This window comes from Salinicoccus hispanicus (assembly GCF_009831115.1).
Taxonomy (GTDB): Bacteria; Bacillota; Bacilli; order Staphylococcales; family Salinicoccaceae; genus Salinicoccus; species Salinicoccus hispanicus.
Genome location: NZ_WUUK01000003.1, coordinates 345,591 through 402,753 on the forward strand (window position 1 = coordinate 345,591; position 57,163 = coordinate 402,753).

Below are 57,163 nucleotides of genomic sequence, written 5' to 3' on the forward strand. Positions count from 1 at the left end.
TCGGCTGAACCGATGAGAAGGCTGAAAGTTCCAGCCAGAATGATGAGCAGGGAAAGTATTGCCGTGTGCCTATTCATAGATGCAGCGCCCGACCGCCTTCAGCCCTTCGGCAATCCTTGGACCTGGACGTGATAGCAGTTCCGGCGATATATTGCATTGGTTTTCAGGTTCGCTGATGGCAAGTTCCGAGAAGCCCGGGGTATTTTCAATTGATTCCTCAAGTGCCGCGTCCTCCATCCCCATGATTGAAATCACCTTGTCCGGATTGTGTCGGACGACATCTTCTGCACTGACTGCCGGATACCCTTCCAGATCTTCAAATGTGTTATTGATGTATATTTCGGACAGAGCATCTGCAATGAAGGTATTCCCCCCTGCAGTATAGAGCTCCGGTTGCGGTGAAATATGGATGAACGCATCAATGGACTCGCCACGGTCTTCGAAAATACTGCTCTGTATGTTGATGTCACGTTCGATGCTTTCATTCAGTCTCTCGGCAGATGTTTTTTCATTCAGAAATTCACCGATATCGGTAATCGATCGATAGATGCCTTCGATGGACTGTGCATCATCGACCACCAGCACTTCAGCCTCGGTCGCCTCTGACACGCGGTCCAGTATATCCCCATAGACGGATCCGGCAGATTCATGCGCAAGAATATGCGTCGGCTCAAGACTGACGAGGGTCTCTTCATCCAGCTCGAACGCATTCAGCCGGACCAGATCGGTATTATCCACGATCGATTCCGGATAGTCATCTTCTGTAGTCACAGCAACCAGATTGTGTTCCAGCCCCATCTCCACAGCAATTTCAGTATTGCTCGGTATCAGCGAGACAATCCGCTGATTTTCAAGGGGCGTATTCTCGACGCCTTCCTCGACCGAATTGCACCCCGCCAGTATGAACAGGAGTGAGAGCAGAAAAGCTCCAAATCTATTATTCATATCCGTCACTTCCTTAGTTGGTTTAATCAAAATATGTAAAACCCCCGCCATCAGGCAGGGGCAGTGAATTACATCTGTTCCGGAGCAGAGACACCGATCAGACCCAGTGCATTTTCCAAAGTCTGCCTTACCGCCTCGATCATAAGAAGGTAGGCGGCTGTCTTGGCTGCATCGTCCGTCAGTACTTTATCTGCATTGTAGAATTTATGGAACGCCCCGGCAAGTTCCTGAATGTAGTTCGGAATGCGATGTGTTGCACGGTTTTCTGCTGCACCTTTGACCACATTTGAGAAATCAGCCAGTTTCTTAAGCAGTTCAAGTGCTTGATCATGCACAATTACATCAAGGTCGGCATCTCTATCCAGCGTGTGGCCGGAATTCTCGGCCTGACGCAGGATGGAGCAGATGCGTGCATGGGCATACTGCGCATAATAGACCGGGTTGTCGCTGGATTCCGATTTCGCAAGTTCGAGGTCGAAATCGAAATGCGTGTCTGCACTGCGCATCGTCAGGAAATAGCGGCTGGCATCCACACCGATCATATCGATGATATCACGCAATGTGATGGCCTTTCCTGTACGCTTGCTCATTTTGACCTCTTCGCCATTTTCAATGAGGCGCACCATCTGCATGATCTGGATTTCCAGACGGTCCGGTGATTCACCGAGTGCACCAAGTGCACCTTTCAGACGTCTGATATAACCATGGTGATCTGCACCGAACAGGTTGATGAGCTTGTCATAGCCACGCTCGACCTTATCGAAGTGGTAGGCAACGTCCGGCATTAGATAGGTGTATGTCCCGTCCTGCTTTCTGAGTACACGGTCCTTGTCATCGCCGAAATCGGTCGTTCTCAGCCACAATGCACCATCCGCTTCGTACGTATAGCCATTTTCGGTCATCTTCGAAAGAGCCGCAGTCACTTCATTCTTCTCATAGAGGCTCGTTTCACTGAACCAGCTGTCGAAATGCACGTTGAAATCATGCAGATCCTGCTTCAGCTTCTCCATTTCAAAATCGACGCCCATCTGACGGAACATCCTGATACGGTCCTCTTTCGAAGTATCGAGCAGCTCAGGCGATTCCTTTGCGAGTCGCTCGCCGATCACCTGGATATCCTTGCCCATGTAGCCGTCTTCAGGCATATAGAGTTCCTGGCCGAGTGCCTCAAGATAGCGCGCTTCGATGGACAGTGCCAGATTTTCGATCTGGTTGCCTGCATCATTGATGTAGTATTCACGTGTAACATCGTATCCTGCAAATGCCATGACGTTCGCCAGCGTATCACCGACACTCGCATTTCTCGCGTGCCCGATATGGAGATCGCCCGTGGGGTTGGCACTGACATACTCGATCAGTACTTTCTCAGGGTCTTCGACCGCTGTGCTGCCGTAGCGGTCCTTTTCATCAAGCACTCTACGGATGATTTTCGTCAATGACGCCTCATCCATCTTGAAGTTGAGGAATCCAGGTCCTGCGATATCGGCAGATTTCACACTCGCCGCATCGTAGTCGAGATGATCGATGACTGCCTGTGCAATCTCCCTCGGATTACGCTTCGCCTCTTTCGTGAGCACCATGGCGATATTGGTCGAAAAATCCCCGTTCGCCTTCTCCTTTGGTACTTCCACCTTGACCGCCGGTACGGTTTCTACCAGTCCGGTGCTCTTAACTGCTGCTTCGATTGCTGTTTTCAGCTGCTGCCTCAAATCCATCGCTTACCCTACTTTCCTGATTTTATAGTGATAGTTGCCCAGTTTGCCATCCAGGTCATACAGCTCGTAGTGGATATCGATGACAGATGCTTCAATATCCAATGCTGTCGTCATTATGCGGAAGTGGTGCTTTCCTGCCGGGGACTCATAGAAAGTATCCGTCGTTTCCCCCTGCCGGAAATGAAAGTTCATATTGATGATGCCCCGCCGCTGGATTTTGATATAGTCCGTACCAATGCGGACAACGACATCAATTTCATACTCATCCAGCTGTTCAGTGTAGCGGAGGTAGCGGTCATTCCGCTCTATCACTTCAGCCTTGACTGTCTGCTCATAATGCTTTCTATCTCCTGCCATATCGACAACCTGATCGATTTTGTATACTGCTTCCTGTCTTTCCATTTTATCACCTGCAAGTAAGATAAATTATAACATACCGCCTCTATGTAGACTATGTCCATATAAGGACCGTTCCTCTTATATTCCTGTCTTTGGACCATACCCTCATGGGAGAAAAATAAATAAAAAAAGTGGCCAGGATTTATCCTGGCCACCGTGTCCTAGCTATAGCATGTATAACTAGTTTTTATTTTATATTCCGCGCATGTAATCTGCAATCGTTTTCGGCCTTTGACACAATACCGTCACATTTAGTCGTTCTTCATCTCTTCCTGCAGTGCCGTCGAGTTGTCCCATATCTCTTTGTTGTGGGACTGGAGGAATGATTTCAGCGAGGAGCGGCTTTCCGGATCCATTTCATTCAGGTCGATCTTGCCCTTCATTGAACGGTCCATCATGTTGACGTGTTCAGGCATGAGCTTGTAGCCGCGGCGTCTGGTCCGATTGACCATTTCAAAACAGGCGGCCACACCACTATAGACGGGACCTGTCTTCAGGCGTTCCACGGTCACCCATACCAGCCAGTAGGATTTCGCATCTTCGCCTTCGACTTCAGACTTGTCGTTTACCCATTTGACCCGTCGTTCGACTTCAGCACGCGCATGCAGCCCGCCCATATCTATGAAGACTTCCTGGGTATCGACCGCCACATAGACAGGCGCCACATTCTCAAGGCTGATCGAACCGATATTCTGGCCCTTGTGTCCATCGAGCGGGTCGTTATTGATGATATTGAATTTGAATCCCGGCTTCTTATCACTAGAGTCGTTCGTCATATTATCAAACTCCTATGCCAATTCATTAAGTAGATTTATAATTTCGCCTTTGACTTCAAGGTCTTCTATTTGAAGGATCTTCTCTTTCGGGTAATAGAGTTTCGAGTCCATGCGATGGACACCCGTAATGCTGTGGATGATCGCCGACTGTGTACTGATTTCACGCAGTTCCCCGTTGTTACGCTTCAGATGGATGGGCCTGCGGTTGCTCTTCGATCCCGGCCGGTCGTAGTCATACGGCAGATCCGAATAGGAATCGCTGAAGAAGTAGTATTCAGGCGGGATGCCCGCCTTTTCAAACAGCGCCTCGATCTCCGATATCGTAATGACCGAGCCATCGAATGGCAGGTACTTGAACAGATCGCGGTTGACGAAACGGTGGGCAAGGTCACTCAGAATCTCGTCATCTTCGTGGATCCACTCCTGCAGATAGAAATTGACAACCATCTCATCGAGACGCAGGTAGTCTTCGACCGATACTTTGCCTGCGAAGAATGGAATGAAGTACTTCGGTGCCTGCTTGAATTCATAGCCATCCTCGTGCAGATACTTGGCACGTTTCAGCGCAAGGTCGAGCAGCACTTCCCCACCTCTTGAAACGGGGTGGAAGTAGATCTGCCAGTACATCTGGTAGCGGCTCATCAGATAGTCTTCGACTGCGTGCATGCCGCTCTCCTTGATGATGACCTCTTCCTTGCCCGGACGCATGACACGGAGTATGCGTTCCATATCGAAGTTGCCGTAGCTGACACCGGTATAGTACGAGTCCCGCTGCAGGTAGTCCATACGGTCGGCATCGATCTGGCTTGAAATCATGCTGACGACCAGCTTGTTTTCATGCGTCTTATCAATCACCTTAGCCACTTCAAGCGGGAAGTCGACGCTCACCTTCTTCAGCACCGCATTCACTTCCGTATTGCCGAGAATGATCTTTCGTGTAAATTCTTCATGATCCGTATCGAATATTGTTTCAAAGCAGTGGGAAAACGGTCCATGACCGAGATCATGAAGCAGCGCTGCAGCCAGAGCCAGCAGCCGGTCTTCATTATTCCACTCTTTGAACTCCTGGAAATTGACGACCATGCGGCGCACGATTTCATATACACCGAGCGAATGATTGAACCTTGAATGCTCTGCAGAATGGAAGGCCAGATACAATGTGCCCAGCTGTTTGATTCTCCGCAGCCGCTGAAACTCCTTTGTCTTGATCAGATCCCATATCACCTGATCGCGTACATGAATATATCGATGTACCGGGTCTTTGAAGACTTTTTCTTCTACAAGTTGCTTTTTGCCATATTCACCCATTGTCATCCAAGCGGCCTCCCTTATCACTATAATATCACAAAAAGAAGGGTTACCAAAGATAGGCAACCCCGCATAGGTACTGGATTCCGGACGTATCAGTCGTCCTCTTCGTTATCGAGCGGCTCCTTCTCATCCTTCTGCTTCTGAACATCATCTTTTCTTTCAGCTTCTTCTTTATTGGCCTGCTCAGGCGGGCTGTCCGGCGGCACATCTTCCTTCACTTCATTTTCCGGTCTCTGGCCCTCTTTATTTTTAAGCTGTTCTTCTTCCTCTTCAGTCGTCAATCTGTTCTTTTTTTCCTCAGTCATTACGATCCACTCCTTTTCAGAGTATATTCCACTTCTGCGAAAGGATTAAACGCTCGTTTGCACATATTAAGGACCATCCTTACCGGATGGCCCCAATATTCATTCCAGATTCAATTATCGGGGTGGATATCCCTGTTGCGCGCCTTCATCCGTTCCAGATGATGCATATAGCGCTGTTCGATTCTGCTGTCCATCTCAGGCAGGGGAGCGAGGGAACCGGACTCCCGAATGATACCGAGCATCCGTTCCAGCACCGACTCGACTGTATAGTCCGCTTCAAGCAGTTCATTCATGGATGCCATATCATCAGGATGAATTTCAGGATAGGAAAACTTTGTTTCTTCACGCTTTTTACTCAAGTGATAGAATCTACGCATGATTTCTGCACGTTCCGCACCACTGCCTGTGATGCAGAGATAGATCTGCACTGCCACACCCTGCCGGATCCTGCGCTGGGAGATTCCTGCGAACTTGCGGCCACCGATACTTAGATCGTAGCTGCCTGGACAGTAGCTGTGCTCGATTTCACCATCATCAATATCCACTTCGGGAAATGTCATGCGGACAAGTTCAAGCATCCGTTCGTATCCGTCATCAATCTGCGTGACTTCCGACTTCGGCAGGATGAGTGAGACATTCAGCACGCCTTCATCCAGTACAACACCAAGCCCTCCGCTATTTCTTACAATATAGTCGAATCCCGCACTTTTAAGATGGGCAAGGCCATCCTTCAGAAAAGGCAGTCTCGCATCATGGAGACCAAGGATGATGAACGGGTGATGCACCCAGGCTCGAAACTTTGGGATGCCATCATCAGTCACCATCTCCTGAAGCGTATCGTCCATGGCGAACGACATATACGGATGGGGAGTGGCATCAATCGGTACATAATGCCAGTGCTCGGAAAAAAGCCTATGCATCGTCCAGTGTCAGTGCCTGGGTAGCAGTGAACAGTGCGAGTGTGAAGACTTCATCCTTTGAACATCCGCGGGAGAGGTCGTTGACCGGCTTGTTCAGTCCTTGGAGAATCGGGCCGTAGGCTTCAAACCCACCAAGACGCTGAGCAATCTTGTAGCCGATATTGCCTGCTTCCAGGGAAGGGAATACGAATACATTGGCCTGCCCTTTCAGTTCGGAATCCGGTGCTTTCTTTTCTGCTACACTCGGTACGAATGCCGCATCAAACTGAAGTTCTCCGTCAATCGGCACCTCAGGCAGTTTTTCTTTCGCATACTGTGTCGCAAGTTTCACCTTTTCGGTCTCCTCGGTTTTCGCGGAGCCTCTTGTAGAGAAGCTGAGCAGGGCAACACGGGGATCAATTTCGAAACTGCGCGCCGTCTTGGCAGTTTCCACCGCCACTTCAGCCAACTCTTCAGCATTCAGTTCCGGATTGATGGCGCAGTCTCCCATGACATACAACTCATCTTCACGCAGCATGAAGAATACGCCACTTGTACGTGTGACGCCAGGTTTCGTCTTGATGATCTGCAGTGCTGGACGGACTGTATCTGGAGTCGAGTGAACAGCACCGGACACAAGGCCTTTCGCACGACCTGTGTATACGAGCATCGTACCGAAATAATTGGCGTCTTTCAGAATTTCGTATGCTTGTTCTGCAGTCACTTTACCTTTGCGGCGTTTGACGAATTCTTCTACCAGTATTTCCATATCTTCATAATCGGCCGGATCGATGGTTGTGAGCGCACTGATATCCAGCTGCTCTTTATTCGCAAGAGCTTCAAGATCAGATGCACTGCCAAGAATGACCGGTTTGACGTAGGATGTTTCAGCAAGTTCCACAGCGGCCCTGAGGACCCTCGGGTCGTTGCCTTCCGGGAAGACGATTTCTATATTCTTACCTTCCAGGTTCGATTTGAGATTCTCGATAAATTGACTCATAATATCCTCCTTGGTTAGCCTTTACATACGCTATATTATACTCTTTCTGTCACATTATTTCACCCCCATGTGCTTTTAAAACGTTTTCTTATCAAGTAGAATGAAGAGAGATATCAAAAAAGGAGAGATACACTAATGAATGAAGCTGCGCAAACACTTGATGGCTGGTATAGCCTTCACCTTCTCTACAACGTGGACTGGGCATCCCTTCGCCTGCTCGAGGAAGAAGAGATGAACACACTTGTTTCGGAACTGAAAGGCTTCATCGAACGCCAGGAAGAAGTCCATCAGAAAAATGAAGGGAGCTATGCCTTCTATAATGTCACTGGACAGAAAGCTGACCTGATCCTCTGGATGCTGCGTCCGACAGTTGAGGAACTCAACACACTGGAACTGGAATTCAACAAGCTCGCAATCAGCGATTTCCTCATCCCTTCCTATTCATATGTATCCATCATAGAACTCAGCAACTACCTGGCGAAAGAGTCCGGTGAGGATCCCTACCAGAATGAATATGTCAGGAAGCGTCTCTACCCGACAGTTCCAAAATCCCGCTACATCTGTTTCTATCCAATGGATAAGCGTCGTCAGGGCGATGACAACTGGTATATGCTCGATATGGAGAAACGTCGTGAACTCATGCGTTCCCATGGCATGATCGGCCGCGGCTATGCGGGTAAAGTAAGACAGTTCATTACAGGTTCCGTCGGCCTCGACGAATACGAGTGGGGTGTCACATTGTTCTCGGATGACATGCTGCAGTTCAAAAAACTGATCTATGAGATGAGATTTGATGAAGTATCCGCACGCTACGGCGATTTCGGAGACTTCTATGTAGGTGTCCACCTGCCGGTTGAAAATATTTCCGCCTTCTTCAGATAAGTATTTAGGTTTTAATGTGTACCTGAATGGTTATATATAAATGAATGTACTTATCGAAACAGTTGGGAGGAATCACGATGGGCCGTCTATTACGAAGACTTATCCCCTTGGCACTGCCATTCATCATCAAAAAATTCAAAAACCGTAAAAAAGGTGGAGGCAACAAGTAGAACCCTTGCGCCTTGAAATAGAAGACCCCCTCATCCCGAGGGGGTCTCTTTTCTTTTTCTATTTGACCTTTACAGGCACAGAACGGATGAGTGATTGCAAAATCGCAACGGTGAAGAAAATCAGGAACAGGCTGAACACGATCGTCATGAACAGGTTGCCCGATGCATATGGTGTCACATCAATATCAAAGACCGTCCCTCTTGTCTGCCACATCCAGAGTGAATCGATTGCCACCAGAATGCATAGGCTGAGTACGATGGAAATCATGCCACCGAGGAAACCGCGATAGAAGCCGATACTGATGATGAACCCACCGAGGAAGAATGTAAATGTGGTAAGCAGATGCCCCAGTATATGGACAAGCGGACCACTTTCAAGATCACCGACGACAATACTGCCGCCGAACCACGGCATGAAGTTCATGATGACGGATATGATACCGGTCATGGCTGCCAGCGCGATGGTGATGATGCCACCCGTCAGAAGCATTGCGCGAAGGAAGGTCCTTCTTGTCAATCCAAGGCTGACCGAAAGTTCAAGGAACATGAATACACTCAAGATACCCGCTACCAGCATGAATATCTCGTTGGCTGACAGTGCCATTGCGTAGAATGACATTTCATTTATGTCTTGTTCATTGATGAATATCGAGACGAGTATATAGATAATCAGCATTATCGGCAAATACCATAGTGTCCATTTGAAGATCTGTCCTGAAAAGTCCATCGCCGCCAGTTTCAATTTATTATTCATTGCACACTCTCCTTCTCTTCAGTCATTCTTATAAACAATTCCTGCAGTTTCAAAGATGAAATATTGAGATGACTCGATCTTGCTTCCGCCTGCTGCACTTCATCCATGCGGCCGAGCACCATGTCCGAACGCGTCGGTCCGAGATTCTGACTGGCCAGTACATCCATGTCATGTGTAAACCGGGCCACTTTTTCTTCCGGACCTGTGACCTTGAACCCCCGTTCGAGGAATACATCGAGCGGTTCCTGAGCCAGCACCCTGCCATGATGGATGATGATGACTTCGTCAAAAAGATATTCCATCTCAGAAACAATGTGTGTCGAGAGAATCATGGTTCTCGGATTACGCGCGTTCGCCTCCAGAACTTTCTGGTAGAAGTACTCTCTGGAAGGCGCATCCATGCCATTGGTCACTTCATCGAAAATTGTAATTGGGGAATTCGAAGCCAGACCGATGATTGCGTTCACTGCTGCCTGCTGTCCTTTCGACATGCGGTTGATCGGCTTATCATGAGTGATGCCGAATCCCTCAAAGAGAGTTTTTGCATAATCAAGATCGAAGTTGTTCTTGTATCTTTTTGTCAATTTGCATAGATCCATCGGTGTACGGTACTCCTCCGAGTAGTCCACTTCGTATAGGAAATCCACTTGCGGCATAAGCGTTTCATTTTCAAATGGATCCTGTCCATCGATGGTGATTGATCCGCGCGTCGGCTTTCTGAACGAAGCAATCAGGGAAAGCAGTGTCGTCTTACCTGCGCCATTACGGCCAAGCAGCCCATAGACCTTACCTTGTTCCATTTTCAGCGTAATATCTTCGAGCACATTATCCTTCTTTATATCCAAAGATGCATTTTTGATTTCCAATAGACTATTTTTCATTCATATTCCCCTCCATCTCCTGAATCAATCCTTCAATCTCCTGTTTCGTGAAACCCAATTTCGCCGCTTCCTGCATCATCGGTTCCAAATATTCACTGACAAAGCTGTCTTTCCTGTCATCTAGCAATACATTTTTCGCTTCTGGTTCAACAAACATGCCCACACCACGCTTCTTGTAGATTATTCCTTCTTCCACCAGCTGATTCACACCTTTCGCAACCGTCAGATGATTCACTTTGTAGAACTGGACGATTTCATTCGTCGAAGGAATCCGGTCGTGCGGTTTGAGCGTGCCGTCGATAATCTGGTCACTGACCCAATCTTTGATCTGCTCAAAAATCGGTTTCTTATCGTTAAGCATTCCCGACATACGCATCCTCCTCAACTACTTATATAGTTATGTATATAAGTATATACCACCATATGAAATATGTAAACACATTCTGTCTGAAGTATCGTTTTTATTTGGAAAAAGAGGAGAGAAGTGTTGGTTGAAGTGCTAATCATCACTCGTGGGGCCAGCCATGGTGAATTGGAGCGTTAACTTGCCATCGCAAAGGCCACGATGGTGAATTGGCCCCCTAACTTGCCATCGCAAAGGCTGCGATGGTGAATTGGCCCCCTAACTTGCCATCGCAAAGGCTGCGATGGTGAATTGGACCCCTAACTTGCCGTCGCAAAGGCCACGATGGTGAATTGGACCCCTAACCTCCAACCTCCGCTGACTGTCCGACTCAGCGCAAATTACAGATACACCACCACTCATTTTCCTCAAAACAAAAACCCCGCCGAAGCGGGGTTCATCAAAAATTATAGTCTGACCATGCCGATGATGAGGCATACCCATCCAGCGAGGAAAAGCACCCCACCGATCGGGGTGATTGCGCCGAGGATGGAGATGCCACTGACGGCTAGAATATAAAGCGAGCCACTGAAAAAGACGATGCCGAGCAGCATCAGCCAGCCGGCAGCACCAAGCAGCGGTGCCCCTGTCACCTGTACGAGAATACCGACAGCGATCAGGCCTAAAGCGTGGTACATTTGATAGGAGACGGCTTTTTCCCATACGCTCATATAATGTTCACTGATCTTGCCTTCAAGACCATGGGCACCGAAGGCGCCGAGTGCCACTGAAATGAGCGCGTTGACCGCTCCGAGTATGATGAATGTTTTCATTTATTTTCTCCTTTGGATCAATCTAGAAATCGAACAGCGACTCGCCATTGCCAAAACCGTCGTCTGTCCTGAGTGTCTCTTTCGTCAGCGGTTCCGGTGCTGGATTGTTCTGGGTGGTCCTGCCGCCCATCTTTTCGAGCATCATCCGATCCTGTTCCGACAACGACTGTCCGTCAGATACGCCAGCCGGCGGCACAGATGCCATCGTTATATCGCTTGCATCGGACTTCAGCAGTCCAAGCAGACGTTCCATCGCATAAAGGTGCTTCTCGAATTCATGCGGTTGACTGGCCACTTCCATTCTATGAAGCTCCTGCTTCAGCTCGGAAATGATTTCACGTTTCATTCCTGTTCACTCCAGTCGACAGGTCTTCTGCCCTGCGCCTCCAGATATTCATTTGTACGGCTGAAGGGTTTGGTCCCAAAGAAGCCTCTGTAGGCGGAAAGCGGGCTTGGATGGGTGGACTTGATGACACAGTGTTTCGACGTATCGATCAGCTTCTCCTTCTTCTGGGCAGGTTTACCCCATAAAATGAAGACCACATGCTCAAGATTTTCGGAAACATGTCTGATGATGCCGTCCGTAAATGGTTCCCAGCCGAGTCCTCGGTGGGAATTCGCATCGTGAGCATCCACGGTAAGCACCGTATTAAGGAGTAGGACACCTTCTTTTGCCCAGTCTCTGAGACTCCCTTTCGTCCTGACGATCCCGAGGTCATCCTCCAGTTCCTTATACATGTTTCTCAAGGATGGCGGTACTTTCACACCTTCATTGACTGAAAATGCAAGACCGTGGGACTGCCCTTCTCCGTGATACGGGTCCTGTCCGAGTATGACCACTCTGACATTTTCAAATGATGTCAGCTCGAAAGCCGTATATATCTGTTCACGCGGAGGGAATACTTCTCCTGTGCTATATTTTTCCTCAAGTGTCGATTCCAGTTCTGTAAAGTCATTCTCTTCTTTTATTGATTGAAAAACATCTTGCCATTCCATAGAATTTTCACCTCTGTCTAAAGTTTGATTATATCATTTACACAAGCATGTCTCTAGAAATATACCCTTTATTATAGTAAAATATAATATTATTAACGATATTGGAGGAATGAACTCATGGCACTTAAAAAGACACTCACAATAGCGGGTTCCGATACAAGCGGCGGCGCAGGTATTGCTGCAGACCTGAAGACGTTCCAGGAGCATGAAACCTATGGCATGACTGCACTGACTACGATTGTGACAATGGACCCTGAAACCTGGTCTCACGGTGTCAATCCAATTCCCTTGGAGGTGGTTGACGCCCAGATCGAGACGGCGCTATCCATTTCACCGGACGCGATCAAGACAGGCATGCTGCCTTCAGAAGAAGTCATCGAACGCAGCAAACACGCATTCCTTAATAGTGAAGCGAAACACTTTGTAGTCGATCCTGTCATGGTATGCAAAGGCGATGATGAGGTATTGAACCCCGGCCTCGTCGACGCCATGATCGAGCACTTGCTCCCGCATGCGACAGTTGTTACACCGAACTTGTTCGAAGCAGGTCAGCTTGCCGGCTACAAGACGCCGACAACACTGGATGCAGCGAAGAAATGTGCTGAAGTCATCCATGCGAAAGGTGTCCAGCACGTCATCATCAAAGGCGGCTCCGATATTGAGGGCGATAAGGCAGTGGATGTATACTATGATGGCAAAGCCTTCCACCTGCTTACAAGCGATAAGATAGATGCATCCTACAACCATGGTGCCGGCTGCACATTCGCAGCAGCAATCACAGCAAATCTTGCCAATGGACAGGAACCGCTTGAAGCAATCCAGAACGCCAAGGCATTCGTCACTTCAGCAATCAAGAACGGATGGAAAATGAACGACCACGTCGGTGTTGTCCGCCACGGCGCATTCAACGCTGTAGAACAGATCGAAGTTACAGACGAACAAATATAGTCGGTTTTGTAAAAGAGATAGCACACCTATCTCTTTTATCTATGCTATTTTAAGGAGCGCTCATATAAATGGAGAAAATCAATCTCGAACAGGTTCAGGAGCTATTGAACAGCTACCAGAGCAAACAGGTCTACGTCCATGTTGAAGTGACCAGCGGCATGTATGCCAGCCACATGGATGAGCAGGTATTCAACACGGGCATGTTCCTGAGAAACGTACCGGTCACATTTACACAAGGTGCCGTCAAAGGTGGCACCAATGGCGAATTCCGAGTCGGTCTGAAGCTTGATAACGGCGGTTGGATCTACGTTCTTGGACTGACGCATTTCGAAGTCAATGAGAACGGCGAATTCATCATGCACGGCTTCAACTACGATGGAAAATTGGCCACTGCACTAGAAATTTCTACAAAAGAATTCTTTAAATAGGAGGATCAGCTATGGAAAAAGAAAGACAAGTACTCGTCATCTTCCCCCACCCGGACGATGAAGCTTTTGGAGTAAGTGGGACAATGAGCCGCTATGTCGACATGGGTGTACCTGTAACATATGCCTGCCTGACTTTCGGCGACATGGGAAGAAACCTCGGCTATCCTCCATTCGCAACCCGGGAATCACTGCATACGATACGTAAAAAGGAAGTCGAGGAAAGTGCGCGGCTGATCGGCCTTGATGACCTCAGACTTCTCGGCTATCGCGATAAGACGTTGGAATTCGAAGCACCTGGTCACCTTCAAGGCGTCGTCAGAGAGATGATCGATGAGCTCAACCCGAGCAGAATAATCACTTTCTATCCTGGCTATTCCGTCCATCCGGACCATGAAGCCACTGCAGAAGCAGTCGTTGCGGCTGTCTCCGAAATGCCTAAATCCGAGCGTCCGACACTGCAGCTCGTCGCCTTCAGCAACAATACACAGGAAGACCTGGGTGAGCCGGATATCATCGTCGATATCGAAGGCTACGAAAAGCGCAAGGAGAAGATCATGGCAGCTCACGAATCACAGACCGGACCATTGCTCAAAACGCTTGCTGCAAAAACCCAGGAGAGCGAAGCTGCACGCCAGATGTGGATGAAAAACGAAACATTCTACAGTTATGATATAGATTAAGGAGTAGAAACATGGAAGAATTGGATCTTACTACTAGAGAAGGCCGCTTCAGGCACTTCGGCTCCGTCGACCCGATCGAGGGCATGAAGCCGGTCGAAAAGGAAATGATGGTGGATCTGCAGAGTTCGAAGAAAGACTTCCTGTTCGAAGTCGACTCTGTAGGGATCAACAACCTGAGCTACCCGGTTGTCATCGGGGATTACCAGTCCGTCGGTACTTTCGAGCTTGCAACAAGTCTTAGAAAAAATGAAAAAGGCATCAATATGAGCCGCATTCTGGAGTCTCTGGAAACAGAGAATAACGGTGGCGTGCCACTTGAGTTCAATACACTGCAAACTGTACTTGAAATACTGCGTGCCCGCATGCATCAGGAAGAAGCGGAAATGACAGCCGACGGCAAATGGTATTTCTCAAAACCGAGTCCGCATACCCAGCTTGCCGGCATGGCCCATGCCGATGTGAAATACTCGATGAGGATTTCCGACTCAGGTGTCGAGCACAAGCAGCTCGGCATGACCGCAATGGTTACAACACTGTGCCCATGCTCCAAGGAAATCAGCGAATACAGCGCGCATAACCAGCGCGGCTACGTAAAAGTGCTGCTCGATATCGATCCTGAAGCAGAACTGCCTGAAGACCATAAAGAGCAGCTTTATGAAATATTGGAAATCAATGCCTCATCCCAGCTCTATCCAATCTTAAAGCGTACAGATGAAAAGATGGTCACAGAACGTGCGTATGAGAACCCACGTTTTGTAGAAGACCTTATTCGTCTCATCGCCTATGATCTCGTAGAACTCGACTGGGTCAAAGGCTTCGAACTCGAATGTCGAAATGAGGAAAGCATCCACCAGCATGATGCCTTCAGCAGAATGTCATATCAGAAATAACCAATAAAGACTGTAGACATGTCACCATAAATGACATGTCTACAGTCTTTTTATTTTAATTAAAAAATAAGATGTCCTTATCCATAATGTTATTCTTCAAATTTATACTTAAGATTGACATACGATCAGCACAAAAATTCCCACTACAGATCAGCTCTGATGGACTTTTACATTCATCCGTGTTGCTCTCCTGGTTGAAATAGCAGAATACAGACTATGAAGTATCATGCCGAAAATAATAAGTACCATACCGAAAATCGTCAAGGAAGACGGTAAAGCTGTATGTAGTATGATCATTTCTCCAAGGAGCGCAAACAATACTTCGCCTGACTGAGTCGCTTCAACGCCAGCCAATTTCGAAGGGTTATCTTTTACGAGTTCTGTAGCATAGAAGAATAATACTGTTGCGATTACACCTGAACTTATAGCAACTATGAATGATTGCGAAACCTGCCCGCTGCTTGGCAGGCCGTGAACGATTGTTCCATAAACTGCTAGGATTATCCAAAGCGGCATGCTCGCTATGGTCATACCAAGTACACGTTGAATCGTTGTTAGACTTCCGCCAACCAGCTGCATCATTTTCCTGTTGCCAAGTGGATAGGCAAAAGCAGACACTATCAGTGGCAGAACACATAGGAGAACATCCCGTAAAGGCACGTTCGATGCATGTTCAAATTGCATGATGAAAACACCTAGAAGAATGATTAAAGAAATCAATACGCTTGCCAGTGGTATCCGTCTGCTGATATCACTATTTTGATTCAAGAAAGGTACAAGCAGGGAACCCGCTACGATAGTAATCTGAAAAGTTGCTGCTACCAGCCAGCCTGGACCATAAACTGTAGCGAATGCAATGGGGGTATAGAAGAATCCAAAACCGATTATACTCCAAAGCAACCAATCGAAAGGGTGTTCACGAAGATGCTTGAGCACTGGTAGAAGCTTTCCTTGAAAGAACACGATGAGCACAAGTATTGGCAGCATGAAGAAATACCGCAGTGAAGCACTCCATGCCCAGTGACCCCCCGACACTTCCATGGACCTGTTCAAAATAAAAGTTACGGAAAAAAATAAAGCGCCGAGAAGACCTAATAAAATAGCTTTCACATTAACCTCCTGCTGTTCAACTCTTATAATAAATCGAATACAATTATTGTATTCTAAATTTTCTATAAAGTATACAGGATACATTAATTTGTAATTTGTCTACGTTATGACACAGGCAATCTCCGACGGAGACATTTTATTTTTCAAAGATGATATCACGGATCATATAGAATTCCTGGGTGAAAATGGAGTCCTTGATATCATCAATGGTCGCTTCGATTGTATTGAAAGCCTTACATGCTTTTTCTTTTTCATCCAGATAATAGAGACTCAAGGGATAGACACAGGAACGGATAGCCATCAGAATCCGGTCGACCGGGTATTGGGCAGTCGTCCGGATGTACATATCGTCGTGGTACATCTCAACCACTTTCTCGTAATTGCCTTTGAAATAGGCGTGTTCCAATGCGAAAACCGGTCCGTAGAAAGGCATTCCCACCATATTGCCTTCATCCTTTTCATACACCTTCTGAATCCTGTTTATATAATCTTCATATAGCCTTGCCTGTCTTTCTCTATCATCCACCAGTACATAGAATTTCGGTATCGGATTGTCCTCATCAATGATTTCAATTTCGTGTTTATCCTGTCTATTGAATTTTAGATAGCTCTTTATATTCTCGTAGCACATTTCATATTTTTCCTGTTCCCCGATCAATGCATAGTAATAGCCGAGTATGACATTTTCAGAGAAGAAGTATTTGAAGTTCTCATGTTCATAGGACAGTTGGATCGACTGGGTAAGAATGTCTTCCAGCGCATCCAGATCTTTCGATAAAGCGAATATGCCTTTGACATAGTAGTAGTCGAGCTCTATCCGCGAATCGTACTCCTTGAAAGAGAGGATTTCTTCTTCTGAATCAACAAGACGGTCAAATGCTTCAGTGTAATCCTGACTGTACATGAGTGAGATGGCATCGTTCAATTTATCCCTGACTACCAGGTGCTGCATACCCATACTTCGATAGAAACTGCTGATTTTCTCGGAATAACTATCTGCCTGCTCGTGATTTTCTTTATAACGGTAGTAAATACGCAGTACATAATAAAGTTCCATTCCTTTTACATTTTGCGCCACTTTATCAAGATTAGGGAGGATTTCTTGTTCAATATGCTCAAAAGGGAAAGAGAAAGAACTGTTAAAATCTCTATTTTCAAGAACCGATTTCGTCCACGCCTCATCCCCCTCCTGGGTCAGATAGCCGATCGAGACATCCAGCTTCTTTGCGATATGATGCAATGTCTCCATGGAAGGCTTTGATTTATCGTTCTCTATCAGACTCAGCATGCCTTTAGTAATCTGCTCTCCAGCAAGATCGACCAGCGTCATCTTCTGTTCCTTACGCAGTTGTCTGATGCGTGCTCCAAGGCTCATATTTTCATCTCCATAATATTATATGTTTAATTATATTAAACTTTTGTTTGACAAGCAATACTTATACGTTCTATAATAAGTTTAATTAAATTAAACAAATGGGGTGGGGTAATGATTTTCAATCAGCAATTACCTTTACGGGAACGGATCAATTTTGTCGTGTATGCACTGAGCCGCTTCATTCTGAGCGTCGGCAATTACGTCTATCTTTTCGCAGTCAGCTACTACATCATGTACGAAACTGGATCTGCACTCTACTTTTCCATCAATATGGCCATCAGTGTTGTCGTTACTTTGATTCTGCTTCCCTTCTCGGGTGTATTGAGCGACCTTGGCAATAAAAGAAAAATCATCATCTCGGGAGAAGTTTTGAATTCTCTGGTGATTCTTGGACTATTCCTCTACACTGTCATCTACGATATCAACCTGATTGCAATCTATATTGTAACGTTTCTGACCTCAATGATTGAACCATTCGTTTCCAATGCCTTCCAGACCGCTATAACGGAACTTTTCCATAAGGATAGGATCCAGCAGGTGATGGGCTATACTTCCGCTATCCTGTCCTCCACCGTCATTCTGGGGCCGATACTCGGTGGGGTACTGTTCGGCCTCCTGTCCTTCCCGCAGATCATCCTGATTTTCCTGATTGCATTCGTACTCTCCGCTCTGCTCGATTTTTTCCTGAAATTCGACTTGTATTATGACAAAGCGGTGTATAAGGAAAATGATTCTGACACGGTCGGTTTTAGCAAATTCAAACGCGACATCAGCGAGGGATTCATTTTCATTGCCAGAAATAGAGTATTCAAATCCCTGCTGATCATCGCTGCTCTGGTCAACTTCATGTCGGGCGTCATTTCAATATTTCCTGAAAAGATGATGATCTACGAGCTATCCTTCCAGCCGGAAACTGTCGGTATCGTCAATGCTATAGCTGGCATCGGTGTGCTGATTGGTGGGTTGACTGTTGCGAGAATGAAAAAGCTCGAAAATCCATTCAGAATGATAAAGAAAGGGTTTCTCGTCTTCGCCGGTCTGGTCGTACTTTATCTGCTGCCATTGTATGTAGATGCCGGACCGGTACTGATTGTTCTTATGATCGGGGGAATTGGCATTGCGATCACCCTTACATTACAGATCGTCAATATACCCACCAATCTTTTCATTCAACTCGTTACGCCCCAGCATATCAAAGGCAGAGTGTTTTCCACCATTTCTTTATGTGCAATGAGCATCATGCCTGTTGGTACCATATTTTACGGTTACATGTATGATCTCGAACTCTATTGGATCATCAATACAGTCAGTACGCTTCTCATAATCGTTATCGTACTTGTCCTTTTCAATGAAAAACTCATTGAGAGATCAAAGGAGATGTATGATGCTGCCAAAGTGGAAAATGAAGAACTGGAGGAACCAGCACCTGAAACTTCTGAAGGATTGATGGATCCGAAAGCCGACCCGCAAAGCATATAGATATGCAGAAAGCCCATTTCCTGTTATATAGGAAATGGGCTTTCATATTCTTCTAAACCTCTTTATCTTTTACTCCCGCTTTCTCCCTGTCCATTTCTTCAAGTGCCTCTTCAATGGCGATTGCGACACCGTCTTCGGTATTCGTTGCTGTCACCTTATCGGCAATGCCTTTGACTTCGGAAGCAGCATTTCCCATTGCGACAGATGTACCGACGCGTTTGAGCATTGAGATGTCGTTCAGGTTGTCACCGACTGCCATGACATCCTTCATATCAATACCCATGATTTCGGCCACGTTGGCAAGCGCGATTCCTTTTTGTGCATTGACGTGGGTCAATTCTATATTATGGGGTGCGGATGCGGATACGGCGAGGTTGCCGATTTCATACAAGCTGTTCTTCGCACGGACAAGCTTCGGCTTGCTGGATGAAGAAGCAAGCAGCTTCAGAACATTTTCATCTTCCCGGTCGAAAATCGCTTTGTAATCGTCGGTTTCAATCAGCGTGCCGCGCTCGATCCTTTCTTCCATAAAGCTCCGGATTCTGCTTTCATCCGGCTGATGACCCATCTGGCTTGCAAGGTCCTTGAATATTTCTATATCCCTTTCGATGCTTGCAGTATATATGGCCCGGTCAGTATAGATCTGATAGAAGATATCTTCAGCTCTGAATACATCGGCCGCCTGTTCAATCAGCTCTGAATTCAATGCGTTGGTGGTAAGAATCTCGTGGGATTCATTACGGACTTCTGCACCATTCAGGCAGATGTATGGCAGTTTCATATCTATTTTACTGATGACACCATGTGCTTCATAGAAAGCACGTCCTGTAGCAACAACAACCTGAACGCCGCGCTCCATCGCCCGCTTGATCGCTGCCTGGTTGCGGGGACTGATTTCGTGGCTCGGAGTGAGCAGGGTGCCATCCATATCCAATGCGATTAGTTTGACCATAAGCTCTCCAAAACTCCCTTATTGTTTTAGTTTCATTTTATCAGAAAATTTAATCAATCGGTTGATTTTTTCGTCTTTGCCTCAAGGCTTTGAAAAATGACTTCAGCATTTCGCTGCACTCTTCTTCCATCACACCGCTGGTGACGATCGGCCGATGATTGAAGCGCGGCTCATCCAGCAGATGCATCAGGCTATCCACTGTGCCGCCTTTCGGATCTCTTGCACCATAGACGACATGCGGAATGCGACTCATCACAATGGCACCGGAACACATGACACAGGGCTCAAGTGTGACATATAGTGTGCATTCTTCAAGACGCCATGAGCCCAGAACTTCGCTTGCCTGATTGATGGCAATGACTTCCGCATGAGTCAGTGGATTCTGTGATGTCTCCCTGAGGTTATGACTGCTGGCGATGACTTGACCTTCATGCACCACTACCGATCCGATCGGTACTTCTCCGATAGCTTCGGCTTTCCGGGCTTCAGCCAGAGCCAGCTTCATATATTCCTCATGCATGATCCGTATTGTCCTCTGACAGAATAAAACGGCCATCATTGATGATGTCTGTTACACTCTGGAGAACCATATCTGCACCCTGCAGGTCCTCCTTGCGGCATGTACCACTCAGGACACCGATCGTCCGCAGTCCTTCTTCATAACCGAGCATCGTATCCGCCCTATTGTCACCGATCATCACCATCTCCTCGAGTGAATGGCCGAGCTTTCTGCATACCGGATCCAAAATGCGGACATCCGGTTTATGGAAAGGTGAATCATCGCCCGCCACAACTTCATGGACCACGCTCTCCAAGGAGAATTTGCGGATGAAATATTCGGTACTCAGACGGCTGTCACTCGTAACGATGATATTCTTATAGCCGGCTGCTGTGAGCTGGTGCAGCACATCTGCCGCGCCGTCTATCAGTTCCATGCTGTCGCGCAGCGCGTCGAGGTTCTCCTCGTAGAAATCTTTCATCCATTTGCCCCCGCCTGTCTGATAGCGCTCGAAATGATCCTGGATGATATCTCCTGTACCGCTCGCAAGAACGGAATTCGGGGCAATCTCCCCATTGATCAGCCCGAGCCTGTGAGCGAGCTCATCTTTTATATCATGACAATCGAACGCTTCTGCAAAGGCTTCGATGGACCGCCTGGCATAGGGTGTCCACACTTTATGGTAGTCCATCAGTGTGCCATCTTTATCAAATAGTATTACACGCGTCATTTTGCCGCCTCCGATTAGAAAAAATAAGAAGGCAACCCTGCCTTCCTACTTCTTATTTCGTATCGCTTCCAGCATGGTTTCCGTCATTTTTTCAAGATCATACTCCGGTTGGAATCCCCACTGTCGCTTTGCTTCATTTGAATCTATTGCGTTCGGCCAGCTCGCTGCGATACCCTGGCGCACAGGGTCAACGTCATAGTCGAGCGTAAAACCCGGTATATGCTTCCTTATTTCATTGGCAACCATTTCCGGATTGATGCTCATGGCAGTGACGTTGAACGCATTGCGGTCGACAAGCTGAGCAGGATCCGCTTCCATCAGCTTGATGATGGCGTCTATCGCGTCATCCATGTACATCATGTCCATATTGGTACTCTTGTCGATGAACGATGTATAAGTGCCATTTCTGACAGCTTCAAAATATATTTCGACAGCATAGTCTGTCGTCCCGCCTCCAGGTTCCTTGACGTGGGAGATGAGACCGGGGAAGCGGAGTCCTCTAGTGTCGACACCAAATTTTTCAAAATAGTAGTCGCACAGCAGCTCCCCAGCAACTTTATTTACGCCATACATGGTTGTCGGACGCTGGATTGTGACCTGTGGTGTATTTTCTTTTGGCGTGGAAGGACCAAAAGCCCCGATTGAACTTGGCGTGAAAAATTTGAGATCATATTCGTGCGCCGTCTCCAGTGCATTCATCAGACCCCCCATATTGATGTCCCATGCAAACTGCGGATTTTTTTCCGCTGTCGCACTGAGCAGTGCCGCCATATGCATGATTGTATCCGGCTTGAACTCGGATACGATCGTCTTCATCCGTTCCATATCCCGGACATCCAGAATTTCAAACGGCAGACCTTTCAGACTCTCATCTTCAGGCGCCTTTATATCTGTAGGAAGTACATTGTCCTCCCCATATTTTTCCCTCAGTTTCAAAGTGAGCTCTGTACCGATCTGGCCGAGCGCACCTGTAATTAGAATTCGTTCCATTACTGTACTCCTTAGATTATGAGATTACATCGAGTTCCTTACCGACTTTTTCATACGCTTCCAATGCCCGGTCGAGCATTTCCTTCGTATGTGCAGCTGTCGGCATATTCCTCACTCGGCCGGTACCTTTTGGAACCGTCGGGAAGACGATGGATTTGGCATATACGCCCTCCTGCATCAGACGTTTTGAAAATTCCTGTGTCGTCTTTTCATCACCGATGATGCATGGTGTAATCGGCGTTTCTGAATTGCCGATCTCAAATCCGAGTTTTCTCAATCCGTCTTTCAGGTAGTTGCCATTCTCCCAAAGCTGGTCATGCAGTTCGGCGGATGCCATCAGCATGCGCACCGCTTCGGTGATCGCCCGCGTGTCCCCAGGTGTCAGGGAAGTGGAGAATAGGAATGGGCGTGCTGCCACTTTCAGATAGTCGATGAGATCCTGGGATCCCGCAATGTAGCCGCCGACAACACCAATGGCCTTCGACAGCGTACCCATCTGGATATCGACATCCTTCTCAAGGCCAAAGTGCTTCACTGTACCTGCACCTTTACCCATGACGCCGGAACCATGTGCATCATCCACATAGGTGATGAGATCGAATTCCTTGGCTATATCGACGATTTCAGGCAGCAGTGCCACATCGCCGTCCATTGAGAATACACCATCGGTGATATACATGACCTTTCTATACTGGCCGGATTCGACCGCTTCCTTGGCCTTCTGTCTCAGATCGGCCATATCCGAATGATTGACCCGGATGATTTTTGCGCGTGATAGCTTGCAGCCATCAATGATTGAAGCGTGGTTCAATTCATCAGACAGAATGGCATCTTCCTTGCCCATGACCGCCTGTATGGCCGCCATGTTGCAGTTGAAGCCGGACTGGAATGCGACTGCTGCTTCCGTCCCCTTGAATTCAGCGAGCGTCTCCTCCAGTTCCACATGCAGATCGAGTGTGCCGTTGATTGTACGCACAGCACCTGCGCCGACACCATGGGAATCGATTGCTTCCTTGGCCACCTTCTTAAGTGTCTCGTTCGTCGCAAGACCAAGGTAGTTGTTGGAAGACAGATTGACCAGTCTTTCCCCTTCAATTGTGATTTCAGGGCCGTTGGCACCTTCCACCACATTGATTTCATTATAAAGACCATTTTCTTTCAATTCCTGCAGATTCGATGCAAGATATTCATCCAAAATTTTAGACATTCTCAATCTCCTCCTCTTTCTTTTATCATATCATAAGTGCAACGCGACATAGAATTGAAAACGTGAGTTTTAATATGTTTCAAAAAGTACGAAAATTTGATAAAATTATGTAATATAATTTATGGAGGCGAAATACATGACAATAGATGACATCGTGAAGACCGTCATGCCGGACATGGTACAGGACAGACGGTATCTGCATATGCACCCTGAAGTTTCATTTCATGAAAAAGAAACCTATAACTACATATTGGAGCGCCTGAAGCAATACTCGGACGTGACTGTCAGAGAAGGCGTCGGCGGCGGTGGACTGCTTGCGACAATCGGCAGTGACCCCCATCCGCATATTGCCATACGTTCAGATTTCGATGCTCTGCCTATACAGGATGAGAAGGATGTACCCTACAGATCGACAGTGGATGGTGTCATGCATGCGTGTGGACATGATGCGCATACAAGTACGCTGCTCGCACTGCTTGATCTTGTTCATAAAAACCGAAACCATCTTAATGGGAGCATTTCATTCATTTTCCAGTTTGCAGAGGAAGTCCAGCCGGGAGGTGCCATCTCCATGGTTGAAGACGGTGTACTTGAAGGCATCGATAAAGTATATGGACAGCACTACTGGAGCCAGTATCCGACTCACCAGATCAAAACGAAGACAGGCCCTGTCATTTCAAGCCCTGATATGTTCAAGATCAGGATCCAGGGCACAGGGGGGCATGCCGCGCATCCGCATAATGCGGTAGATCCCATTGTCATTGCAGCTGAACTCATCACCAATCTGCAGACTGTCGTCGCAAGACAGGTCTCCCCTCTCGACAATGCCGTCGTCACTGTCGGCAAGGTCAGCTCCGGCGATGCCTTCAACGTCATCCCGGATACAGCTGAACTCGTCGGAACAGTACGGACATTCGATTTCAAGGTCAAGGAAAAGATCAGGGACATCTTCCAGAAGGAAGCAGCACTCACTGCAGAAAAACGCGGTGCGACAGCCGAAGTGCAATACGATTTCGGATACCCTGCGGTCATCAATCATGAAACCGAGGCAGATGTCATCCGTCAGGCTGCCGGGGAGATCGGCCTTGATTTTGAAGAAGCGAAGCCACTGATGATCGGCGAAGACTTTTCCTACTACATCAACGAACGTCCGGGCGCCTTCTTCTTTACCGGCTCCGGCAATGCCGACAAGCTGAGCGACTATGTCCACCATCATCCAAGATTCGATATGGATGAAGATGCCATGGCAAGCGGCCTCGCAATGTTCATGAAAATTCTGGAGATCGAGAAGGTGATTGAATGGAAACATCAGTCGTAGAACAGCTGTCGCGCACCCACTACAACGAAATGGTACGGCTGCGCCGGCATTTCCATATGTATCCTGAACTCTCCTTCCAGGAAGTCCAGACGCCTGCATATATTGCCGAATATTTAAGAGAGCTTGGACTGGAAGTCCAGGAAGGTGTCGGCGGCCGCGGTGTTGTCGGTCGTCTTACGATTGATCCCGAGCTGCCTACAGTCGCCCTGCGTGCCGACTTTGATGCACTGCCGATCCAGGATCAGAAGGACGTCCCGTACAGATCCACCGTCCCCGGCGTCATGCACGCCTGCGGCCATGATGCACATACTGCTGTACTGCTGACGGTGGCGCGAATTCTGTCGGAAAATAAAGACCAGCTCCAGGGAAATGTCGTCTTTATCCACCAGCATGCAGAAGAAGTTGATCCGGGTGGTGCCATACAGATGATTGCAGATGGCTGTCTTGAGAATGTCGATGCCATTTTCGGCCAGCATATTTCAAGCAACCTTGATGTAGGTACCATCGGCTACAAATACGGTACTGCAACGGGTATGCCGGATGACTTCACCATCAAGATACGCGGACGGGGGGGTCATGCATCGAAGCCGCATGCGACCATTGACCCGGTTGCCGCGGCCATCACTTTCTGCAATCAGCTTCAGTACATCGTCACACGCAAATCGAAACCGATGGAACCTGTGGTTCTGTCCATCACGATGTTCAATGGCGGACACCAGCATAATATCATCCCGGATGAAGTCGAAGTCGGTGGAACAATACGCACGTTCAATGCCGAAACACAGAATGTCATGATCAGCGAGCTGCAGAAATGTCTCGAGGGACTTGTGACAACCACAGGCATCTCGTATGACCTTGATTATATGAAAGGTTATCCGCCGGTAGTGAACGATACCGACAAGACGGATCTTGTACTGGCAGCAGCAAAGGAAATCAGCACTGTAAGTGAAGTGCAGGAACTGGCACCAGATCTTGGAGGAGAAGATTTTTCCTATTACCTGCAGCGTGTTCCCGGCACCTTCTACTATACCGGTACAAGAAACGCCAGCTTCAAGGCGGATTATCCGCATCACCACGCCAAGTTCGATATTGACGAAAAAGGACTCACCAACGCAGTATCCGTCATGGTAAAGTCCGTATTCAATTATTTCGAGAAGGAGAATGGACAATGATGGATCTGACCAATGAAATAGAACAGCATTATGAGGATATGGTGAATATCCGCAGACATATGCATATGCATCCCGAAGTATCATTCCAGGAAGAAAATACGAAGCAGTACATATACGACCAGATCAAAGATCTCGGCTTCGAGATCAGGCGTGATGTCGGCGGCAATGGTATTGTTGCCCGCCTGCAGGTTGATGACAGCTTCAAGACGATTGGTCTGCGTGCCGATTTCGATGCGCTGCCGATACAGGATGAAAAGGATGTACCATACAAATCGACTGTGGCAGGCGCGATGCATGCTTGTGGGCATGACGCCCACACGGCCATGCTGATTACTGCAGCACGAATACTGGCAGCTCATAAGGAAGAATTGCCCGTCAATGTTGTTTTCATTCACCAGCATGCAGAAGAACTGCTCCCAGGGGGCGCAAGATCCATGGTCGAGGACGGGGCACTGGATGATGTCGATCATGTCTTCGGTACACACGTATCGAGCCAGTTCCCCGTAGGTACACTGGCATATACGTATGATCATGCCTGGGCGAGCCCTGATGCATTTTCAATCGAAGTGGAAGGGCGCGGTGGCCATGGTGCCGAGCCGCATGAAGCCATCGATCCTATCGTTGCTGCCGCCTCGCTGATCCAGCAGCTGCAGAGCATCGTATCGAGAACAATCGATCCTCTGAAGTCCGCAGTTGTAACAGTAGCCACTTTCAATGGCGGCTCTTCATTCAACATCATACCGAGTAAGACTGTCGTCAGCGGTACAGTCAGAACATTTGATAAAGATATCAAAGAGTCCGTCCGGAAACGTATGGAAGAAATCGCACATGGCATCGAATCCAGTTTTGGCGTCAACTGCAATCTGAACTACACGGACGGCTACCCTGCATTGATCAATGATAATGATCAGCTGAATCATGTACTCAATGTTCTGGAAGGTGCTGATTATGTAGAGAAGCGCGAAGAGAACTCACCTTCCATGGGTGGTGAAGATTTTTCATACTTTTTGCAAAACACGCCAGGAGCCTACTTCTACACTGGAGTCAAAAACAGTGGTATAGGTGCCGATTACCCGCACCATCATCCGATGTTCGACATTGACGAGCAAGGAATGAAAGCAGGCGTCGAATCACTCGTCAAAATCATTCTCGGATTCAATAATTAAAATAAGGCTGTTCTCCTTAAGGAGAACAGCCTTATTCATATACAAAAAAAAGGAGCCTTGCGGCTCCTCTCTCAATAATCAATGAATTATTTGATGATGTTAGTTACAACACCTGATCCAACAGTACGTCCACCTTCACGGATGGAGAAACGTGTACCATCTTCGATAGCGATTGGAGAAATGAGTTCAACTGTCATTTCAACGTTGTCGCCAGGCATAACCATTTCAGTACCTTCTGGAAGGTTTACTACGCCAGTTACATCCGTAGTACGGAAGTAGAACTGTGGACGGTAGTTACCGAAGAATGGAGTGTGACGTCCACCCTCTTCTTTTGAAAGTACATAAACTTCTGCTTTGAATTGTGTGTGTGGAGTGATGGATCCAGGCGCAGCAAGTACTTGACCACGTTGGATATCTTCACGCGCTACACCACGGAGAAGTGCACCGATGTTGTCGCCAGCTTCAGCATAGTCAAGAAGCTTACGGAACATTTCAACACCTGTAACAGTTGTTTTAGTGGATTCTTCAGCAAGACCGATGATTTCAACTTCAGCACCGACTTTGATTTGTCCACGGTCAACACGACCTGTAGCAACTGTACCACGACCAGTGATAGAGAACACGTCCTCAACTGGCATCATGAATGGCTTGTCTGAATCGCGCTCTGGAGTTGGGATATAAGTGTCCACAGCTTCCATGAGTTCAACGATTTTATCTTCGTATGCTTCGTCGCCTTCAAGTGCTTTGAGGGCAGAACCAGCGATTACAGGGATGTCGTCGCCAGGGAAGTCATACTCGGAAAGAAGTTCACGAACTTCCATTTCAACGAGTTCAAGAAGTTCTTCGTCGTCTACCATGTCAACTTTGTTGAGGAATACAACAAGTGCAGGTACGCCAACGTTTTTAGAGAGCAGGATGTGCTCACGAGTTTGTGGCATTGGGCCATCTGCTGCAGAAACAACGAGGATACCGCCGTCCATTTGAGCAGCACCAGTGATCATGTTTTTAACATAGTCAGCGTGTCCTGGGCAGTCAACGTGCGCATAGTGACGCTTTTCAGTTTCATACTCGATGTGGGAAGTATTGATCGTGATTCCACGTTCTTTTTCCTCTGGAGCGTTGTCGATCATGTCGTAGCTTTGAGCTTCGCCAGATCCTCTTTTAGAAAGAACAGTTGCGATAGCAGCTGTCAGAGTTGTTTTACCGTGGTCGACGTGACCGATTGTACCAATATTGGCATGCGTTTTGGAACGGTCGAATTTTGCTTTTGCCATTTCGTATACCTCTCCTTAAAAAAGAAATTTTATTTTTATTCAAACTCGAAGCGGGCTTACCCCGCTCGAGGTGTTTCTAAATCACTTATAAATGATTCGGGCTTAAAAATCAAGTAGTGCTGATTATGAGCCTTTATTTTTCTTGATGATTTCTTCAGAGATTGATTTAGGAACTTCTTCATAGTGACTGAAAGTCATTGTGTAAGTTCCACGACCTTGCGTGTTTGAACGCAGGTTGGTCGCATAACCGAACATCTCTGAAAGTGGTACGAATGCATTGACAATCTGAGCGTTACCACGTGCAGCCATGCCTTCAACGCGGCCACGACGGCTTGTAACGTCACCCATGATATCACCCATGTACTCTTCAGGCATAACGATTTCAACCTTCATGAGCGGCTCAAGGATGATTGGTTCACAGACTTTCGCAGCTTCTTTAAGTGCCAGTGATGCAGCGACTTTAAAGGCCATCTCCGAGGAGTCGACATCGTGGTATGAGCCATCAAAGAGTTTCGCTTTGACGTCTACCATTGGATAGCCGGCAAGTACACCATTTTCCATAGCGTCTCTGATACCCGCTTCAACGGATGGGATATATTCACGTGGTACAACACCACCAACGACAGCATTTTCAAACTCGAAACCGCCACCGACATCATTAGGGATGAATTCAACGTGAACGTCACCGTATTGACCACGACCACCGGATTGACGCGTGAATTTACCTTGAACAGAAGCCTGTTTCTTGAATGTCTCACGGTAGGATACCATTGGTGCACCTACGTTACATTCAACTTTGAATTCACGTTTCATACGGTCGACGAGGATATCGAGGTGAAGCTCACCCATACCACCGATGATGACCTGTCCAGTTTCGTTATCAGTGTGCGCTGTGAATGTAGGATCCTCTTCCTGAAGCTTGACAAGTGCGTTGGACATTTTGTCCTGGTCAGCCTTGGATTTAGGTTCTACAGACAGGTGGATAACAGGTTCAGGGAATTCCATGGACTCAAGAATAACCTGATTCTTTTCGTCACATAGTGTATCTCCGGTTCCAGTATCCTTAAGTCCTACCGCTGCGGCAATATCTCCTGCGTATACAGTTGAAATCTCCTCACGGGAGTTCGCGTGCATCTGCAGAATACGTCCGACACGCTCACGCTTGTCTTTCGTAGTGTTTCTGATATATGAACCTGCATTCAGTGTACCGGAATACACACGGAAGAAAGTAAGTTTACCTACGAATGGGTCACTCATTACTTTGAACGCAAGTGCTGCAAACGGCTCGGAATCATCTGGTTTAGCAATGATTTCCTCATCTTCATCGTCCTTCTTGTGTCCAACGATAGGTTTAACATCAAGTGGGGATGGAAGATAGTCGATTGCTGCATTCAGAAGCAGCTGGACACCTTTATTTTTGAAGGCTGTACCACAGAGTACCGGGTAGAATTCAACATCACATGTTGCCTGACGGATAGCCGCTTTCAGTTCTGCAACTGAAATCTCTTCTCCACCAAGGTATTTTTCCATGATGTCTTCATTTACATCTGCGAGTCCTTCGATCAGACCTTCTCTTAGGGAATCAACTTTATCCTGATATTCGGCAGGAATTTCAATCTCATTGATTTCAGTACCGAGGTCATTGTTATAATGGAACGCTTTGTTCTCTACCAGATCAATGATGCCTGTGAAGTTATCTTCCGCACCGATTGGATACTGGATAGGGTGTGCATTCGCTTGTAGACGTTCTTTGATTGTGCTTACAGAGTAATCAAAATCAGCACCGATCTTATCCATCTTATTGACGAATACGATACGGGGAACACCGTAAGTTGTTGCCTGTCTCCAGACAGTTTCTGTCTGAGGCTCAACACCGGACTGTGCATCAAGCACAGCTACTGCACCATCAAGTACACGAAGGGAACGTTCAACTTCAACAGTGAAGTCTACGTGTCCAGGTGTATCGATGATGTTTACGCGGTGACCTTCCCACTGCGCTGTTGTCGCAGCAGATGTAATCGTAATCCCACGTTCTTGTTCCTGCTCCATCCAGTCCATCTGAGATGCACCTTCGTGAGTTTCACCAATCTTGTGAATACGGCCTGTGTAATAAAGAATACGTTCAGTCGTCGTCGTCTTACCGGCATCGATGTGAGCCATGATACCGATATTACGAGTTTTTTCTAAAGAGAATTCTCTTGCCATTAGTATCCTTTTCTCCTTCCAGGAATGGGATGAAATTATGCTGAGCGGCTTGAGCCCCGCCTACTACCAGCGGTAGTGAGCGAATGCTCTGTTTGCTTCAGCCATCTTGTGTGTGTCTTCACGTTTCTTGACAGCTCCGCCTGTATTGTTGGCAGCGTCAAGAATTTCATTCGCTAGGCGCTCTTCCATTGTCTTTTCCCCACGCAGACGTGCGTAGTTCACGAGCCAACGAAGTCCAAGAGTTGTACGACGATCTGGGCGTACTTCTACTGGTACCTGGTAGTTTGAACCACCAACACGACGCGCTTTAACTTCAAGTACTGGCATGATGTTCTCGATTGCTTCATCAAAAACTTCGATTGCATCTCTGCCGGAACGTTCCTGTACAAGGTTGAATGCTGAATAGAGAATTCTTTGGGATGTACCGCGTTTTCCATCCACCATCATTTTGTTGATAAGCTTAGTCACAAGTTTGGAATTGTGAATCGGATCTGGCAATACGTCTCTTTTAGCAACTGGTCCTTTACGTGGCATATAGTCATCCTCCTTTCAAAAGTTTGTTATCCAATCCTCATGGATGGATTATTTTTTCTTAGGGCGTTTTGTACCATAGAGTGAACGGCCTTGCTTACGGTCGTTGACACCAGAAGTATCAAGCGCACCACGTACGATGTGATAACGTACACCAGGAAGGTCTTTTACACGTCCACCACGGATAAGTACAACACTGTGCTCCTGAAGATTGTGTCCAATTCCAGGGATATATGCGTTTACTTCGATAGTATTGGAAAGTCTCACACGTGCATATTTACGTAGGGCGGAGTTCGGTTTCTTAGGTGTCATTGTTCCGACACGTGTACATACACCGCGTTTTTGAGGCGCGCTCTCATCCGTCATACGCTTTTTAAGGCTGTTGAAGCCTCTGTTCAATGCTGGTGAGCCTGATTTTTTTGCTTTAGTTTGACGAGGTTTTCTAACTAGCTGATTAATCGTTGGCATGGTATTCCTCCTCTCTTCATTAATCCCACACATCCAGGTGGTTCATTTTTAGGGTATAAAAAATGTGTAAGAACTAAATCTTACATTTCAACATTTTGTCTCCATACTGATCTCATCGACCCCATATAGAGTAACCTTAATAATAATAGCATCTGCCCATGGTGATGTCAACAATATACACTAAAAAAACAGGTCCTCCCGCATGAGAGGACCTTGGTATTAATCTTCAATCAGAACTTCTTCTTTTTCTACTGCCTGATTGCTTTTGTCTACATCGATTTCAACATCGCGGTATTTCGGCATGCCTGTTCCGGCTGGAATCAGCTTGCCGATGATGACGTTCTCCTTAAGTCCGAGGAGCTCGTCACGCTTACCTTTGATTGCAGCATCCGTAAGTACTCTTGTTGTTTCCTGGAAGCTGGCTGCAGAAAGGAAGCTTTCTGTTTCGAGTGATGCTTTCGTGATACCGAGCAGAACAGGCTTGGCTGTTGCCGGTCTCTTGCGCTTCTTGAAGATTTCCTTGTTTGCATCTGTAAATGCATGGATATCCACAAGTGAACCTGGAAGCAGGGATGTGTCCCCAGCGTCGATGATCCTTACTTTTCTGAGCATCTGTCTTACCATGACCTCGACGTGCTTATCGTCGATTTCAACACCCTGCATACGGTATACCTTCTGTACTTCTTTCAGAAGGTATTCCTGAGTATGGTTCAGACCAGCAATTCCGAGAAGTTCTTTCGGTTCAATGGAACCTTCTGTGAGGATCTCACCAGGACCAACCTGATCTCCGATTTCCACAAGCACACGCGCTGTTGCCGGCGCTGTGTATGTCTTCGTCTCCTGCTCACCCTTGATCTTGATCTCCTGCTGACGATCTTTGACGACTTCGATATCCGTAACTGCTCCGCGGATTTCAGAGATCATCGCCTGACCTTTCGGGTTACGCGCTTCAAAGAGCTCCTGGATACGTGGCAGACCTTGTGTGATATCACTTCCGGCAACCCCACCTGTGTGGAAGGTACGCATTGTAAGCTGTGTACCTGGTTCACCGATGGACTGGGCAGCGATTGTACCGACTGCTTCGCCCACTTCGACTTTTTCACCTGTTGCAAGGTTTTTACCGTAGCACCGTTCACATACGCCATGACGCGCATTACAAGTAAATGCAGAACGGATGTACATTTCCTCAAGACCACTGCTTACAATCTCTTTCGCCAGTTCCGGCGTGATGAGCTCGTTTGATTTCACAAGGATCTCTTTTGTTTCCGGGTGTCTTACCGTCTCTTTGGAATAACGTCCTTCCAGACGATCGATGAACGGTTCGATGAGTTCCGATCCTTCTGTCAATGCACGGACAAGAAGTCCTTTGTCTGTTCCACAATCCTCTTCGCGGACGATGACATCCTGTGCCACGTCAACCAGCCTTCTCGTAAGATAACCGGAGTCGGCCGTCTTGAGTGCCGTATCGGCAAGACCTTTACGGGCACCGTGCGTGGAGATGAAGTACTCGAGTACTGTCAGTCCTTCACGGAAACTGGATTTGATCGGCAGTTCGATGATCTGTCCGGATGGGTTGGCCATGAGTCCACGCATACCTGCCAGCTGTGTAAAGTTGGAGGCATTACCACGGGCTCCGGAGTCACTCATCATGAAGATCGGATTGAGACGGTGAAGGGAAGCCATCAGGCGATCCTGGATGACATCCTTAGCTCTTGTCCAAAGTTCGATGACTGCACCATAGCGTTCCGCTTCAGTAATCAGACCACGTGAAAACTGCTTCTGGACCTTCTCGACTTTTCCTTCCGTTTCGTCGATGATCTGCTGCTTATCCGGCAGGACGACGATATCGGATACACCTACTGTAATTCCGGCTTTGGAAGAATACTTGAAGCCGAGATCCTTCATGCGGTCAAGCATGACTGATGTCTCAGTGATGTGGAACTTGTTGAAGACTTCAGCGATGATCTGACCCAGGAACTTCTTATTGAAAGGCTGGACGATCGGCTCATCTTTCAGCTTCTCAGCAAGACCGCCTTCACCGAGCTCTTCGACTGATACGAAGTAGCGATCCGGTATCTGGAATTCAAGGTTTTCCCTTGTCGGTTCGTTGAGATAAGGGAAGGATGGCGGCATGATTTCATTGAAGATGACCTTGCCTGTCGTCGTCATCAGAATCTTACCTTTATGCGCTTCAGGGAACTTCGCTGATTCGAGTGAATTCGTGTGCAGACCAATCCGTGTATGCAGCTGTACATAACCGTTCTGATAGGCCATTACGACTTCATTCGCGTCTTTGAAGATATGTCCTTCACGTTTTGTGAACTCTCTTTCGAGTGTCAGGTAGTAGTTACCGAGTACCATATCCTGTGATGGTGTAACGACCGGCTTGCCATCCTTAGGGTTAAGGATATTCTGAGCAGCAAGCATCAGCATGCGTGCTTCCGCCTGTGCTTCTTTGGAAAGCGGTACGTGGACCGCCATCTGGTCACCATCAAAGTCGGCATTATATGCTGTTGTTACCAGCGGGTGCAGACGGATGGCACGCCCTTCGACAAGTGTCGCCTCGAACGCCTGGATACCCAGACGGTGGAGCGTTGGTGCACGGTTCAGAAGTACCGGATGCTCTTTGATTACATCTTCAAGCACATCCCATACGTCATCTTCCATGCGTTCAATCTTACCTTTGGCATTCTTGATGTTTGTCGCCATTTCACGCGCGACAAGTTCTTTCATGACGAAAGGCTTGAAGAGTTCAAGTGCCATTTCCTTAGGAAGGCCACATTGATACATCTTCAGACTTGGTCCAACAACGATTACGGAACGTCCGGAATAGTCGACACGCTTACCGAGAAGGTTCTGACGGAAACGACCCTGTTTCCCTTTGAGCATATGGGAGAGGGATTTGAGCGGACGGTTGCCGGGTCCCGTTACCGGGCGGCCTCGGCGACCATTGTCGATCAATGCATCCACTGCTTCCTGCAGCATGCGTTTCTCATTCTGTACGATGATGCCGGGAGCCCCAAGGTCAAGCAGACGCTTCAGACGGTTGTTACGGTTGATTACACGACGATACAGATCGTTCAGGTCACTCGTGGCGAAACGTCCACCATCAAGCTGAACCATCGGACGGATTTCCGGCGGGATGATCGGCAGTACATCAAGGACCATCCATGACGGGTCATTGCCGGAACTACGGAACGACTCGACAACTTCCAGTCGTTTGATCGCTCGGGTCAGACGCTGGCCAGTCGCTGTTTCAAGTTCTTTCCTGAGCAGTTCGAGCTCGGATTCAAGATTGACATCCATAAGAAGTTCCTTGATCGCTTCAGCACCCATCTTGGCTGTAAAAGTATTGCCATGCTTGTCGTAGTACTCTCTGTACTCACGTTCGGTCATGAGCTGCTTCTGCTCAAGTCCTGTGGAACCTGGCTTGATTACAACGTAGGACGCAAAGTAGATGACTTCTTCAAGTGAACGTGGTGACATGTCAAGAAGCAGTCCCATTCTGGATGGGATGCCCTTGAAGTACCAGATGTGGGAGACAGGAGCAGCAAGTTCGATGTGCCCCATTCTCTCACGTCTTACTTTTGCACGCGTCACTTCAACGCCACAACGGTCACAGACCATGCCTTTGTATCTGACACGCTTGTATTTTCCACAACTGCATTCCCAGTCCTTGGTCGGACCGAAAATCTTCTCACAGAACAGTCCATCCCTTTCAGGTTTCAGTGTTCTGTAGTTGATTGTTTCGGGCTTTTTGACTTCCCCGAAAGACCATGAACGGATTTTTTCCGATGAAGCCAGACCTATTTTCATATATTCAAATCTATTTACATCTATCAATGAGCTTTCCTCCCTAAAGTTTTATCAAGCTCAATCATCATTCAGTAACATCTTCAGTTGCAGCGCTTGTTTTCCCGCTTAGATTCATCTGATTGGATACATCATCCTCTTCAGTATCACGCATCTCTATTTCTTCGTCGTTCTCATCGAGGATGTTGACATCGAGGCCAAGACTCTGAAGTTCCTTCATCAGTACGCGGAATGATTCAGGTACTCCAGGTTTAGGGACATTCTCACCTTTTACGATTGCTTCGTATGTCTTCACACGACCGACAGTATCATCCGACTTGACTGTCAGGATTTCCTGCAAGGTATAGGCAGCACCGTATGCTTCCAGCGCCCATACTTCCATCTCCCCGAAACGCTGACCACCGAACTGTGCTTTACCACCGAGCGGCTGTTGTGTAACAAGGGAATATGGTCCAGTACTTCTTGCGTGAAGTTTGTCATCAACCATGTGTGCAAGTTTCAGCATATACATGACACCGACGGAAATACGGTTCTCGAACGGTTCGCCTGTACGGCCATCATAGAGCACTGTCTTACCATCACGGGCAAGACCGGCTTCTGACATTGTATCCCATACATCTTCCTCGTTGGCGCCATCAAATACCGGTGAAGCCATTTTCAGACCCATCGCACGGGCTGCCATACCAAGGTGAAGCTCGAGCACCTGACCGATGTTCATACGGGAAGGTACGCCAAGCGGGTTGAGCATGATGTCGATTGGTGTGCCATCCGGCATGTAAGGCATATCTTCTTCCGGAAGGATTCTGGAAATAACACCTTTGTTACCGTGACGTCCACACATCTTGTCCCCTACACTGATCTTACGTTTCTGAACGATGTAGACACGCACAAGCTGGTTGACACCTGGAGACAGTTCGTCGCCATCTTCACGATTGAAGACTTTGACATCAAGGACGATACCGCCGGCACCATGTGGTACACGAAGTGATGTATCGCGCACTTCACGGGCTTTTTCCCCGAAGATGGCATGCAGCAGGCGTTCTTCAGCGGTCAGTTCAGTTACACCCTTAGGCGTCACTTTACCGACAAGAATGTCACCATCCTTGACTTCAGCACCAATGTGGACAATACCGCGCTCATCAAGTTTCTTGAGTGCATTATCGGATACGTTCGGGATATCTCTTGTGATTTCTTCTGGCCCGAGTTTCGTGTCTCTGGATTCGGACTCGTATTCTTCGATGTGGATGGACGTGTAGACGTCATCTTTCACGAGACGTTCACTCATGATGACGGCATCCTCATAGTTGTAGCCGTCCCATGTCATGAATCCGACGACAACGTTCTGTCCGAGAGCCATTTCACCATTATCCATGGAAGGACCATCACCGAGGATTTCACCTTTTGATACGATGTCGCCTTTGGCGATGATCGGTTTCTGGTTGTAGCATGTACCTGAGTTTGAACGGATGAATTTGGACAGTTTGTAGACATCCTTCTCCGTTTCAATCTCTTTTCCATTCTCCTCCACGATACGGCGGATATGGATTTCTTTAGCTTCCACGTGTTCAACGCGGCCTTTGTAGCGCGCAACAACTGCTGCACCGGAGTCGCGTGCAGCGACGTGCTCCATACCTGTACCGATATGTGGAGATTGCGGAATCAGAAGCGGCACTGCCTGACGCTGCATGTTCGCACCCATAAGCGCACGGTTGGAGTCATCATTTTCAAGGAACGGGATACATGCTGTCGCAGCAGATACAACCTGCTTCGGCGAAACATCCATGTAGTCCATGCGTTCTCTGGCCATTTTCGTGTTGTTACCACGGAAGCGGCAGACGATTTCTTCTCTGGTGAATGAACCGTCCTCTTCAAGAAGCGCATTGGCCTGTGCCACAACGTAGCTGTCTTCTTCATCAGCCGTCAGGTAGTCGATCTGTCCCGTTACACGGTTTGTTTCCGGGTCGACTCTTCTATATGGTGTCTCGATGAATCCGAATTCGTTCACTCTCGCATAGCTGGACAGTGAGTTGATCAGACCGATGTTCGGCCCCTCAGGCGTTTCAATCGGACACATGCGTCCGTAGTGGGAATAGTGCACATCCCGCACTTCCATGCCTGCACGTTCACGTGTCAGACCACCGGGCCCAAGTGCAGACAGACGTCTTTTGTGCGTCAGTTCCGCAAGTGGGTTCGTCTGGTCCATGAACTGTGACAGCTGGGAACTGCCGAAGAACTCTTTGATCGAAGCAATTACCGGGCGGATATTGATCAATTGCTGTGGTGTGATGGATTCCGTGTCCTGGATGGACATACGTTCCCTGACCACACGCTCCATACGGGAAAGTCCGATTCTGAACTGGTTCTGCAGCAGTTCGCCGACAGAACGCAGACGACGGTTACCCAGGTGGTCGATATCATCAGTATCACCCACACCATGGAGCAGGTTGAAGAAATAGCTCATGGATGCAATGATATCTGATGGCGTGATCGACTTCACTTCAACATCCGGAAATGCATTGCCGATGATCGTAGTAACGCCTTCTTCCTGGTTCGGCGCTTCTACTTTGATGGACTGGACTTCGATTGGTTCGTCGAGCAGGCCATTTTCAAGGTGGAATGTTTCAAGATTCGCTTCTGCTTCAAGTACGTCAATTATGCCATCCAGTGTGCGGCGGTCGATTGTCGTACCTGCTTCAGCTACGATTTCACCTGTTTCCTTGTCTACAATAGGTTCAGCAAGGACTTGGTTGAACAGGCGATTTTTAAGATGTAATTTTTTATTCATTTTATAGCGTCCAACACTCGCAAGGTCATAACGCTTCGGATCAAAGAACCTTGAGTAGAGAAGGTTTCTGGCATTCTCAACTGTCGGTGGTTCACCTGGGCGAAGTCGTTCGTATATTTCTAGGAGTGCCTGATCCACTGTTTCTGTCGTATCTTTTTCAAGTGTATTTCTGATATATTCATTATCACCAAGAAGATTGAGAATCTCCTGGTCTGTAGAAAATCCGAGCGCTCTAAGCAGTATTGTCATTGGAAGCTTACGCGTACGATCAATTCTTACATATACAATATCTTTAGCATCGATTTCGTATTCAAGCCATGCACCACGGTTTGGTATTACCGTTGCACCAAAGCTCGCCTTACCATTCTTGTCCGTTTTTTCTGAGTAGTATACAGATGGACTTCTGACAAGCTGTGAGACGATTACGCGCTCTGCGCCATTGATGATGAAAGTACCTGTATCAGTCATAAGTGGGAAATCGCCCATGAACACTTCCTGTTCCTTGACTTCACCCGTCTCTTTGATGACAAGACGTACTTTTACACGCAATGGTGCAGAATATGTGGCATCATGGTTCTTTGCTTCATCCTCATCGTACTTGGGTTCACCAAGCTTGTAGTCTACAAATTCCAGTGACATGTTCCCTGTAAAGTCCTCTACAGGTGAAATGTCCTTGAACATTTCAATAAGACCTGTTTCAAGGAACCAGTCATAGGATTTTGTCTGGATTTCGATCAGATTCGGCAGATCCAATTTCTCTTCGATACGTGCATAGCTTCTGCGTTTAGCGTGTCTTCCATATTGAATCAGTTGACTCATCGACAGATTCACCCCTAATAAAAATTACGTAAAACATTCACCGAAGCAGTTAAACAGTTAATAAGACAAAAAGAAAACGGAATCGAAACCAACTCCATTTTCTATTTATTAACAATATTTAATAAGCTCCTGTCAATTGCGGCTCAAAAAGCGCATACTGATTGACATTATATTTTTACATTCTATAACTATACCATAATACATTTGTCAAGTCAAACTTTATCACTGTGCCTTAATGCCCTTCAGGACGTAGTAGCCTTTATCCTTCACAACGGTCTCGACATTGCCGAACCTTGATTCGATTTCTTTTCTATATGATGCCATGCCCTGCTTCTTCTGGACCACCATATAGAACGCACCACCTCCTGCAAGCTGGCCGTACCCATCTTCAATCATTTCAATGACTACAGGCTTGCCTGCGCGGAACGGTGGATTCGTCACGTAGAAGGATACTGCCCCCGCAGGGCGTGCATCATATTGCACACGATCCATAGCCTTGGCTGCAACACCGTTGCGCCTGGCATTTTCTTCGCACAATACGAGCGCATCAGAATTGACCTCAACCATCAGAGGGCTTGCCTCCAGTACATCTGCAAGAACAGTACCGACCGGTCCATAGCCTGCACCCATATCTATGAAGGTATCATCTTCATCTGCACTCCGATCTTTGGCAACAGCATCAATCAGAACCGCGGATCCATAGTCGATGCGATCTTTAGAGAAGACGCCCCGGTCCGTCTTGAAGCGATAGACCTTGTCATTATAGCGGAACTCGATTTCCTTGAATTTGTGCTCCGCATTGTTTCCAGTAAAATAATGGCTCATGGACACCACTCCTATGTAAAGACAATTGCATAAGATAATAAAGAGGCTCATTTAAACAATGGATGTTTAACATGAGCCTCAAAGTACCTACACAAAAATTATTTAAGTTCTACGCTAGCGCCAACTTCTTCAAGTTGGGATTTAAGTTCTTCAGCATCTTCTTTGGAAAGTCCTTCTTTAACGACTTTAGGTGCGCCGTCGACAACTTCTTTAGCGTCTTTAAGACCAAGGCCAGTTGCTTCGCGAACAACTTTGATGACTTTGATTTTGGAAGATCCAGCTGCTGTAAGTTCAACGTCGAATTCAGTCTGCTCTTCAGCAGCTGCTTCGCCAGCGCCAGCGCCTGCTGCTGCTACCGGTGCTGCAGCTGTTACGCCGAATTCTTCTTCAATTGCTTTAACAAGGTCGTTAAGTTCGAGTACGGACATTTCTTTAATTGCTTCAATGATTTGTTCGTGAGACATTATAATTCCTCCATTTTTTAGTTTGGTTTAGGCTTCTTCGTTTTCTTTCTCTTCACCGATTGCTTTAACTGCATAGGCGAAGTTGCGTACTGGAGCCTGAAGTACTGATAGTAGCATGGAAACAAGTCCATCCTTGTTCGGAAGCGTTGCGATCGCTTTTACATCTTCAGCTGATGTGAACGCTCCTTCGATGATACCGGCTTTGACTTCCAAAGCTTCATGTGTCTTAGCAAATTCGTTGATGATCTTTGCAGGTGCAATCACATCTTCGTTAGAAAATGCAAGCGCGTTCGGGCCTGTAAGGAACTCATTGATTTCGCTAAGTTCAGCCTGCTCAGCTGCACGGCGTACCATCGTGTTCTTGTAGACTTTGAACTCGATGCCCGCATCACGAAGCTGCTTACGCAGTTCAGTCATTTCTGCTACAGAAAGTCCACGGTAGTCTACAAGTACTGTAGATACAGAGTTCTTAAGCTGGTCAGAAATCACATCTACGTGCTGCTTTTTAGCTTCAATCACATTTGACATAGTTACACCTCCATAATTTTTGTGTATCCGGTGCATTAAAAAAACACCTTTTACCCACGGCAAAAAGTGCTTGAATGTTTTAATATGAATTCAAGTCGTCATCATTTGCCTCGGCAGGATCATGTTTTAAGCACATAGTGCTCCTACTGTCTTCGGGAATATTAAAATACAACTGCAACTATACAGACTATAGATGCAGTTGTCAACATTTACTTTGCTTCTGTTAGATCCTGATTTCACCAGGGTCGACTTTGACGCCAGGTCCCATAGTTGAAGTCACTGCTACAGATTTGAAGTAGACACCTTTGGAAGAAGCTGGTTTCGCTTTTGTGAGCGCATCGGAGAGCGCTCTGAAGTTATCAGCGAGTTTCGCTTCATCGAAGGAAACTTTACCGATTGCTGCATGCACAATACCAGATTTTTCTGCACGGTATTCAACTTTACCTGCTTTGATTTCTTCAACTGCTTTAGTAACATCCATAGTCACTGTACCTGTTTTAGGGTTTGGCATCAGACCTTTTGGTCCAAGCACACGGCCGAGTTTACCGACCTCGCCCATCATGTCCGGTGTTGCTACGATGACATCGAAATCGAACCATCCGCCATTGATCTTCTGGATGTAGTCCTGTTCGCCTACGTAGTCTGCACCTGCTGCTTCTGCTTCTTTTGCCTTATCGCCTTTGGCGAATACCAATACACGTTGTGACTTGCCAGTACCGTGCGGCAGAACGATTGCTCCACGGATCTGCTGATCGTTTTTACGCGTATCAATACCCAGACGGAAAGCTACTTCTACAGAAGCGTCGAAGTTTACAGTGCTTGTTTCTTTAGCAAGTTTGACTGCTTCATCTATACTGTAAGATGCATTTTGATCAAACTTCTCAAGAGCAGCCTGATACTTTTTACTTCTCTTAGCCATTACTATTCCTCCTTGTGGTTATAGCGGGTTATCCTCCCACGTTTGTATTAATACTTTAATCTTATGGTCAATTCAAATTAGTTCTCTACAGAGAAGCCCATGCTTCTTGCTGTACCTGCGACCATACGCATAGCCGCTTCCACGTCTGCTGCATTAAGGTCTTCCATTTTAGTTTCAGCAATTTCACGTACTTGCGCTTCAGTTACTGTTGCCACTTTGTTCTTATTAGGTTCGCCTGAACCCTTTTCAACATTGGCAGCTTTCTTAAGAAGAACTGCTGCTGGTGGAGTCTTCGTAACGAATGTGAAAGAACGGTCCTCGAATACGGAAATTTCAACCGGAATGATGAGACCTGCGTCTTCCTGTGTACGTGCATTGAATTCTTTACAGAATCCCATGATGTTTACGCCCGCCTGTCCTAGTGCCGGACCTACCGGTGGAGCCGGGTTCGCTTTACCTGCAGGAATCTGCAATTTTACTACGTTGATTACTTTTTTAGCCACGATGTGCACCTCCTCGTTATCGTGATGTGGTCATAGGATGTCAGTTTTCATCCTCCCACTCGCATCATAAAAAAGATGATCGAACAAAAATTCGACCATGATAATATACCATTATTCCGCGAGAAACACAAGACACTTATTACAATTTCTCGATCTGGTCGAACTCCACTTCAACTGGAGTTTCGCGACCGAACATCTCTACGAGTACTGTAAGCTTGTAGTGCTCTGCGTCGATTGAACGGATTTCTCCAGTCTGGTTTTTGAAAGGTCCATCGATGATGTTGACCGATTCTCCAACCTCGACTTCGAAATCCACTGTACGTTCTGTCATGCCCATGGATTTCAGAATGAACTTGACTTCTTCCGGCAATAGCGGATTCGGCTTGCTGCCTGCACCCTGTGAACCGACGAAGCCGGTTACGCCAGGCGTGTTTCGCACGATGTACCATGATTCATCCGTCATGACCAGTTCTACAAGCACGTAGCCCGGAAACGTCTTTTTCATGGACGTCTTGCGCTTGCCGTCCTTCACTGTCGTCTCCTCATCTTCAGGAATGATGACACGGAAGATCTGATCCTGCATATTCATGGATTCAAGGCGGGCCTCGAGATTCGCTTTTACTTTATTTTCATATCCGGAATAGGTGTGCACAGCATACCAGTTCTTTTCTCCAGACATAGTATCTCTCCTTTAGTTACATTAAGTCTATGATAGCGGAGATACCCAGGTCCAGCGCATAGAAGAACGCCAGAAAGAATATCACTGTGAGCATGACGACGGTTGTATAGCGTACTGTTTCCTGACCAGTCGGCCAGCTTACTTTTTTCATTTCGCTGACGACATTCTGCAGGAAATTTTTATTGTTTGCCATCGGTTGCTTCCTCCTGTATCAGATGGAACTCTTATGAGTCGTATGCCGGCTGCACGTCTTACAGTACTTTCTGAGAACGAGCCTTTCCTTATGCTCGGTATCCGTCGTGTAGTTGCGCGACCCGCATTCGGTGCATATCAATGCCACTTCCATCATAAAATCCTCATTTCAATTCTAATTTACTATAACGATTTCAATCGACGTTGTCAAATGCATCCTCGGCCCAGTCCGCAAGTACCAGGCGCTCTCTTTTACGTCTGATACGATGGAGCGTGTTGACGACACTTTTCCTTTCCAGTGCAAATTCCGTGCATACATCATCGACACCGTGCCCCTTGCCAAGGTGTTCCAGCACCCTCCGCTCAAGCGGCGAGCATACACCTTTCTTGTGCATCAGATACTGGAGCTGCTCCTCCCTGACAATCATATTGATCGGGTTGCCATCCTTCTCGTCCGCATCCACCGGTTCCTGCAGTCGTATATCCTCGACCGGTATGCCTTCGTTATAATATTTCAGACCATGCATCCGCATGCGCGACTTCATTTCAAAGCGCAGTGTGCGAAACAGATAATGCCGGTATCTGCCACGTCCGTCCTGATAGCGGTAGCACAGTCTGAGTGCCGCCTCCATCATATCCTGTTCCATATCTTCCCGTTCATGGAAATGGTCCATATACCGGTAGCTCATACGGCTGATCTGCGGTCTCAGTTCCACATCGATCTGATCGAAGGCGCTGATATCACCGTCACGTACTCTGCCTGCCAGTGCATCAAGCGTATCGTCGACATTTTCTCTGACTATAAAATGAAACTCGGCAATCTGGTACATCCCCATTCCCCCTATCCCCTCTATAGAAATAATAAGAGGGAATGGAATCAAGTTCAATACGCTAGAATCGTCCTCGTCGCCATTTTTCAAGTTCTGCCTGGACATCTTCACCGATGTTCAATTTCTGCCTGGGCGTTTTCTCATTAATCGAATCTATCTTTCTACTGATATTTTTTTCAGCTTCCGCCAGATTCATCCACATCTCTCTCGAGGATATCCGGTAGGCGCCAAGCGCAAAAATGGCGTTCTGCTCCGTCAGGTCGCTGGTTACTACACTAATCTCACACAGATGTGGATGATAGTGGTCGTGGACAAAACGTTCGATGTACTCATCGGCTGTCTCCTTCTCTTTTGTATAGACCACTGTCACTCCATGAAAATCAAGCAGGCTCTCCTGCGAACGGACTTCATAGGCATCAAAGACACATATGATTTCATAGTTTGCGACGGACTGGTACTCGGCGAGCGCACCAAGTACCTTTTCCCTCGGTATCTCGAGCGATTGCGAAGATTCTTTATACAGTTCCTGGTTCGCGCCAATCAGGTTATAGCCATCCACAATCAGTATGCGCCTCTTTTTTCGCTGCATGTCATCCACGCCCAATGTCATTCTGCTTGCGGAATACTTCATACATCAGAAGCGCCGCTGAAACCGAGGCATTGAGGCTCGTAATATGTCCGACCATCGGAATACGCACGACAAAGTCACACTTCTCCAGTGTTTTTTTGCTGATGCCGTTTCCTTCACTGCCTACAACAAGCACTGTATTGACGTCTGCTGCCATCTCCCTGTAGTCCATTTTCCCAGCACCATCGCTGCCGGCAACCCAGAATCCTTTTTCCTTCAGTCTATCGATTGTCTGGTTGATGTTGGTCACCCGTACGACCGGCACATGTTCTATGGCACCGGTCGATGTTCTTGCGACAGTATCTGTAAGCTGTACCGACCGCCGGTTCGGTATGATGACACCGTCAAATCCGGTGGCGTCGCATGTTCTCAATATGGAACCCAAGTTGTGGGGATCTTCCAGACCATCAAGAATGACCAGGTTCGCCTGCTTGCCATCAACGCGCGCCATCAATGTTTCAAACGGCATATACTCATGGGGGCTCCCAAGGGCGATGACACCCTGGTGCCGTTCATCAGTCAATCCATCCAGCTTGGACTTCGGGACCGTCTGGACAACCACCTTATTATTTCTTGCGACATCCATGATTTCCTTGACCTGGCCCTTGTTGACCGAATCCTGGATGAGCACCTTGTTGATGTCGGCACCACTCTGCAGTGCCTCACGTACCGCATGGCGGCCTGCAATTACTGAATCACTCATCATTATCCCTCCCTATTTCTAAAATAATCTCCATCAGTTCATCGATCCGTGCACGATCGCCCAAAATGTGAAGATGGCCGATCAGCGCCTCCAGTCCGGAGGCATTTCTATAGTCTTTTATCGAAGCATTCTTCGCTCTTGTGGCACTCGACTTGTTTCTTGCTTTTCTTGCGATATCCCACTCTTCCTCCGTCAATTCATTCTTGCGCAAATAATCAAGCGCCCCAGCCTGCGCGCTGGCATTCACCAGCATGTTGGCTTCACGATGGATGGCGTCCGGCTTCAAGTAGGGTTTTTCAATCAGGAGATGGGTGCGCACATATACGGAATAGACGGCATCCCCGACAAAGGCGAGAGACAGCGGCTGCATGGTATCCGGTCGATGATCAGCCACGTCTGAAGCGTACGCCTTCCTTCGTATCCTCGAGGATGATGCCCTGGTCCTTCAGATCGTCACGGATCTGGTCAGCACGCGCAAAGTTGCGGTTTTTCCTCGCTTCGTTGCGTTCCTCTATCAGTGCTTCAATCTCTTCATCAAGCAGCATTTCCGCCTCATCGAGTTCAACACCGAGAACCTCACTGTAGACTCGGAACGCCTGGATGAAGCGGTTCAGCACATCTGCAGATGTCGTCGTGCGGCGCAGGTATTTATTCAGTTCCGTTGTCAGGTCATGCCACGCCGTTATTGCATTGGCCGTATTGAAATCATCGTCCATGTGCGACTCGAACAGTTCGAGGTTGTCAGCAATGATCTGGTCGAGCACTTCATCGCTGCCGTTGCCGACAGCAGTGCCAAGACGCTCCTTGGCCTGGAGATAGCTTGATTGTATGCGTCGCAGCCCGCTCTCAGCCGCTTCCACAAGCTCCCGGTTGTAGTTGATCGGATTGCGGTAGTGGACGCTGATCATGAAGAAACGCAGTACATTCGGGTTGATCTCCTTGATGATATCGTGGACGAGAATGAAGTTGCCGAGGGATTTCGACATCTTTTCATTATCGATGTTGATGTAGCCGTTATGCATCCAGTAGTTTGCAAATGTACTGTCCGTCATGCACTCGCTCTGAGCGATTTCATTTTCATGGTGGGGGAAGGTCAGGTCCTGCCCACCGGCATGAATATCGATGGTATCCCCGAGGTGTCGGCGTGCCATGACACTGCACTCGATGTGCCATCCTGGACGGCCTTCGCCCCAAGGGGAAGACCATTTGATTTCCTCGGGTTTCGCCTGCTTCCACAGGACGAAGTCGAGTGGATCCTGCTTCTTTTCACCTGTTTCAATTCTTGCGCCCACTTTCAGGTCATCAACAGACTGGTGGGAAAGCTTGCCATATTCATCAAAGGAGCGCGTTTTGAAATAGACATCACCATCCGACTCATAGGCATGCCCTTTGTCGACGAGCACCTGGATGAATTCAATGATGTCATCCATATGGTCCATGACGCGGGGGTGGTGGGTCGCCCTTTTGACATTCAGTGCCCCTGTATCTTCAAAAAATGCATCGATGAAGCGATCTGCAATCACCGGTACTTCCTCTTTCAGTTCAATTGAAGCTTTGATGAGCTTGTCATCCACATCTGTGAAATTGGACACATAATCTACTTCATAGCCTTTATACTCCAAATATCTCCTTATAGTATCGAAGGCGATTGCCGGACGTGCATTGCCGATATGGATATAGTTGTACACTGTCGGACCACATACATACATTCTGACCCTGCCTGCTTCGATGGGTTCGAATGTTTCCTTCTGCCGTGTCAAAGAGTTAAATATGAGAACCATTTTCTACCTCGTTCCTGACTTCGTGTCTGAAGTCTTTGATTTCATCTTCCAAGCCCATTATCATGTCCAGAATCGGATCTGGCAGATCGGCATGGTTCAAGTCTCTTGCATTTTTCACTTTTTCTCCCGCCTGTTTGACTACGTACCCCGGAATGCCGACAACGGTCGAATCCCGCGGGATATCCTTCAGGACAACAGAATTTGCACCGATTTTCGAGTTTTCGTGAATACGGATATTGCCCAGCACCTTGGCGCCGGCAGCGATAAGTACGTTATCGTCGATGTCGGGGTGCCGCTTCTGTTCTTCTTTGCCTGTCCCGCCAAGCGTTACACCTTGATAGATGGTTACATTGTTGCCGATACGGCATGTCTCCCCTATGACGGTACCCATGCCGTGATCGATGAACAGCCGGCGTCCTATCCGGGCTCCAGGGTGAATTTCAATGCCAGTCAGGAAACGTGTCAGCTGGGAGATGATGCGTGCACTTGTCGTGAAGTTCCTTTTATATAATTTATGTGCGATCAGATGTGACCAGATGGCGTGGAGCCCCGAGGAGGTGACAAGCACTTCCATACGGTTTTTGGCTGCCGGGTCCATTTCCAGCACCATGTCGATATCCTCTTTCATTCTGCTCAGCATTCCCCGGTTCCTCCCTTCTAATCTAAAAAGGCCCCTGTCCATTTAGGACAGAGGCGCATAATGCACGGTTCCACTCTGCTTGCAGCATATGCTGCACTCATGAAATATCAATCTGGACACAGAGCGCAATTCTGATCAGTAGACGGTTATCCTTCCACCTGCCGGATAATCTCTGGTTTCCGCCATAAAGATCGTACTGGGTTCTCTGTGCTAATAATCATAATGGATTATGCTGCAGGCTGCAACTTGTTTGTCCGCTTATTTCAATTTCTCAATGCGTCTGAGCGCTTTTTCTTTACCGATCAATGAAATCGTATCCGGCAATTCAGGGCCTCGCGTCTGTCCTGTGACTGCAACACGTATCGGCATGAAAAGCTTTTTACCTTTATAGCCTGTCGACTTCTGCACATCCTTGATCGCTGACTTGACCGCAGCCGGGGAGAAGTCTTCAAGCGCAGCAAAGCGATCGGACAGTGCAGCCATCAGTTCAGGAATATGCTCTTCGGCAATCACTGCATTTGCTGCTTCATCAAATTCTATTTCTTCTTTGAAGAACTGTTCGGAGAGCGTAGTGATTTCTCCAGCAAAGCTCATCTGCTCCTGGTACAGTGCAACAAGCTTGCGCGCCCAGTCCAATTCTTCATCTGAAGCGTTCTCTTCGACAAGCCCTTCTTTTACAAGGTGCGGCAGAGCCATCTGGAATACCGTCTCCGCGTCTTTCTCTTTCATATACTGATTATTGATCCATGTCAGTTTCTGCTTATCAAAGAAAGCCGGTGACTTTGAAAGTCTCTGCTCGTCGAACAAATCAATGAACTCCTGTTTCGAGAAAATCTCTTCTTCCCCTTCAGGTGTCCACCCGAGCAATGCTATGAAGTTGAACAAAGCTTCCGGCAAGTATCCGAGATCCTTATACTGTTCAATGAACTGTATGATTGCGCCATCACGCTTTGATAACTTTTTCTTGCTCTCGTTGACGATGAGGGTCATATGACCGAACTTCGGCTCTTCCCAGCCCATCGCTTCATAGATCATCTGTTGTTTCGGTGTATTGGAAATATGATCGTCACCACGCAGGACGTGGGAGATCTCCATCTCATGATCATCGATTGCCACTGCAAAGTTATAGGTCGGCACGCCGTCTCTTTTGACGATGACCCAGTCTCCAATGCCATTGGATTCGAAAGATACTTCACCTTTCACAATATCATTGAATGTGTAGGTGGCGTCCTTGGGCACACGGAAACGTATACTCGGTTCGCGGCCTTCGTCGATGAAGGCCTGCTCTTCTTCTCCTGTCAGATTCGCATGCTGACCACTGTACTTCGGAGCTTCTCCACGGGCTGTCTGTGCTTCCCGCTCCGCTTCAAGCTCCTCGGATGTCATGTAGCAGCGGTACGCCTTGCCTTCTTCAAGCAGCCTGTCGATTACAGGCTGATAGATATGCTGGCGCTCGGACTGGCGGTATGGACCATAGCCGCCGTCCTTATCCACACTTTCATCCCATTCGAGACCAAGCCACTTCAAGTAGTGAAGCTGCGACTCCTCGCCTGTTTCCACGTTTCTTGCACTATCCGTATCCTCGATGCGGATGATGAAATCCCCATCATAGCGACGGGCAAAAAGATAGTTGAACAATGCGGATCTCGCATTGCCGATATGCAGGTAGCCGGTCGGACTTGGTGCATATCTTACTCTTACTTTATCCATTATGATTCCTCCACTTTTTCAATTAGAACCACCGCTTCGGAAGCGATGCCTTCGCCTCTCCCGGTGAACCCAAGCTTTTCAGTCGTTGTTGCCTTAATATTAACATTTGAAACATCCGTCTTCAAAAGGGATGCCGCAATGTCGCGCATCTCATCGATATATGATCTGAATTTGGGGCGTTCCGCCATGATGACAGCATCGATATTCCCAAGTCTATATCCTTTTTCGTGCATCATTGCCACCACTTCCCCGAGCAGCAATTTGGAATCCATATCCTTGAAGGCTGCATCAGTGTCTGGAAAGAATTTTCCAATGTCACCAAGCGCCAATGCGCCGAGAATGGCATCAGCCATCGTATGGAGAAGGACATCCGCATCCGAATGGCCTTTGAGTCCCCGATCATGAGGAATCTCGAGGCCTCCGATGATCAGTGGACGACCCTCTTCAAATGCATGCACATCAAAACCATGTCCGACCCTAAACATGCTGATCTGCCCCTCTCTTGATGATGGATTCAGCCATGATGAGGTCTTCCATCGTAGTGATTTTTATATTATCGTAATTGGAAGATACCACGTGAACTTCTTTGCCGAGTGCCTCCACCATGCTGGAATCGTCCGTCACTTTCAGGTCATTTCTTTCAGCCGCTTCATAGGCCTGCATGATCAGATCATAGGAGAAGGCCTGAGGGGTGTGCACAACAAACAGCTTTTCCCGGGGAATCGTCTCCGATACTTTGCCATCCTCCACTTTCTTGATCGTATCTATGACATTGACGCCACAGATGACAGCACCTTTATGCCTTACATTCTGATACAGTTCAAAAAGAATATCCTGGGAGACGAACGGTCGGGCTCCATCGTGAATCAGTACATGGTCGCAGGGTGGTATCTGTTTAAGAACGTTATAGATGCTGTCCTGACGCTCCTTCCCACCTTCATATATGCCTTTGACTTTAGGAGAATCCGCGAACAGATGCCTCATGCTTTCAAGTTCATCCTTACGGGCAGCAAGATATATCGCATCACAGCTGCCATCGTTTTCAAACTGCCTGACTGTCATCTGTATAATTGCGATATCGTTGATCTGTATGAAGATCTTGTTATAGTCATAACCCATTCTTTTGCCAAGGCCTGCTGCTGGTATAACCGCTACATATCCCATATCTAACTCACTTTCTTCGAGAAAATTATTCTTCCAGAGTTTGTCTGGAGCACACTTGTCACTTCCACTTTAATTGTCTGATTGATATACTTTCTGCCATTATCCACCACAACCATCGTACCATCTTCCAGATAGCCAACGCCCTGGCCCTCTTCCTTACCCACTTTGGAAACAAGAATGGTGATTCTGTCACCCTGGAGGACGACCAGTTTGATGGCATCGGAGAGCTCGTTTACATTGAGGACTTTTATCTGGTGAAGCTGACAGACACGATTGAGATTGAAATCTGTAGTGATGATATCGCCGTTTTCTTTTTTTGCCAGGTCGATCAGTTGATGATCCACATCCAGTTTATCATATTCGATCTCCCAGATTTCGGTCTTGTCACTGACCTCCTGCAGCTGGCTCAGCATATCCAGACCCCTTTGACCTTTATCCCTTTTTATCGGATCGGTCGAATCTGCAATGAGCTGCAGCTCATCCAGTACAAATTGAGGAATGACAAGCTGCCCTTCAATAAATCCTGTCTTCATTATGTCAACAATTCTACCATCTATAATTGCACTTGTGTCGAGAAACTTCGGCGAAGCTTCGCCAGCTCCGGACACTTCCCTGCCCTTATTGCGTACAGGAAGAAGATCCACAATCTCTCCAAGTTTGCTGATGCCGATCTGAAAACCGAGATAGCCGAGCACTACAGCAAGCATGAATGGTATGATATCACCGATTATCGGTAACGCAATAGTATTTATTATCAAAGAGATCAAAACAGCAATCAATAGGCCGATGATCATACCGAGTGTCGCCAGAGATATTTCAAGCAGGCTTCTGTTCAGCAGCAGCCGTTCGCTGCTCTTTATCCAGCGTTCAACGTATTGGATTGTCCAGAAGAATAAAATGTATATAAGCACGATGCCGAGTACCGCATTGATGATATTGTTGTTGAGCCAGGCCGGCGGATCAAAAGGCATGACCTGATATATTCCAGGCAGCAGCCAGATGCCCCCGGACAGCCCAAGAAGCAGATAACATGCATATAATAAGTATCGAAGCATCCTGTCACCTCCTAATCTTTGCTGAATGCTACTTTCAGCGCCTGGCTGAGCGTTTTCACCCCAACCACTTCCATGCCATCGACCGGTTCCATCTTCGCATTGTTCGATGCCGGTATGAATGCCCTTTTGAATCCGAGTTTCGCCGCTTCCTGTACACGCTGTTCAATCCTTGTGACCCGGCGGACTTCCCCCGTCAGCCCCACTTCTCCAATGAAGCAGTCGGTACCTCTGACCGATGCGGATTTAAAACTTGAAGCGATGCTGACAATGACGCTCAGATCGACAGCAGGTTCATCCAGCCTCACACCGCCTGCAACTTTCACATAGGCATCATGCTGCTGCATGAGCAGGCCTTCACTCTTCTCGAGCACCGCCATGAGCAGTGACAGGCGGTTATGGTCGATGCCTGTAGCCATCCTCCTCGGATTGTGGAAGTGCGTCGGTGTTACAAGGGACTGGACTTCCACAAGCATGGGCCGTGTCCCTTCCATCGTAGCGACGATCGCAGACCCCGGACTGTTCTTCGAGCGTTCCTCAAGGAAGATTTCGGACGGGTTCAGCACTTCCTTGAGCCCTGTATTCTTCATCTCGAATATTCCCATTTCATTCGTCGAGCCGAAGCGGTTCTTTACCGCCCGGAGTAATCTGTGGGTATGATGCTGCTCACCTTCAAAATAAAGTACCGTATCCACCATATGTTCGAGCAGCCGTGGCCCGGCAATCTGCCCTTCCTTCGTGACATGTCCGACGATGAAGGTCGCAATCTGCTGTCCTTTGGCGATGTTCATGATGCTCTGTGTACTTTCCCTCACCTGCGCGACGCTGCCGGGTGCACTTGTGACATCCGGATGGAAGACGGTCTGGATGGAATCGATGATGAGAAAATCAGGTTCGAGCCGCTTCACTTCATCATGGATATAGAACAGGTTGGTCTCGGCCAGCACATTCAGTTCCTCGCTGGACTCTTCGAGACGGTCTGCTCTGAGCTTGATCTGCTCCACAGATTCTTCACCGGAAACATACAGCACTTTGGCATTCTCTGCCAGAATCAGTGCCGTCTGCAACAGTATCGTCGATTTCCCGATACCCGGGTCACCACCAATAAGTATGAGCGAGCCAGGAACGATACCGCCTCCGAGCACCCTGTCGAATTCCTGTATGCGTGTCTTCGTTCTCGGTGTATTTTCCTGCTTGACCCTGCTCAGTTTTTCACTCTTATTTTTCTTGCCATTATCTACCTTGCCAAGTGTCCCTTTGACCTTGGTCTCTTTATGAATTATCTTTTCTTCCATGCTGTTCCAAGCGCCACAGTTCGGACACTTGCCCATCCATTTGGGTGACTCGTAACCGCATGATAGACATTCGAAAATATTTTTCGCTTTTGCCATCAACAGGCCTCCATAAATATAATTATTACTATTATATATTTTCTGGAAGAAAATATATAGTTATAGCTTCTATTCCGCAGACAGCAAAGAAAACAGGGCTGCCTGAGGCAGCCCTGTCCAGTGTAGTCGGTCATATCTATTTTTTCAATAATTCATCCTGCTTCCTTCTCAGTTCCCAGATGAGGGAAGATTCGCCGCCCTCTACGTCTGCATAGGTGATGATCTCACCTTTTGAAATGTCCCTCTGCAGCACCAGATTGCTGTTTACAAGTCCAATCGGCAATGCGTCCTGCGCCTTGGCTTCTTCATACTTGTAGACCTGGCCATAGACAGTATATCCGCCGATGCTATCGAGGTGATCCCCTTTTTTAAGATCGGTCTTGGCAACTGTCACAGTTTCAGCAACCATGCCTTTATAAGGGGCGATGGTCGGCGTACCACTCAAATATGCCTTCGCAATCGACAGCGGCGTCTCGAGGCTCGTCAGGTGATACGGTCGATAGAGGACGTAGTTCGGTCCAGGTCCCATGCTCAAGTACTTGAGCTCCGCATTCACTTCCTCCTTGTCGGAGGCAATGATGATGAAGACACCCGGCGCCACACCATTGATATACTCAACAATGTACTTGTTCTGTACTTTGCCACCCTCTGCTTCCAGCTTGAAGATTTCAGGCAGATCCTTCACCCCACCGGAGAAGCCGTGCATTCCAGGAATATCCGGGACATATCCGGTAGCATTGGCCACCGCATTCATTTCGACCATCGTTTTCGTACCATCCTGAAATGAGGCGATCATCTTGGGGCTCGACCCCTTCTCTTTCGCCACTTCTTTGACGCTGTCCGGATTGGCTGCGAGATTCAAAGGATTGTTTTTACCTTTTCCTAGAGCAACAACATCAAACCCGAGTGCATCTGCGAAATCGTAGAGTTCCATGATGGCACCCGGCTCGTCTCCTGCAGAACCGGTATAGATGACCCCATTCTCCTCGGCCAGCTGATAGAGGTAGTAGCCGATGGTAATGTCCGCTTCCACATTCAGCATGACGATATGTTTTTTATTTTCAATTGCACTGATGGCAACCGATGCACCTACTTCAGGCACACCTGTCGCATCTACCACTACCTCTACGCCATCCAACCCACTCATGAGACTGGCATCTGTCAATGCGACGCTTTTACCCTCGGAAATGGCCTGGTCAGCTTCTTCCTTGTTCTCAGCTGCAACAATGTCAGAGGCCTCAATGCCGGCATGCTTATAGGCCGATGTAATACTCTCAAGATTGATATCTGCCGTCGCGACGACTTTCATACCCTGCATCGAGGCAATCTGAGAAATCATCCCTCTTCCCATCTGACCTGCCCCGACCAGACCGACTCCAATATACTTGCCACTCTCTTGCAGCTTCTTTAGCTCTCTATTTACTCCTAACATGATATCCTCCTTGATTAACTGTTTTTGATGACAATTTCCTGGCCTTCCTGAAGTTCAGGAATCTCTTTCTTTTCAAGACAGACCGTACCTGGCAGATCAGAATGGCTTTCTCCATTAAAATTGAAGGTCGCATGTCCAAGATCTCGCAAAGTTTCGTTAGCTACATCTCCTACAAAGAGGATTTCGAATGATGTATCACCCAAACGCATATAATCTCCGGCAGCCACTGGTTCAGCGACGCCTGAACCGTCATGGATGACCGCAATATCTTTCAATTCCTGTGGTGCAGTTTCATTAAAAAGGATAAGCATGTCGCCTTCCTTCATCATCTCCCACTCTTTTCCGAGTTCGACGATTGTTGATCTTAGTTTTTCCATGAAATTCGACACTCCTTGATTCCTAATAGATTGTAAAACTCAGTGCAAATGCAATCAGTACGGCGACGGGACCGGTAATGACCCGCGAGAATAAGACTGCCGGCACACCGACTTCGATTGTTTCAGGCTCTGCTTCACCAAGCGTCAATCCGACCGGAACGAAATCCGCACCGACTTGTGGGTTGATGGCAAACAGTGCCGGGAGAGCCATCTCTGGAGGGATGTTGCCTTTGCCGATCTCAACACCGATCAGTACGCCGACCACTTGCGCAATAACGGCTCCAGGACCAAGTACAGGGGACAAGACCGGCAGAGAAATGATAATTGAGAGAATCAGTAGCCCGCCTATGTTACCTGCAAGTGGTGTAACAAGGTTGGCGATGACATCACCAATGCCTGTGAAAGTGATGATACCAATCAGCATAGAAACGAAAGCCATGAATGGCAGGATGTTTTTAATGACCTGATCGATTGTTTCACGTCCAGCTTGATAGAAGACGCTGACTACGCCTCCCATGACACGGCCAATTTTTTCAATGAAGTTTGCTTTTTTCGGTTCTTTATAATTTTGCGCGACCTTCTGTCTGGCTTCTGTCTTAAGTTCCTGCGCGGTCTTCTTGCCAGCAATGGGTGCATCCGGCAGCTTTTCTTCTGCACGGGACTCACCGTCCAGCACTTCAATGTTATGGTTTTTGACACCCGAGACAAAATTATGTTCTTTGATAAACTGCATAAGTGGGCCTGAAGGTCCTGTGCCATGTATATTAATTGTCATGACATCATTTTTCGGATATATGCCGCACCGAGCTGTACCACCACAGTCGATGACAACACACGCCATTTCATCGTAATCTACTTTTGTGCTGAAAGCGTCGACGGCAGTTGCCCCCGTCTCATCGGCAATATGTTGTGCCAAAGGATGAATGCCGCCGCCAGTCACTGATGCAACGTAAGGTTTATCGTCACTTGGCGTAATGGTGAGGGGACCTCCCCAGCCTCCTGATCCTTTTGAAATTCTGACTGTTCTATACATATGGTAGACCCCCTATTCTTCGTCTAAATATCCTTGTTTTTTCATCATTCTTACTGTAATCATCTCTGTAACGACACCTCTGATCAGGATGACGATCAGTCCAGTTACGAAGTACATGATGGCGAGCGGTCCAAGCGACAGACCCAGTGTCGTCAAACCAGCAGAGATACCGAGGTATACAAAGAGCTCGGCCGGGTTCGCGTGTGGAAACAGTCCAGTAATTGGATGAACGAAGGATACCGCTGAATCGTAGTATGCCGGCTTCTGCTTTTCAGGCAGGAATCGCCCGAACGTATAGGCCATCGGATTTGTCAGAAAGAATACTGCGAGCAATGGAAAAAGCGTATATCTGAAAATAAAATATTTCGTAAGTTTTTGGGCAAATAGTGCGACCCGTTCTTCTCCAACGAATTTGACTACAGCGTTCACCGCAGTAATCAGAACGATTAAAAGCGGGATGATTCCGGTAACCATACCCATGAACGTTTCTCCGCCAGCTTCGAACATGCCGATGAAACCTTCAGCAATTCTTACAATAAAATCCATGGTCATAACCTACTTCCTGTCATTTTTTCTCTACTTCTATTTTTTCAACTGCCTTGGACAGTGCTTGCTGAGTTTGAGGGTCTGTATTAAAAGCAAGTAACGAAGAAAGATTCTCGCCGATTACTTCGGAGTATTGCTCAAATCTTGAGAATACCGTTACACCACTCATTTTCTTGGCATCCACTACAATGTCGTGCTCATCACTTACAAGCACGGTAACAACACCTTTACCAAACCGTTTCTTACTGACACCAACACCTAGATATCCTGAACCTCTTCGACTCATCTCACTGATGGTGCTGTAGTAGTTCTTCATCTGGAAATGTGTCATTACAAATTGCATCACCCATAGTGCTACAAAAACCGCACCGATGAAGATCCATGTTTGCATCCCGACCGCCTCCTTTACATTCGTTCTTGTATAGAACTTATGTAAATAATAAAGCGCTTTCAACTACTTGTCAATAGATTTCTGAAAATTACTAAAACAATTAAAAAACTGCTGGAAAAGAGTTAGCACACCTCTTCTTTCAGCAGTAATTTTAAAGATAAATGGGCAATCATCCTATTTGCAAGACGCCACCTTTTCATATACTTAAGACGCTTCTCAAGTGTGCAGATGCGATTGAATCTGTTGAAATGCTTCATTCTCTCCAATCGTAGTCATAAAGGGCACCCCATCCACTATGGGTATATCGGTTTCAAGCACGTTTTGTCC

General features: G+C 47.5%; 62 protein-coding genes and 1 other annotated feature (2 of these 63 only partly in view). Of the genes, 9 read left to right on the forward strand and 53 right to left on the reverse strand.

Features of this window, described 5'->3' with window-relative positions:
* The 9 genes from GQ671_RS09060 to pta form a co-directional block, all read right to left on the reverse strand.
* Positions 1 to 77: the start of a FecCD family ABC transporter permease gene (locus GQ671_RS09060; protein WP_160655928.1), read on the reverse strand. The gene continues 877 nt to the left of window position 1, outside the view; 77 of the gene's 954 nt are visible here — the first part of the coding sequence; the start codon lies at positions 75 to 77; the stop codon falls past the left edge of the window.
* Positions 70 to 945 (reverse strand): ABC transporter substrate-binding protein, encoded by an 876-nt coding sequence (locus GQ671_RS09065; protein ID WP_160655930.1) that lies wholly within the window; start codon positions 943 to 945, stop codon positions 70 to 72. Before GQ671_RS09065 ends, GQ671_RS09060 begins: the two co-directional genes overlap by 8 nt.
* A 68-nt stretch (positions 946 to 1,013) precedes the next feature.
* The gene (argS, locus tag GQ671_RS09070; RefSeq protein ID WP_160655932.1) at positions 1,014 to 2,660 is read right to left on the reverse strand and encodes an arginine--tRNA ligase; all 1,647 of its coding nucleotides are present in this window, start codon (positions 2,658 to 2,660) and stop codon (positions 1,014 to 1,016) included.
* 3 nt (positions 2,661 to 2,663) lie between these two features.
* The gene (locus GQ671_RS09075; protein WP_160655934.1) at positions 2,664 to 3,062 is read right to left on the reverse strand and encodes a DUF1934 domain-containing protein; all 399 of its coding nucleotides are present in this window, start codon (positions 3,060 to 3,062) and stop codon (positions 2,664 to 2,666) included.
* Positions 3,063 to 3,310: 248 nt separating this feature from the next.
* Positions 3,311 to 3,835: a YwhD family protein gene (locus tag GQ671_RS09080; RefSeq protein WP_160655936.1), complete on the reverse strand. Its 525-nt coding sequence runs from the start codon at positions 3,833 to 3,835 to the stop codon at positions 3,311 to 3,313.
* A 12-nt stretch (positions 3,836 to 3,847) separates the two neighbouring features.
* Positions 3,848 to 5,149 (reverse strand): HD domain-containing protein, encoded by a 1,302-nt coding sequence (locus tag GQ671_RS09085; protein WP_160655938.1) that lies wholly within the window; start codon positions 5,147 to 5,149, stop codon positions 3,848 to 3,850.
* 89 nt (positions 5,150 to 5,238) lie between these two features.
* Positions 5,239 to 5,451 carry a hypothetical protein gene (locus GQ671_RS09090; protein WP_160655940.1) on the reverse strand — a complete coding sequence of 71 codons (213 nt, stop codon included), beginning with the start codon at positions 5,449 to 5,451 and terminating at the stop codon, positions 5,239 to 5,241.
* 110 nt (positions 5,452 to 5,561) lie between these two features.
* Positions 5,562 to 6,371 carry a lipoate--protein ligase family protein gene (locus tag GQ671_RS09095; protein WP_160655942.1) on the reverse strand — a complete coding sequence of 270 codons (810 nt, stop codon included), beginning with the start codon at positions 6,369 to 6,371 and terminating at the stop codon, positions 5,562 to 5,564.
* Positions 6,364 to 7,350, reverse strand: a complete 987-nt coding sequence (pta, locus tag GQ671_RS09100; RefSeq protein WP_160655944.1) for a phosphate acetyltransferase — start codon at positions 7,348 to 7,350, stop codon at positions 6,364 to 6,366. Before pta ends, GQ671_RS09095 begins: the two co-directional genes overlap by 8 nt.
* Positions 7,351 to 7,485: 135 nt before the next feature.
* Here pta and hemQ point away from each other — a divergent pair, with 135 nt between their 5' ends.
* Positions 7,486 to 8,232, forward strand: coding sequence for a hydrogen peroxide-dependent heme synthase (gene hemQ / locus GQ671_RS09105; RefSeq protein WP_160655946.1), 747 nt, complete (start codon positions 7,486 to 7,488; stop codon positions 8,230 to 8,232).
* Positions 8,233 to 8,460: 228 nt separating this feature from the next.
* Here the strand turns inward: hemQ and GQ671_RS09110 are convergent, their stop codons facing one another.
* The 6 genes from GQ671_RS09110 to GQ671_RS09135 all read right to left on the reverse strand — a co-directional run bounded on the left by GQ671_RS09110 (position 8,461) and on the right by GQ671_RS09135 (position 12,209).
* Positions 8,461 to 9,156: a hypothetical protein gene (locus tag GQ671_RS09110; protein ID WP_160655949.1), complete on the reverse strand. Its 696-nt coding sequence runs from the start codon at positions 9,154 to 9,156 to the stop codon at positions 8,461 to 8,463.
* A complete protein-coding gene (locus tag GQ671_RS09115) occupies positions 9,153 to 10,037 on the reverse strand; it encodes an ATP-binding cassette domain-containing protein (RefSeq protein ID WP_160655952.1) in 885 nt (294 codons plus the stop codon). The genes GQ671_RS09110 and GQ671_RS09115 overlap by 4 nt, the downstream gene beginning before the upstream one ends.
* Positions 10,027 to 10,407, reverse strand: coding sequence for a GntR family transcriptional regulator (locus GQ671_RS09120; protein ID WP_160655955.1), 381 nt, complete (start codon positions 10,405 to 10,407; stop codon positions 10,027 to 10,029). Before GQ671_RS09120 ends, GQ671_RS09115 begins: the two co-directional genes overlap by 11 nt.
* A gap of 440 nt (positions 10,408 to 10,847) precedes the next feature.
* A complete protein-coding gene (locus GQ671_RS09125; RefSeq protein WP_160655958.1) occupies positions 10,848 to 11,213 on the reverse strand; it encodes a DUF423 domain-containing protein in 366 nt (121 codons plus the stop codon).
* 22 nt (positions 11,214 to 11,235) lie between these two features.
* Complete coding sequence (locus tag GQ671_RS09130; RefSeq protein WP_160655961.1) at positions 11,236 to 11,559, reverse strand: DUF5327 family protein; 324 nt, start codon at positions 11,557 to 11,559, stop codon at positions 11,236 to 11,238.
* A complete protein-coding gene (locus GQ671_RS09135; RefSeq protein ID WP_160655963.1) occupies positions 11,556 to 12,209 on the reverse strand; it encodes a uracil-DNA glycosylase in 654 nt (217 codons plus the stop codon). The genes GQ671_RS09130 and GQ671_RS09135 overlap by 4 nt, the downstream gene beginning before the upstream one ends.
* A 117-nt stretch (positions 12,210 to 12,326) precedes the next feature.
* On the opposite strand from GQ671_RS09135, the gene thiD reads away from it, so the two are divergent.
* From thiD to folE2, 4 genes are all read left to right on the forward strand, one after another.
* On the forward strand, positions 12,327 to 13,157 hold the full coding sequence (gene thiD / locus GQ671_RS09140) for a bifunctional hydroxymethylpyrimidine kinase/phosphomethylpyrimidine kinase (protein ID WP_160655966.1): 831 nt from the start codon (positions 12,327 to 12,329) through the stop codon (positions 13,155 to 13,157).
* A gap of 68 nt (positions 13,158 to 13,225) precedes the next feature.
* The gene (locus GQ671_RS09145; protein WP_160655969.1) at positions 13,226 to 13,585 is read left to right on the forward strand and encodes a DUF1806 family protein; all 360 of its coding nucleotides are present in this window, start codon (positions 13,226 to 13,228) and stop codon (positions 13,583 to 13,585) included.
* An 11-nt stretch (positions 13,586 to 13,596) separates the two neighbouring features.
* Complete coding sequence (bshB2, locus tag GQ671_RS09150; RefSeq protein WP_160655972.1) at positions 13,597 to 14,265, forward strand: bacillithiol biosynthesis deacetylase BshB2; 669 nt, start codon at positions 13,597 to 13,599, stop codon at positions 14,263 to 14,265.
* A gap of 11 nt (positions 14,266 to 14,276) precedes the next feature.
* On the forward strand, positions 14,277 to 15,155 hold the full coding sequence (gene folE2 / locus GQ671_RS09155; RefSeq protein ID WP_160655975.1) for a GTP cyclohydrolase FolE2: 879 nt from the start codon (positions 14,277 to 14,279) through the stop codon (positions 15,153 to 15,155).
* A gap of 150 nt (positions 15,156 to 15,305) precedes the next feature.
* Here folE2 and GQ671_RS09160 read toward each other — a convergent pair whose 3' ends face one another.
* Complete coding sequence (locus GQ671_RS09160; RefSeq protein ID WP_160655978.1) at positions 15,306 to 16,265, reverse strand: DMT family transporter; 960 nt, start codon at positions 16,263 to 16,265, stop codon at positions 15,306 to 15,308.
* A 136-nt stretch (positions 16,266 to 16,401) separates the two neighbouring features.
* The gene (locus GQ671_RS09165; protein WP_160655981.1) at positions 16,402 to 17,640 is read right to left on the reverse strand and encodes a helix-turn-helix domain-containing protein; all 1,239 of its coding nucleotides are present in this window, start codon (positions 17,638 to 17,640) and stop codon (positions 16,402 to 16,404) included.
* A gap of 111 nt (positions 17,641 to 17,751) precedes the next feature.
* Between GQ671_RS09165 and GQ671_RS09170 the strand changes: the two genes are divergently transcribed.
* Complete coding sequence (locus GQ671_RS09170; RefSeq protein WP_160655984.1) at positions 17,752 to 19,119, forward strand: MFS transporter; 1,368 nt, start codon at positions 17,752 to 17,754, stop codon at positions 19,117 to 19,119.
* 52 nt (positions 19,120 to 19,171) lie between these two features.
* Here the strand turns inward: GQ671_RS09170 and GQ671_RS09175 are convergent, their stop codons facing one another.
* The 5 genes from GQ671_RS09175 to GQ671_RS09195 are packed head-to-tail and all read right to left on the reverse strand — an operon-like array spanning position 19,172 to position 23,497.
* Positions 19,172 to 20,071: a Cof-type HAD-IIB family hydrolase gene (locus GQ671_RS09175; RefSeq protein WP_160655987.1), complete on the reverse strand. Its 900-nt coding sequence runs from the start codon at positions 20,069 to 20,071 to the stop codon at positions 19,172 to 19,174.
* A gap of 49 nt (positions 20,072 to 20,120) precedes the next feature.
* The gene (gene tadA, locus GQ671_RS09180) at positions 20,121 to 20,591 is read right to left on the reverse strand and encodes a tRNA adenosine(34) deaminase TadA (protein WP_160655990.1); all 471 of its coding nucleotides are present in this window, start codon (positions 20,589 to 20,591) and stop codon (positions 20,121 to 20,123) included.
* On the reverse strand, positions 20,584 to 21,300 hold the full coding sequence (locus GQ671_RS09185) for an HAD family hydrolase (RefSeq protein ID WP_160655992.1): 717 nt from the start codon (positions 21,298 to 21,300) through the stop codon (positions 20,584 to 20,586). Before GQ671_RS09185 ends, tadA begins: the two co-directional genes overlap by 8 nt.
* A 45-nt stretch (positions 21,301 to 21,345) precedes the next feature.
* Complete coding sequence (locus GQ671_RS09190; protein ID WP_160655995.1) at positions 21,346 to 22,290, reverse strand: L-threonine 3-dehydrogenase; 945 nt, start codon at positions 22,288 to 22,290, stop codon at positions 21,346 to 21,348.
* Between the two features lie 16 nt (positions 22,291 to 22,306).
* Positions 22,307 to 23,497: a glycine C-acetyltransferase gene (locus GQ671_RS09195; RefSeq protein WP_160655998.1), complete on the reverse strand. Its 1,191-nt coding sequence runs from the start codon at positions 23,495 to 23,497 to the stop codon at positions 22,307 to 22,309.
* 136 nt (positions 23,498 to 23,633) lie between these two features.
* Here GQ671_RS09195 and GQ671_RS09200 point away from each other — a divergent pair, with 136 nt between their 5' ends.
* The 3 genes from GQ671_RS09200 to GQ671_RS09210 are packed head-to-tail and all read left to right on the forward strand — an operon-like array spanning position 23,634 to position 27,153.
* On the forward strand, positions 23,634 to 24,815 hold the full coding sequence (locus GQ671_RS09200; RefSeq protein WP_160656001.1) for an amidohydrolase: 1,182 nt from the start codon (positions 23,634 to 23,636) through the stop codon (positions 24,813 to 24,815).
* A complete protein-coding gene (locus GQ671_RS09205) occupies positions 24,797 to 25,987 on the forward strand; it encodes an amidohydrolase (RefSeq protein WP_160656004.1) in 1,191 nt (396 codons plus the stop codon). The genes GQ671_RS09200 and GQ671_RS09205 overlap by 19 nt, the downstream gene beginning before the upstream one ends.
* A complete protein-coding gene (locus GQ671_RS09210) occupies positions 25,984 to 27,153 on the forward strand; it encodes a M20 metallopeptidase family protein (protein ID WP_160656008.1) in 1,170 nt (389 codons plus the stop codon). The genes GQ671_RS09205 and GQ671_RS09210 overlap by 4 nt, the downstream gene beginning before the upstream one ends.
* A gap of 86 nt (positions 27,154 to 27,239) precedes the next feature.
* On the opposite strand, the gene tuf is transcribed toward GQ671_RS09210, so the two are convergent.
* From tuf to GQ671_RS09365, 31 genes are all read right to left on the reverse strand, one after another.
* Positions 27,240 to 28,427, reverse strand: coding sequence for an elongation factor Tu (gene tuf, locus GQ671_RS09215; protein ID WP_160656010.1), 1,188 nt, complete (start codon positions 28,425 to 28,427; stop codon positions 27,240 to 27,242).
* 123 nt (positions 28,428 to 28,550) lie between these two features.
* Complete coding sequence (gene fusA, locus GQ671_RS09220; protein WP_160656013.1) at positions 28,551 to 30,632, reverse strand: elongation factor G; 2,082 nt, start codon at positions 30,630 to 30,632, stop codon at positions 28,551 to 28,553.
* Positions 30,633 to 30,695: 63 nt separating this feature from the next.
* Positions 30,696 to 31,166: a 30S ribosomal protein S7 gene (gene rpsG / locus GQ671_RS09225; protein ID WP_160656016.1), complete on the reverse strand. Its 471-nt coding sequence runs from the start codon at positions 31,164 to 31,166 to the stop codon at positions 30,696 to 30,698.
* Between the two features lie 48 nt (positions 31,167 to 31,214).
* Positions 31,215 to 31,631, reverse strand: coding sequence for a 30S ribosomal protein S12 (gene rpsL, locus GQ671_RS09230; RefSeq protein ID WP_160656019.1), 417 nt, complete (start codon positions 31,629 to 31,631; stop codon positions 31,215 to 31,217).
* Between the two features lie 219 nt (positions 31,632 to 31,850).
* Entirely contained in the window at positions 31,851 to 35,474 is a 3,624-nt protein-coding gene (gene rpoC, locus GQ671_RS09235; RefSeq protein WP_160656022.1) for a DNA-directed RNA polymerase subunit beta', read from the reverse strand.
* A gap of 37 nt (positions 35,475 to 35,511) precedes the next feature.
* On the reverse strand, positions 35,512 to 39,048 hold the full coding sequence (rpoB, locus tag GQ671_RS09240; RefSeq protein WP_160656025.1) for a DNA-directed RNA polymerase subunit beta: 3,537 nt from the start codon (positions 39,046 to 39,048) through the stop codon (positions 35,512 to 35,514).
* Positions 39,049 to 39,270: 222 nt separating this feature from the next.
* On the reverse strand, positions 39,271 to 39,873 hold the full coding sequence (locus GQ671_RS09245; protein ID WP_160656028.1) for a class I SAM-dependent methyltransferase: 603 nt from the start codon (positions 39,871 to 39,873) through the stop codon (positions 39,271 to 39,273).
* A gap of 98 nt (positions 39,874 to 39,971) precedes the next feature.
* On the reverse strand, positions 39,972 to 40,340 hold the full coding sequence (gene rplL, locus GQ671_RS09250) for a 50S ribosomal protein L7/L12 (protein ID WP_160656377.1): 369 nt from the start codon (positions 40,338 to 40,340) through the stop codon (positions 39,972 to 39,974).
* A 24-nt stretch (positions 40,341 to 40,364) separates the two neighbouring features.
* Positions 40,365 to 40,865 (reverse strand): 50S ribosomal protein L10, encoded by a 501-nt coding sequence (gene rplJ / locus GQ671_RS09255; RefSeq protein WP_160656031.1) that lies wholly within the window; start codon positions 40,863 to 40,865, stop codon positions 40,365 to 40,367.
* Positions 40,866 to 40,893: 28 nt separating this feature from the next.
* Positions 40,894 to 41,039, reverse strand: a sequence feature (ribosomal protein L10 leader region).
* Between the two features lie 49 nt (positions 41,040 to 41,088).
* Positions 41,089 to 41,784 (reverse strand): 50S ribosomal protein L1, encoded by a 696-nt coding sequence (rplA, locus tag GQ671_RS09260; RefSeq protein WP_160656034.1) that lies wholly within the window; start codon positions 41,782 to 41,784, stop codon positions 41,089 to 41,091.
* 77 nt (positions 41,785 to 41,861) lie between these two features.
* Positions 41,862 to 42,287 (reverse strand): 50S ribosomal protein L11, encoded by a 426-nt coding sequence (gene rplK / locus GQ671_RS09265; protein ID WP_160656037.1) that lies wholly within the window; start codon positions 42,285 to 42,287, stop codon positions 41,862 to 41,864.
* A 139-nt stretch (positions 42,288 to 42,426) separates the two neighbouring features.
* Positions 42,427 to 42,966, reverse strand: a complete 540-nt coding sequence (gene nusG / locus GQ671_RS09270) for a transcription termination/antitermination protein NusG (RefSeq protein ID WP_160656040.1) — start codon at positions 42,964 to 42,966, stop codon at positions 42,427 to 42,429.
* A 16-nt stretch (positions 42,967 to 42,982) separates the two neighbouring features.
* Positions 42,983 to 43,159: a preprotein translocase subunit SecE gene (secE, locus tag GQ671_RS09275; protein ID WP_017549978.1), complete on the reverse strand. Its 177-nt coding sequence runs from the start codon at positions 43,157 to 43,159 to the stop codon at positions 42,983 to 42,985.
* Between the two features lie 18 nt (positions 43,160 to 43,177).
* A complete protein-coding gene (rpmG, locus tag GQ671_RS09280; protein WP_380645346.1) occupies positions 43,178 to 43,312 on the reverse strand; it encodes a 50S ribosomal protein L33 in 135 nt (44 codons plus the stop codon).
* Positions 43,313 to 43,352: 40 nt separating this feature from the next.
* Positions 43,353 to 43,988: an RNA polymerase sigma factor gene (locus tag GQ671_RS09285; protein ID WP_160656048.1), complete on the reverse strand. Its 636-nt coding sequence runs from the start codon at positions 43,986 to 43,988 to the stop codon at positions 43,353 to 43,355.
* A gap of 61 nt (positions 43,989 to 44,049) precedes the next feature.
* On the reverse strand, positions 44,050 to 44,577 hold the full coding sequence (locus GQ671_RS09290; protein WP_160656051.1) for an NYN domain-containing protein: 528 nt from the start codon (positions 44,575 to 44,577) through the stop codon (positions 44,050 to 44,052).
* Between the two features lies 1 nt (position 44,578).
* Positions 44,579 to 45,319: a 23S rRNA (guanosine(2251)-2'-O)-methyltransferase RlmB gene (gene rlmB / locus GQ671_RS09295; protein WP_160656054.1), complete on the reverse strand. Its 741-nt coding sequence runs from the start codon at positions 45,317 to 45,319 to the stop codon at positions 44,579 to 44,581.
* On the reverse strand, positions 45,312 to 45,713 hold the full coding sequence (locus GQ671_RS09300) for a Mini-ribonuclease 3 (RefSeq protein WP_322789469.1): 402 nt from the start codon (positions 45,711 to 45,713) through the stop codon (positions 45,312 to 45,314). The genes rlmB and GQ671_RS09300 overlap by 8 nt, the downstream gene beginning before the upstream one ends.
* Positions 45,706 to 47,100: a cysteine--tRNA ligase gene (cysS, locus tag GQ671_RS09305; RefSeq protein WP_160656057.1), complete on the reverse strand. Its 1,395-nt coding sequence runs from the start codon at positions 47,098 to 47,100 to the stop codon at positions 45,706 to 45,708. Before cysS ends, GQ671_RS09300 begins: the two co-directional genes overlap by 8 nt.
* Positions 47,084 to 47,740, reverse strand: coding sequence for a serine O-acetyltransferase (gene cysE / locus GQ671_RS09310; RefSeq protein WP_160656059.1), 657 nt, complete (start codon positions 47,738 to 47,740; stop codon positions 47,084 to 47,086). Before cysE ends, cysS begins: the two co-directional genes overlap by 17 nt.
* Before the next feature lie 258 nt (positions 47,741 to 47,998).
* The gene (gene gltX / locus GQ671_RS09315) at positions 47,999 to 49,453 is read right to left on the reverse strand and encodes a glutamate--tRNA ligase (protein WP_322789475.1); all 1,455 of its coding nucleotides are present in this window, start codon (positions 49,451 to 49,453) and stop codon (positions 47,999 to 48,001) included.
* Positions 49,450 to 49,935, reverse strand: coding sequence for a 2-C-methyl-D-erythritol 2,4-cyclodiphosphate synthase (gene ispF, locus GQ671_RS09320; RefSeq protein ID WP_160656065.1), 486 nt, complete (start codon positions 49,933 to 49,935; stop codon positions 49,450 to 49,452). Before ispF ends, gltX begins: the two co-directional genes overlap by 4 nt.
* Complete coding sequence (ispD, locus tag GQ671_RS09325; protein ID WP_160656068.1) at positions 49,928 to 50,614, reverse strand: 2-C-methyl-D-erythritol 4-phosphate cytidylyltransferase; 687 nt, start codon at positions 50,612 to 50,614, stop codon at positions 49,928 to 49,930. The genes ispF and ispD overlap by 8 nt, the downstream gene beginning before the upstream one ends.
* A 2-nt stretch (positions 50,615 to 50,616) precedes the next feature.
* Entirely contained in the window at positions 50,617 to 51,669 is a 1,053-nt protein-coding gene (locus GQ671_RS09330) for a PIN/TRAM domain-containing protein (protein WP_160656071.1), read from the reverse strand.
* A gap of 11 nt (positions 51,670 to 51,680) precedes the next feature.
* On the reverse strand, positions 51,681 to 53,057 hold the full coding sequence (radA, locus tag GQ671_RS09335; RefSeq protein WP_160656073.1) for a DNA repair protein RadA: 1,377 nt from the start codon (positions 53,055 to 53,057) through the stop codon (positions 51,681 to 51,683).
* Positions 53,058 to 53,193: 136 nt separating this feature from the next.
* Complete coding sequence (locus GQ671_RS09340) at positions 53,194 to 54,489, reverse strand: NAD(P)H-dependent oxidoreductase (protein WP_160656076.1); 1,296 nt, start codon at positions 54,487 to 54,489, stop codon at positions 53,194 to 53,196.
* Between the two features lie 14 nt (positions 54,490 to 54,503).
* Complete coding sequence (locus GQ671_RS09345) at positions 54,504 to 54,866, reverse strand: PTS glucitol/sorbitol transporter subunit IIA (protein WP_160656079.1); 363 nt, start codon at positions 54,864 to 54,866, stop codon at positions 54,504 to 54,506.
* Positions 54,867 to 54,888: 22 nt separating this feature from the next.
* Positions 54,889 to 55,899, reverse strand: a complete 1,011-nt coding sequence (gene srlE, locus GQ671_RS09350; RefSeq protein WP_160656082.1) for a PTS glucitol/sorbitol transporter subunit IIB — start codon at positions 55,897 to 55,899, stop codon at positions 54,889 to 54,891.
* 12 nt (positions 55,900 to 55,911) lie between these two features.
* Complete coding sequence (srlA, locus tag GQ671_RS09355) at positions 55,912 to 56,445, reverse strand: PTS glucitol/sorbitol transporter subunit IIC (protein WP_160656383.1); 534 nt, start codon at positions 56,443 to 56,445, stop codon at positions 55,912 to 55,914.
* A 19-nt stretch (positions 56,446 to 56,464) separates the two neighbouring features.
* Entirely contained in the window at positions 56,465 to 56,836 is a 372-nt protein-coding gene (locus GQ671_RS09360) for a transcriptional regulator GutM (protein ID WP_160656085.1), read from the reverse strand.
* 216 nt (positions 56,837 to 57,052) lie between these two features.
* A protein-coding gene (locus GQ671_RS09365; RefSeq protein WP_160656088.1) for a PTS sugar transporter subunit IIB crosses the window boundary here: on the reverse strand, positions 57,053 to 57,163 show its end. The gene runs 168 nt beyond the window's last position; the window shows 111 of its 279 coding nt (coding positions 169–279); the start codon falls outside the window, past its right edge; its stop codon occupies positions 57,053 to 57,055.

Excerpts from the sequence above, each read along its gene's own strand:
- GQ671_RS09075 (WP_160655934.1), bottom strand. The coding sequence starts at position 3,062 with ATGGAAAGACAGGAAGCAGTATACAAAATCGATCAGGTTGTCGATATG.
- GQ671_RS09175 (WP_160655987.1), bottom strand. The coding sequence starts at position 20,071 with ATGGTCAAACTAATCGCATTGGATATGGATGGCACCCTGCTCACTCCG.
- rplJ (WP_160656031.1), bottom strand. The coding sequence starts at position 40,865 with ATGTCAAATGTGATTGAAGCTAAAAAGCAGCACGTAGATGTGATTTCT.
- GQ671_RS09120 (WP_160655955.1), bottom strand. The coding sequence starts at position 10,407 with ATGTCGGGAATGCTTAACGATAAGAAACCGATTTTTGAGCAGATCAAA.
- GQ671_RS09195 (WP_160655998.1), bottom strand. The coding sequence starts at position 23,497 with ATGTCTAAAATTTTGGATGAATATCTTGCATCGAATCTGCAGGAATTG.
- GQ671_RS09095 (WP_160655942.1), bottom strand. The coding sequence starts at position 6,371 with ATGCATAGGCTTTTTTCCGAGCACTGGCATTATGTACCGATTGATGCC.
- GQ671_RS09185 (WP_160655992.1), bottom strand. The coding sequence starts at position 21,300 with ATGACGCGTGTAATACTATTTGATAAAGATGGCACACTGATGGACTAC.
- GQ671_RS09125 (WP_160655958.1), bottom strand. The coding sequence starts at position 11,213 with ATGAAAACATTCATCATACTCGGAGCGGTCAACGCGCTCATTTCAGTG.
- GQ671_RS09170 (WP_160655984.1), top strand. The coding sequence starts at position 17,752 with ATGATTTTCAATCAGCAATTACCTTTACGGGAACGGATCAATTTTGTC.
- GQ671_RS09165 (WP_160655981.1), bottom strand. The coding sequence starts at position 17,640 with ATGAGCCTTGGAGCACGCATCAGACAACTGCGTAAGGAACAGAAGATG.
- GQ671_RS09290 (WP_160656051.1), bottom strand. The coding sequence starts at position 44,577 with ATGCAGCGAAAAAAGAGGCGCATACTGATTGTGGATGGCTATAACCTG.
- GQ671_RS09135 (WP_160655963.1), bottom strand. The coding sequence starts at position 12,209 with ATGGAATGGCAAGATGTTTTTCAATCAATAAAAGAAGAGAATGACTTT.
- GQ671_RS09115 (WP_160655952.1), bottom strand. The coding sequence starts at position 10,037 with ATGAAAAATAGTCTATTGGAAATCAAAAATGCATCTTTGGATATAAAG.
- srlA (WP_160656383.1), bottom strand. The coding sequence starts at position 56,445 with ATGGATTTTATTGTAAGAATTGCTGAAGGTTTCATCGGCATGTTCGAA.
- thiD (WP_160655966.1), top strand. The coding sequence starts at position 12,327 with ATGGCACTTAAAAAGACACTCACAATAGCGGGTTCCGATACAAGCGGC.
- rpoB (WP_160656025.1), bottom strand. The coding sequence starts at position 39,048 with ATGAGTCAACTGATTCAATATGGAAGACACGCTAAACGCAGAAGCTAT.
- GQ671_RS09285 (WP_160656048.1), bottom strand. The coding sequence starts at position 43,988 with ATGTACCAGATTGCCGAGTTTCATTTTATAGTCAGAGAAAATGTCGAC.
- folE2 (WP_160655975.1), top strand. The coding sequence starts at position 14,277 with ATGGAAGAATTGGATCTTACTACTAGAGAAGGCCGCTTCAGGCACTTC.
- GQ671_RS09345 (WP_160656079.1), bottom strand. The coding sequence starts at position 54,866 with ATGGAAAAACTAAGATCAACAATCGTCGAACTCGGAAAAGAGTGGGAG.
- rpsL (WP_160656019.1), bottom strand. The coding sequence starts at position 31,631 with ATGCCAACGATTAATCAGCTAGTTAGAAAACCTCGTCAAACTAAAGCA.
- GQ671_RS09065 (WP_160655930.1), bottom strand. The coding sequence starts at position 945 with ATGAATAATAGATTTGGAGCTTTTCTGCTCTCACTCCTGTTCATACTG.
- GQ671_RS09110 (WP_160655949.1), bottom strand. The coding sequence starts at position 9,156 with ATGAATAATAAATTGAAACTGGCGGCGATGGACTTTTCAGGACAGATC.
- GQ671_RS09090 (WP_160655940.1), bottom strand. The coding sequence starts at position 5,451 with ATGACTGAGGAAAAAAAGAACAGATTGACGACTGAAGAGGAAGAAGAA.
- rplA (WP_160656034.1), bottom strand. The coding sequence starts at position 41,784 with ATGGCTAAGAGAAGTAAAAAGTATCAGGCTGCTCTTGAGAAGTTTGAT.
- cysS (WP_160656057.1), bottom strand. The coding sequence starts at position 47,100 with ATGGTTCTCATATTTAACTCTTTGACACGGCAGAAGGAAACATTCGAA.
- GQ671_RS09245 (WP_160656028.1), bottom strand. The coding sequence starts at position 39,873 with ATGAGCCATTATTTTACTGGAAACAATGCGGAGCACAAATTCAAGGAA.
- GQ671_RS09085 (WP_160655938.1), bottom strand. The coding sequence starts at position 5,149 with ATGACAATGGGTGAATATGGCAAAAAGCAACTTGTAGAAGAAAAAGTC.
- GQ671_RS09205 (WP_160656004.1), top strand. The coding sequence starts at position 24,797 with ATGGAAACATCAGTCGTAGAACAGCTGTCGCGCACCCACTACAACGAA.
- argS (WP_160655932.1), bottom strand. The coding sequence starts at position 2,660 with ATGGATTTGAGGCAGCAGCTGAAAACAGCAATCGAAGCAGCAGTTAAG.
- GQ671_RS09340 (WP_160656076.1), bottom strand. The coding sequence starts at position 54,489 with ATGTTAGGAGTAAATAGAGAGCTAAAGAAGCTGCAAGAGAGTGGCAAG.
- GQ671_RS09330 (WP_160656071.1), bottom strand. The coding sequence starts at position 51,669 with ATGCTTCGATACTTATTATATGCATGTTATCTGCTTCTTGGGCTGTCC.
- bshB2 (WP_160655972.1), top strand. The coding sequence starts at position 13,597 with ATGGAAAAAGAAAGACAAGTACTCGTCATCTTCCCCCACCCGGACGAT.
- GQ671_RS09360 (WP_160656085.1), bottom strand. The coding sequence starts at position 56,836 with ATGCAAACATGGATCTTCATCGGTGCGGTTTTTGTAGCACTATGGGTG.
- rpmG (WP_380645346.1), bottom strand. The coding sequence starts at position 43,312 with ATGGAAGTGGCATTGATATGCACCGAATGCGGGTCGCGCAACTACACG.
- fusA (WP_160656013.1), bottom strand. The coding sequence starts at position 30,632 with ATGGCAAGAGAATTCTCTTTAGAAAAAACTCGTAATATCGGTATCATG.
- tuf (WP_160656010.1), bottom strand. The coding sequence starts at position 28,427 with ATGGCAAAAGCAAAATTCGACCGTTCCAAAACGCATGCCAATATTGGT.
- secE (WP_017549978.1), bottom strand. The coding sequence starts at position 43,159 with ATGGCAAACAATAAAAATTTCCTGCAGAATGTCGTCAGCGAAATGAAA.
- hemQ (WP_160655946.1), top strand. The coding sequence starts at position 7,486 with ATGAATGAAGCTGCGCAAACACTTGATGGCTGGTATAGCCTTCACCTT.
- GQ671_RS09200 (WP_160656001.1), top strand. The coding sequence starts at position 23,634 with ATGACAATAGATGACATCGTGAAGACCGTCATGCCGGACATGGTACAG.
- GQ671_RS09080 (WP_160655936.1), bottom strand. The coding sequence starts at position 3,835 with ATGACGAACGACTCTAGTGATAAGAAGCCGGGATTCAAATTCAATATC.
- nusG (WP_160656040.1), bottom strand. The coding sequence starts at position 42,966 with ATGTCTGGAGAAAAGAACTGGTATGCTGTGCACACCTATTCCGGATAT.
- radA (WP_160656073.1), bottom strand. The coding sequence starts at position 53,057 with ATGGCAAAAGCGAAAAATATTTTCGAATGTCTATCATGCGGTTACGAG.
- pta (WP_160655944.1), bottom strand. The coding sequence starts at position 7,350 with ATGAGTCAATTTATCGAGAATCTCAAATCGAACCTGGAAGGTAAGAAT.
- ispF (WP_160656065.1), bottom strand. The coding sequence starts at position 49,935 with ATGTTTAGGGTCGGACATGGTTTTGATGTGCATGCATTTGAAGAGGGT.
- ispD (WP_160656068.1), bottom strand. The coding sequence starts at position 50,614 with ATGGGATATGTAGCGGTTATACCAGCAGCAGGCCTTGGCAAAAGAATG.
- tadA (WP_160655990.1), bottom strand. The coding sequence starts at position 20,591 with ATGCATGAGGAATATATGAAGCTGGCTCTGGCTGAAGCCCGGAAAGCC.
- rpsG (WP_160656016.1), bottom strand. The coding sequence starts at position 31,166 with ATGCCACGTAAAGGACCAGTTGCTAAAAGAGACGTATTGCCAGATCCG.
- GQ671_RS09145 (WP_160655969.1), top strand. The coding sequence starts at position 13,226 with ATGGAGAAAATCAATCTCGAACAGGTTCAGGAGCTATTGAACAGCTAC.
- GQ671_RS09190 (WP_160655995.1), bottom strand. The coding sequence starts at position 22,290 with ATGGAACGAATTCTAATTACAGGTGCGCTCGGCCAGATCGGTACAGAG.
- GQ671_RS09210 (WP_160656008.1), top strand. The coding sequence starts at position 25,984 with ATGATGGATCTGACCAATGAAATAGAACAGCATTATGAGGATATGGTG.
- rlmB (WP_160656054.1), bottom strand. The coding sequence starts at position 45,319 with ATGAGTGATTCAGTAATTGCAGGCCGCCATGCGGTACGTGAGGCACTG.
- srlE (WP_160656082.1), bottom strand. The coding sequence starts at position 55,899 with ATGTATAGAACAGTCAGAATTTCAAAAGGATCAGGAGGCTGGGGAGGT.
- GQ671_RS09130 (WP_160655961.1), bottom strand. The coding sequence starts at position 11,559 with ATGAAACGTGAAATCATTTCCGAGCTGAAGCAGGAGCTTCATAGAATG.
- cysE (WP_160656059.1), bottom strand. The coding sequence starts at position 47,740 with ATGCTGAGCAGAATGAAAGAGGATATCGACATGGTGCTGGAAATGGAC.